A 57,671-nucleotide genomic window follows, 5' to 3' on the forward strand; every position below is an offset into this window, starting at 1 on the left:
GGCCGAAGGCCAGACGGATGAGGGGAACGGCCTCCGGCGGGGGACTTTTCTCCGGCGAAAAGTACCCAAAAGCCGCCATGGGGCAACAGGCGCGGAGGGCCCTTCCAGGGCCAAACGCGCCCGTTTCCCCCTGGTACCCCCTTTCGGAGATGCGGATTGCGGCGGCAAAATTCAATGACCCGCCAAACCTGAGAGCAGTTACTATGCCGGTTCGGCTGGTCCGTATCGTGACTGCATGGCCCGAGCAGAGTTACCCGCCCAGACTTGTAAGTTGCTGCAATTCAAGAGGCGTTCTCAATGCCGCACGGGGCCTCTGCGCCGTGTTTCAGTCTCCAGTCGAGGCAACCCAAGCCTTCCCCCCAGGGGGAAGGTGCCCCAGTGCGCACACTGGGGCGGATGAGGGGAAGGAGTACAGTAAGCACCGCAGTCCCCCTCATCAGTCACGCTTTCGCGTGACAGCTTCTCCTTAAGGGGAAGCCAAAGGAGAACATCACGCCAAACTCTTCTCCCTTGGGCGGAAGGTGCCCGCTTTTCGGCGCCCCGCACGAGCCCGACCGGAAAAAACGGTGCAAATTTCCTTCTTTTGTGATATACTGCTGTATTGGCTACTATCTTTATTTTCCTGAGTGAGGTCTTGCCGCAATGCGAAAAGAGATTGTCCTCCCGTCCTTGGCGGTGGGCGGGGGTATTGTGGGACTGTTTCTCCGCCGCTGGGAGCTGGCCACCGCCTTTGAGGCGGACACCGGCCTGGTCACCCCCAACATGCCCTCCACCTGGGCGCTGATCCTCTGGTCGGCAGTGCTGGCGGTGGTGTTCATTCTGCTGTGCCGGGGCAAGCACCGGCCCTTCGCCGGCGGCTATGACGCCGCCTTTGCCGCCAAGGGCAACACGGTGTACGTCACCGCCATGGTGCTCTCCGCCTTCCTGCTGCTGGCCTCGGCGGTGCTCAACTACATGGGCATCCCCGCCGCCTACCAGGAGGCCGTGGCCGCCGCCCGGGCGGGCAACGCCCAGGGCACGCCCCTGTTCAATGTGCTGCCCCGGGCCATCCTGGGGCTGCTCTCCGCCATCTCCTTCTTCTGCGTCCTCTCCACCGGCAAGAACAACTACCGGAGCGAGGGCAAGGGCAAGTTCAGCTTCCCCCTGCTGGCCCCGGCCTACATGGGCTGCATCTGGCTCATCGCCGCCTACCAGGTCCGGGCCGGGGACCCGGTGCGCCAGGACTATATCTACGAGCTGTTCGCCATCATCGCCTCCCTGCTGGGGCTGTACTTCACGGCGGGCTTCTCCTTTGAGCGGGCCAAGGTGTTCCGCTCCGCCCTGTTCTCCCTGCTGGGGGTGTACTTCTCCCTGGTGACCCTGGCCGACGGCCACGAGCTCTATGTGGTCCTGCTCTACGGCTTCTGCATCCTCAACCTTACCGCCAACGTGACGGCTCTCCTGGCCAACGACGCCCGGCCCGAATCCAAAGCCCGCCGGTCCCGCCCCGAAGAGGAACTCAGCACCGAAGATTCTGAAACGGAGGTATCCCCCGATGAGCAATAAAGGAAAGTTCTATATCACCACCCCCATCTACTACCCCTCGGACAAGCTCCACATCGGCCACGCCTACTGCACCGTGGCCACCGACGTGATGGCCCGCTACAAGCGGCTGACCGGGTACGACGTCATGTTCCTCACCGGCACCGACGAGCACGGCCAGAAGATCGAGGACAAGGCCAAGGAGGCCGGCGTGACCCCCAAGCAGTACGTGGACAACATCGTGGAGGGCCCCCGGGGCGTGCTGGACCTGTGGAAGCTGATGAACATCTCCAACGACCGCTTCATCCGCACCACCGACGACTACCACCAGGCCGCCGTGCAGAAGATCTTCAAGCAGCTCTATGAGCAGGGCGACATCTACAAGGGCACCTACAAGGGCAAGTACTGCAAGCCCTGCGAGAGCTTCTGGACCGAGAGCCAGCTGGTGGACGGCAAGTGCCCCGACTGCGGCCGTGAGGTCCAGGACGCCGAGGAGGAGGCCTACTTCTTCCGCCTGTCCAAGTACGCCGACCGCATCCAGGACCTGCTGGAGAACACCGACTTCCTGGAGCCCCGCAGCCGGGTCAACGAGATGATCAACAACTTCATCAAGCCCGGTCTGGAGGACTTGTGTGTGTCCCGCACCAGCTTCACCTGGGGCGTGCCCGTGGACTTTGACCCGGGCCACGTGGTATACGTGTGGATCGACGCCCTGACCAACTATATCACCGCCCTGGGCTACGACAACGACAGGTACAACGACTACGACAAGTTCTGGCCCGCCGACGTCCACTTTGTGGGCAAGGAGATCGTCCGGTTCCACTCCATCATCTGGCCCGCCATCCTGATGGCCCTCAACCTGCCCCTGCCCAAGAAGGTGTTCGGCCACGGCTGGCTCCTGCTGGACGGCGGCAAGATGAGCAAGAGCAAGGGCAACGTGGTGGACCCCTACCTGCTCTCCGAGCGGTACGGCGTGGACGCCCTGCGGTTCTTCCTGCTGCGGACCTTCCCCTTCGGCTCCGACGGCAACTTCTCCAACGAGGCCCTCATCGGCACCATCAACACCGACCTGGCCAACGACCTGGGCAACCTGCTCAGCCGCACCGTGTCCATGGTGGGCAAGTACTTCCCCGGCGGCACCCTGCCCGCCGAGCAGACCGCCGACGCCCTGGACGACGACCTCATCGCCCTGGCCTCCGGCCTGCGGGACCGCTATGAGGCGGCCATGGAGCGCTTTGCCTTCCAGGACGCCCTGAGCGAGGTGTTCAAGCTGGTCTCCCGGGCCAACAAGTATATCGACGAGACCGCCCCCTGGGTGCTGGCCCGGGACGAGGCCAACAAGCCCCGCCTGGCCCGGGTGATGTACAACCTGCTGGAGAGCCTGCGCATCTCCGCCGTGCTGCTCACCCCCTTCATGCCCGACACCGCCGCTGAGATCCTGCGGCAGATCGGCGCCTGCCCCTGCTGCTCCGACTGGGAGAGCGCCGGCAAGTGGGGCTCCCTGTCCGCCACTGTCACCGTCAGCCGGGGCGACAACCTGTTCCCCCGCATCGATGTGGAGAAGGAGCTGGCCGCCCTGGAGGCGCTGGAGGCCCAGGCCCGCAAGGCCGCCCTACCCGCCGTGGAGGTGGAGCCCTTCGCTCAGGAGCAGGTGGACTTTGACACCTTCTGCAAGAGCGACTTCCGGGCCGTGAAGGTGAAGGCCTGCGAGAACGTGAAGAAGAGCACCAAGCTGCTCAAGTTCACCCTGGACGACGGCTCCGGCACCGACCGGCAGATCCTCTCCGGCATCGCCATGTACTACAAGCCGGAAGAGCTGGTGGGCAAGACCCTGGTGGCCATCATCAACCTGCCTCCCCGCAAGATGATGGGCCAGGAGAGCTGCGGCATGCTGATCTCCGCCGTCCACACCGAGCACGGCGAGGAGAAGCTCCACCTGCTCATGGTGGACGACGCCATCCCCGCCGGCGCCAAGCTCTGCTAAAGCGCCCGAGCCGTCGCGAGCAGGCGAGGCGTGATTCGCTAAAGCGCCCGAGCCGCTGCGAGCAATCCAAACAAAACTCCGTCTCTCACCGGGCGGCCCGTCCGGGCCGTCCGGTTTGTTTTCCACATCATCCGCTCAAAATGTGAAAAAGAAAGGAAGAGGTCCATGTACCGCTATGAATATGTCCCGCTGTACACCGGCGGCGGCTTTTGGCTCAACAACAGCGACTGCCAGCACCGTGAGATCATCGGCCAGTACGCCGCCCAGGGCTGGCGGTATGTGGGCTATATCCCCACCCAGTTCACCAGCAACGGCGGCACCAAGGCCATCGAGCTGATTTTCGAGAAGGAAGCAGATTGAACGCAATAAAATACGCCCCCGGCGGAGTTTTCCGCCGGGGGCTGCTATTTTGTGGAAAACAGGCTCACTTGGCCTTGGTCAAAAGCCGCTTGTAGCTCACGTCAATGGCCAGGGCGCCCAGGGGCGCGGTGACCAGGATGGCGATGACCGCCACGGTGAGGACGATCTGGCCGCAGCCCAGGCCCATGGCCAGGGGCACGCCGCCGATGGCGGCCTGGACGGTGGCCTTGGGCAGGTAGCTGAGGACGCAGAACAGCTTCTCCCTGCGGCTGAAGCCGGACCCGGCCACGCACAGCAGCACGCCCACCGCCCGGAAGCACAGGGCCCCCAGCACGGCCAGCACCGCGGCCACACCGGCGGCGGCGGCGTACTTCAGGTCCACCGCGGCGCCCACCAGCACGAACAGGGCCACCTCGGCGGCCACCCACAGCTTGGAGAACTTGGCGGACAGGCGGAGGGCCACCTCACCCCGGAACCGCTGGAGGCCCACCCCCATGCCCATGACGGCCAGCAGGCCGGAGAAGGGGAAGCGTCCCTCCAGGGCGTCCTCGGCCGCCACCAGCAGGAAGGCCAGGGACAGGAGGATGACCACCTTTACCGAGTCCCGCATGTGGAATTTTTTGAAGAAGGCGGCCAGCACCGCCCCCAGCCCCAGGCCCACCAGAGCCCCCGACACGATGGACACCGGCACCCCCGCCAGGGTGAGGGGGGACGCCCCCTGGCCCGAGGCCAGGCCGGTGAACATGGTAAACATGACGATGACGAACACGTCGTCCACGCTGGCCCCCGCCAACACCAGCTGGGGGATGCCCTTGTCCGTGCCGTAGCCCTCCTCGGTGACCTTGAGCATCCGGGGGACAATGACGGCGGGGGACACCGCCCCCACCACCGCGCCCATGATGGCCGCGTCCAGCACGCTCACCCCCAGCAGCCGGGGGGCCAGCACCACCATACCGGCGATCTCAAAGCAGGCGGGCAGGAAGCACATGAGCACCGCCGGCCGGCCCACCCGCTTCAGGGTGGCCACGTCCAGGGACAGGCCGGCCCGGGTGAGGATGATGATGAGGGCCAGCTGCCGCAGGTCGGCGGAGATGCCCAGCAGGGTGGGGGAGAGCAGGTTCAGGCAGGAGGGCCCCAGCAGAATGCCGGCGGCGATCATGCCGATGAGGGAAGGCAGCCGCAGCTTCCCCGCCAGAGCCCCCAGGAGCAGTCCCAGGAGCAGGATATAGGCCAGACTTGTCAACATAGTAGTTCCATCCCTTCCGCAGGGGCAAAGCAGCAAAAAAGCTGACAACCCCTGCATCACACAAAATGCAGAAGTCATCAGCGTCACACGCGGTTCGGGGCCACGCCCCGGGGAGCACTTCATTCCCCTGATTCATTTGCGGGAGGAATGATACCATATTCTCCGGCCCCTGTCAACCCCGGCCAGCCTTGCAAATCCCCGGAAAAAGGGATATCATATGCTCAAGAAACCCCGCTGACAAGGAGACGCGACTATGTATTTCGACACCCACGCCCACTACTATGACGACGCCTTTGACGCCGACCGGGACCAAGTCCTGGCCGCCCTGCCCGCCGCCGGGGTGGAGCTGGCCCTGTGCCCGGGCTGCGACCTGGAGAGCTCCCGGCAGTCGGTGGCCCTGGCGGAGCGGTACCCCCACCTGTATGCCGCCGTGGGCCTCCACCCGGAGAATCTGGAGGGGGCCAGCCTCTCCGACCTGGCGGAAGTGGAGTCCATGGCCGCCCACCCCAAGGTGAAGGCCATCGGGGAGATCGGCCTGGACTACTACTGGGAGAAGGACCCGGACAGGCGGAAGCTTCAGCGGGACTTTTTCTCCGCCCAGCTCTCCCTGGCGGAGAAGCTGGACCTGCCCGCCATCGTCCACGACCGGGAGGCTCACAAGGACAGCATGGACATGGTACGGGCTCACCCCAACGCCCGGGGCGTGTTCCACTGCTACTCCGGCGGCGTGGAGGACGCCAAGACCCTGGTCATCATGGGCTGGATGGTGTCCTTCACCGGGGTCATCACCTTCAAGAACGCCCGACGGGCCCTGGAGGTCATCGACTATCTGCCCATGGACCGGATCATGATCGAGACCGACGCGCCCTACATGGCCCCCGAGCCCTACCGGGGCAAGCGGAACGACTCCCGGTACGTGTTCCGCATGGCGGAGGCCATCGCCCAGATTAAGGGCCTGACCGCCGAAGAGGTGGGGCGCATCACCACGGAAAACGGCAAGCGATTTTTCAACATTCCATGACAGGAGGCGGAGTATATGGAGACCATCACCTATGAGTACAAGGGCGGGCTATACGTCAACCTGACCAACCGCTGCGACTGCAACTGCGTGTTCTGCCTGCGGCACAACGGCCACAAGGGCAGCATCTACGCCGACGACCTGTGGCTGGACCACGAGCCCACCCGGGAGGAGGCCCTGGCCGACTTCCTCCGCCGGGACCTGACCAGCTACCGGGAGATCGTGTTCTGCGGCTTCGGGGAGCCCATGTACCGCTGGGACGACATCGCCTGGCTCATCGACGCCCTGAAGGCCAGATGCCCCCGGCTGCCCCCAGTGCGCATCAACACCAACGGCCATGCGGCATTGTTCCTGGGCCGGGACGTGACCCACGAGCTGTCCGGCCGGGTGGACACGGTGTCCATCTCCCTCAACGGCTCCACGGCGGAGGAGTACTGCGCCGTCACCCAGCCCAAGGACGGCCCCGCCGCCTGGAAGGCCATGCTGGACTTTGCCGCCCGCTGCCGTAACACCGTGCCCCACGTGATCATGACCATCGTGAACAAGGACAAGACCCCGGAGGAGATCGAGCGGTGCCGCCGCCTGACCATGGACTTGGGGATCACCCTGCGGGTCAGGACCTACATCCCCAATTGAGCGCAAAAGCGCAAAAGAGAGCGCCGTCCCTGCCGGGACGGCGCTCTTCAGCATGTGAAAAAATCTCCGTTCAAACGGGATGGGCTGGATTAGGGCAGGGGAGCTCGAGGGGGCAGCCGCCCGCCTCGAATTGGATCGAATGCCCCGCAAGCCTTGTGACGCAAGGCCTGCGGAGAGCGGAGCGAGGACTTTTGTACCGCACAGCGGTACAAAAGTAACGGCATTTTTCAAGGCGGTCGGAAAAGTCCTTGGACTTTTTCGACCGCCTGAGAGCGCCGTCCCTGCCGGGACGGCGCTTTTTTCTGCTCAGGGCGCGGGGGAGGGGGTGATGGTGCCTCTGGCGGCGTCCACCTCCGCCATGGTGGGGATGGAGGGGGCGGCTCCGGGCCGGGACACCGCCAGGGCCGAGGCCAGGGAGGCGTTCTCCAGGCAGCGGGGGATGTCCTCCCCCCGGGCCAGGGAGGCCAGGAAGAAGCCGGTGAAGGTGTCCCCGGCGGCGGTGGTGTCCACCGCCTTCACCCTGTAGGCCCCGTAGGAGTAGGTGTGCTCCCTGTCCCGGTACACCACGCCCCGCTGCCCCAGGGTGAGCACCACCCGGGCGTGGGGCCAGCGGGTAAGCAGGGCGTCCAGGATGGCCCCGGGCTCGCTCTCTCCGGTGAGGGCCTGGCCCTCCACCTCGTTGATGAGGAAAATGGACACCTTCTCAAAGGGGAACTCCTTCAGCAGCCCCTCGGTGATGGGAGAGGGATTGAACACCAGGGGGATGCCCAGCTCCCCGCACCTGCGGGCCAGGTAGGAGATATTGCTGATCTCGTTCTGGGTGAGCACCATGTCCTCCGGGCCGAAGTGGGAGAGCACGCTGTCGATATACGCCGGGGTGACGGCCTGGTTGGAGCCGCCGTAGATGATGATGTTGTTCTGGCCGGAGGCGTCCACCTGGATGACGGCGTGGCCGGTCATCTCGGCGGACACGCCCATATAGTCCATCTGCACGCCGCTGCGCACCAGCATCTGCTCCAGCTCCTCGCTGCCCTTGCCCAGCATGCCGGCATGGTAGGTCTCCGCCCCGGCCCGGGCCAGGGCCACCGACTGGTTGAGCCCCTTTCCGCCGCAGAAGTAGTCCAGCTTCAGGGCGGAGATGGTCTCCCCCGGCCGGACAAAGTGCTCCACCTGGTACACGTGGTCCACGTTCATGGAACCGAAATTCAGCAGTCTCATTTTGTTCCTCCCTCTCTATTTCCCAGCTGTCTCCTGGGCGCCCGCCCATCTCATCGTGCTGCCGCGAATCCTCAGCGAGGGTTTGAAGGATATGATGCGCTCGCCGCCCGTCTCTCCGTGCAGCATCTCCGCCACCTGGCGGACCGCCTCCCGGCCAATGTCGTCCAGCGGCTGATATACCGTGGTCAGCGGCGGCTCCAGAAATTCCGCCAGAAAAATGTCGTCAAAGCCCACCACGGACAGGTCTTCCGGCACCCGCAGGTGGAACCTGCGGCACTCTCTCAGCACGCCGATGGCCATCATATCATTTGCCGCGAAAATGGCCGTCACCCCCTGCCCCAGCAGAATGGGCAGGGCCTGAATGCCGCTCTCCACATGGTAGTTGCCCGCCACCACCAGAGCCTGGTCAAAGGGCACTCCGGCCTCCTCCAGCGCTCTGCGGTAACCTCTCAGGCGCTCCGCCGAGCCGGACACGTTGGGCTGGGCCGTAATGCACCCGATCCTGCGGTGGCCCAGGGAGAGCAGGTGCTTTGTGGCCAGGTAGCCGCCCTGCTCCTGGTCCACGCAGACACAGGGCACCTCCATCTGCTGCATCCGCCGGTCCACGGTCACCACCGGAATCCCGCTGGACTCCACCAGACTGCGGAAGCGGACCCGCTCCTCCTCGCCCAGCTGGTAGGACGGCGTGAGGATCACCGCATCCACCGCCCGCCCCAGGAGAAATAATTCCAGATATTTGAAATCATTCTCCACGGAATCGTTGGTGTTGCCATAGAGCACGTTGTATCCCAGTGCGCTGCACTCGGACTCGATCACCTTGGCCAGGGAGGAGAAATACAGGTTGCTGATATCTGGGAGCAGAAGCCCGATGGTCCCGGTACGCCTGGTCACCATGCTGACCGCGATCTGGTTGGGGTGGTAATTCAGCTCCGCCGCCGCGCGGAGCACCGCCTGCCGCGTCTCGGGGGAAATACGGCTGGGCTTGTTGTTCAGCACCAGGGAGACCGTTGTGGTGGAAACGCCCAGCTTGCGGGCAATGTCTTTGATGGTGACACCCAAAAGATCTCACTCCTTGCTTTTGGTCAAATGGGTGGATAAACGTTTTATTTCGTATGATTTCATTATAGAGAGAAGCGCACAAGATTGCAAGGGGATATTTTAATTTTTTCAACATTTATCACAAAAAACCACTTGACAGGCAGCGCTTTACAGGGTATTATGAAGAAAACAAGGCACCCGCAAGCAGACATTTGACTAGATAAAACGTTTTATCATTCGTGCCCATTCCCATTGGATAATGGGAGTATATAAACCGCATTGGTCAATATGGAAAAGGAGTGTCTAGCATGAAAAAGCGTATCCTGTCTCTCGCTCTCGGCGCCACCCTGCTGCTGGGCCTGCTGGCCGGCTGCAACAACAGCAGCACCACCGAAACCCAGTCCGGCAGCTCCGCTGACCCCTCCAAGCCCAAGTTCTGCTTTGTGGTCACCAGCCAGCTGGGCGACAAGTCCTTCAACGACTCCGCCGCCGCCGGTATGAACATGATCACCGAGCAGCTGGGCTGCGAGACCAAGATCCTGGAGATCGGCAGCGACCAGACCAAGTGGGAGCCCACGCTGATGGATCTGTCCGACACCGGCGAGTACGACGCCATCATCGTCAACGGTTCCGGCACCATCGAGATCATCGAGCAGCTGGCGGAGGAGTTCCCCGACCAGAAGTACGTCATGTTCGACACCACCATTGACGAGGGCGCCTACCCCAACGTCTACGCCATCAGCTACAAGCAGAACGAGGGCTCCTATCTGGGCGGCGTTCTGGCCGGCCTGGTGACCATCTCCGACATGCCCAACGCCAACGCCGACAAGAAGATCGGCTTTATCGGCGGCGAGGAGGACCCCATCATCTCCGACTTCCTGGTGGGCTACATTGAGGGCGCCCAGTCCGTGGACCCGGACATCAAGGTCTATGTCTCCTACGTAGGCTCCTGGACCGACACCGCCAAGGGCAAGGAGCTGGCCCTGGCCCAGTACAACCAGGGCGTGGACATCATCTTCCCCGCGGCCATGACCTCCGGCCTGGGCTGCATTGAGGCCGCCGTGGAGCAGGGCAAGTACATCATCGGCGTGGACTCCGACCAGGCCATGCTCTTCCAGGGCACCGACGAGGACAAGGCCAACGTGATCCTCACCTCCGTCATGAAGGAAGTGGGCCAGTCCCTGTACCGCTTCGCCGAGATGGAGCTGGAGGGCACCGTGCCCTGGGGCAGCAGCGAGACGCTGGGCATCCAGGAGGGCGCCTCCGATATCGCCGTGAACGAGTACTATGAAAAGAATGTCCCTCAGGAGATCCGGGACAAAGTGGACGAGGCCCGTCAGGCCGTGCTGGACGGAGAGGTAACGGTCACTTCCGCGCTGGGTCTTCCCACTGACGAACTCAACGCAATCCTGGATTCCTGCAAGCCGTAATCGTCGCTGCGGGGCGCGCCGATTACAGCGCGCCCCGCATTTTTTCTCCCAAGGGCTGCCTGACGCCGCCCCGCGGAGGCCAGCCGTTCCTTTCCCGGCGTGGTCCGGAGCGGCACTGATTGAGAGAGAGGAGGCTCTGCCATGGGCGAAGAGATCCTGCGCATGGAAAACATCACCAAGATCTACCCAAACGGCGTTATGGCCAACAAAGACGTCACGCTTTCCGTCCAGAAGGGTGAGATCCACGCGCTGATGGGAGAAAACGGCGCCGGAAAAAGTACCCTGATGAAAATTCTGTTCGGATTTGAGTCCAAGGACAGCGGAGAAATCTACTTTGAGGGAAAGAAGCTGGAGACCTCCAGCCCTGCCGAGACCATCAAGCAGGGCATCGGCATGGTGCATCAGCACTTTATGCTGGTGGATTCCCTGAAGGTGTATGAGAACATCGTCCTGGGCATGGAGCCCCGAAAGGGCCCCTTTACCGACGGTAAAAAGGCCAGCCAGATGGTGGCGGACATGGCCAAAAAGTACAACCTGAACGTGGACCCGGAGGCAAAGGTGGAGACCCTCTCCGTGGGTCTGAAGCAGAAGGTGGAGATTTTAAAGGTCCTGGCCCGGGGCGCCAAGCTGCTGATTCTGGACGAGCCCACCGCCGTCCTCACCCCCCAGGAGACCGAGGAACTCTTCGAACAGCTGCTCCTGCTGAAGCAGCACGGCCACACCATCATTTTCATCTCCCACAAGATCAAGGAAGTGCGGCAGATCTGTGACAACATCACCGTGCTCCGGGGTGGCCGGACCATCGGCAGCATGCCGGTGGAGGGCTCCACGGAGGAGGAGATCTCCCGCTTCATGGTGGGCCGGGACGTGGTGCTCAACGTGCAGAAGTCCGCCCCCGCTTTCGGCGACAAGCTGCTGGAGATCCAGCACCTGAACTACTGGAACGACGAGCGCCGGCAGAAGCTCAAGGACGTGAGTTTTGACCTGCGCCGGGGACAGATCCTGGGCGTGGCCGGCGTAGAGGGCAACGGCCAGAACGAGCTGGCCGAGTGCATCTTCGGCCTGAAAAAGCCCAGCAGCGGCAAGGTCCTGCTTAACGGCAAAGATCTCTCTCCCCTGGGTATCAAGGATATCCGCGCCTCCGGCGTGTCCTACATCCCCGAGGACCGCATCTCCACCGGCGTGGCGGGGAGCCTGAGTATCTGGGAAAACCTCATGTCGGACCGGATCGACAAGCCGGAGTTTCGCCGGGGCGGCCTGCTGAACCTGCGGCAGATCCGGGAAAAATGCGCCAAGCTCATCGACGCTTTTACCATTCTGTGCCGGAACGGCGACCAAGCCGTGTCAATGCTCTCGGGCGGCAACATGCAGAAGGTGGTTGTGGCCCGGGAGTTCTCCGCCGATCCCGACCTGCTGATCGCTAACCAGCCCACCCGCGGCATCGACGTGGGCGCCAACGAATTCATCTGGAAAAAACTTGTGGCCCTGCGGGACCAGGGGCGGGGTATCCTGCTCATCTCCGCCGACCTGAACGAGGTCCTGGAGCTGAGCGACAGCATCCTGGTCATGTGCGACGGCGAAGTGGCCGCCTACTTCCCGGACAGCAAGGCTGTCACAGAGCGGGAGCTGGGCCTCTATATGCTGGGCGTAAAGAAGCAGACTGCGGAAGAAAGGGGGGCTCTGTGTGAAGCGGCACAGTAAAATGGCCTGGGTCGAGGCGCTCCGCACAGCTGTTGCCATCGGCATTGCACTGCTCATCGTCTTTGTGATCGTGCTGTGCGTCAGCAGCGAGCCTTTGAACGCCATCTTCAACTTCCTTTTCGGTCCCCTCACCACCGTGCGCCGCATGGGCAACGTGGTGGAGGAGATGATCCCCATCATGTTTACAGGCCTGTCCATCGTCATCCTGTACCGCACCGGCCTGTTCAACCTGTCCGCCGAGGGCGGCTTCTTCCTGGGCGCGGTGGTGGCCGCCATCTCCGCCCTGACCCTTCCGCTGCCCCCTGTGCTCAATCTGCTGGTGGCCATGATCCTGGCGGCTGTGGCCGGCGGCGTCACCTCCCTGATCCCCGGCATCCTGAAGGTCAAGTGCGGCGCCAACGAGATCGTCACCTCCCTGATGCTCAACTATGTGTGTCTCAATGTGGGCCTGTACTTTATCCAGACCTTTTTCATCGACCCGGAGATCAACAGCAAGTACACCTACCAGTTCCCCGCCAGCATGGAGCTGCCCACCATCATCCCCGGCACCCGCGTCCACGCCGGCCTGATCATCGCCATTCTCTGCGTGGTGGCCTGCCACTTCATCCTGGAGCGCACCCCTCTGGGCTATAAGGCCACCCTGGTGGGCAGCAACGGCCGGATGGCCAAATACTCGGGCGTCGGCACCGCCGCGGTCATCATCGGCACCCAGTTCCTGGGCGGCGCGCTGGCCGGCCTGGGCGGCTCGGTGGAGCTGTTCGGCATGTACCGCCGGTTCCAGTACCTGGAGCTCACCAACTACGGCTGGGACGGCATCCTGATCGCCATCGTGGCCCGCTATAAGGCCAAATACGTGCCCCTGGCCGCCCTGTTCCTGGCCTATCTGCGCATCGGCGCGGATATCATGTCCCGCACCAGCGACGTGCCCTTTGAAATCGTGAAGATCATCCAGGCGGTGGTCATCGTTCTCATCTCCGCCCAGGCCATTCTGAGCGGCTTCCGGAAGAAAATGATCATCAAGGAGACCCAAGAGCTTGAGAATAAGGCGGTGAGCGCAAATGGCTGATATCATTCAGGTCATCTTTAATACCGACTTCTTCTTCACCACCATCCGCGTTATGACCCCGGTGCTGTACGCCGCCATGGCCTGTATGGTCTTCTACAAGGGCGGCGTGGACGCCATCGGAACCGAAGGCATCATGCTTCTCTGCTCCCTGGCGGGCGTGCTGGGCGGCTACTTCACCGGCAGCGCCTTCCTGGGCGTGGTCATCGCCTTTGCCGCGGGCGCCTTCTTCGCCTGCCTGTATACCTTTGTGGTCCTCCGGCTGGGCAGCGAGGCCATCCTGGCCGGTATCGCCCTCAATACCCTGGCCAGCGGCCTGACCATCTTCGTTCTGTACTATGTCACCGGCGAAAAGGGCTCCACCCAGAGCCTTAACAGCCCGGTGTGCCCCAGCATCGACATCCCCATCCTCAAGGACATCCCCATCCTGGGCGACATCCTGTCCGGACACAATATCCTGACCTATGTGGCCGTGCTGCTGGTCATCGTGCTCTTCTTCCTCATCTACAAGACCCCTACCGGACTGCGCATCCGCACTGTGGGTGAAAATCCCCAGGCGGCCCGCTCCGTGGGCATCCATGTGCGGAAATACCGCTATCTGACCTCCATCATCGCCGGCGGCCTGGCGGGTATGGGCGGCGCGTTTATGTCCATGGCCTACGTGTCCAACTTCTCCCGGGAAATGATCGCCGGCCGAGGCTACATCGGCATGGCCGCCGAGGGCATGGGCCGGGGCACACCCCTCGGCGTGCTCCTGTCTTCCATCATCTTCGGCGCCGCCGACTCCCTGGCCACCCGGCTCCAGATGCTCAACGTGCCTGCCCGTCTGGTGCAGGCCCTGCCCTACGCCATCACCATCATTGCCATTGCCATCTACTCCTACATCAGAACACAGAGGAAAGCAAAGAACTCCTCCGGGGCGGGCGCCGCAGCGGAGGCAGCCGGTAAGAAAGGAACGTGAATGCCAATGAAAGCGCGTGAGCTGACCACAAAGGCCCTGTTCGAAACCACCCCCCGTCTCCAGACCAAGGAGGAGTCCTCCTGGATGGAGGCCAAGGTGGACCAGGGCGCACTGGACATCAACGAGGCCCGTGGCCGCTGGTACACCCGTGTGCCCGGCTCCCTGGCCCCCGACCACACCCTGCTGGGCGCCATCCAGGCCATGGAGAACAAGGGCTACGACGTGACCGAGGCCGAGGCCCTGATCCCCATCATGCAGAAGGCATTTGACGAGCACGATGATGTGAAGATGCTCCAGTACTATGCCAAGCTCTTCGAGGTGCTGGGCCGGGCTCCCAAGATCCCCGACCACCCCTATTGGAGCTACGCCCAGTACGAGTCCTTTGACGACCACGCCGCCGAAGTCACCTTCCCCGCGCCCAGGGCCGTGCCCGACAATATCCCCATCTTTGAACGGCAGCACGCCGGTTGGATCGCCCAGGTGGCGGGCGCCGCCGTGGGCACCATCATCGAGGGCTACTGCACCGACAAGCTGCGGGAGACCTTTGGCGAGATCTACGGCTATCTCCGGGAGCCCACCACCTACAATGACGACGTGCTCTTTGAGCTGGCCTTCCTCAACGCCGTCCGGGATCACGGCTCCAAGGTGACCTCCGAGGACATCGGCATGGAGTGGATCGGCCGCATCGAGTACACCTGGACCGCGGAAGAAGCCGCCTTCCGCAACATGAAGCGGGGCATTTTCCCGCCCATGAGCGCCAAGGTCAACAACCCCTGGAACGAGTGGATCGGCGCCCAGATGCGGGGCTCCGTCTGCGGCATGGTGGCCCCCGGCGACCCGGAGCTGGCCGCCCGGCTGGCCTGGATCGACGGCGCCGTCTCCCATGTCAACAACGGCATCCTGGGCGAGGTGTTCAACGCCGTCATGACCGCCCTTGCCTATGTGGAGACCGACATCCGCAAGGTGTTGGAGGACTCCATCGCCCTCATTCCCCCCAAGAGCGAGTATTACTCGGTGGTCAAGTTCGCCTGGGACGCCTGCCGGCGCCACGACGCCTGGGAGCCCGCCTGGCGGGAGTGTGAGGAGAAGTACAAGCGCTACAACTGGATCCACACCTATCCCAATGCGGCGGCCGAGGTGGTGGCCCTCTACTTCGCCGGCAACGACTTTGACGAGTGCATGCACATCATCGCCATGTGCGGCCAGGACGTGGACTGCAACGGAGGCCAGATCGCCACCCTGTACGGCGCCATGATGGGCTACGCCGCGATCGACCACAAGTGGAGCGACCCCTTCCAGGACAAGTTTGACAGCCTGTTCCGGGGCTACGAGCACACCACCCTCTCCTTCATCGCCCAGCTGACCATGGACGCCGCCCAGGCGTTGAAGGGCTGACACGACATCCTCCCCTCTCTCATAAAGCCGCGCCCCCGGATCCCCTGCGACAGGGTATCCGGGGGCGCGGCCTTGTCTGTCAGGCGGCCTCCTCGGCCAGCTCGGCCAGGGCCTCCCGCTCGCTGTCGGCGGAGAAGCGGAAGCGCCCGTAGGCGTCGTACACCTCCACATGACCACGGACCCAGCGCATGGAATACTCGTTCATAACCGGACGCTCCTTTCTGTCTGCCCCGCCTTGGCGGGCTGTCTCTCCTGTCCTTACGTGCACAGTATAGCAAATAACAAGTCCTATAAACCGGACTTTTATTCTCCTGGGCGAAAAAACTCCCCGGACGGAAATCCCGTCCGGGGAGCGAAAAAAAATCGGGGAAAGAGGCTGGTTACTGGCCCAGCACGGCGGCAGCCGCGTTGGCGCCGGCCAGACGGCCGGAGGTCAGAGCGAAGCCCAGGCCCACGCCCTCCACGTTGACGTAGGCGGCCACGCTGACGCCGCTGCAGTTGTTGCCGGTGGCGTACAGGCCGGGGATGGGGTTCATGTCGTCATCCACCACCTGGAGCTCCTTGGTCACGTTTACGCCGCCCAGGGCGCCCAGCACGGCGTTGTAGCCCTTGGTGACGTAGAAGGGGCCCTCCTCCACGGAGTAGACCAGGCTCTCAGCGCTCTTGAAGAACTCCTCGTCGTCGCCGCTGGCCACGTAGGTGTTGTAGCGGGACACGGTGTCCTTCAGGGTGTCGGCGTCACAGCCGATGAACTCGGCCACCTCGTCCAGGGTCTGGCACACCTTGCCGTCGCCGCTCTCGGTCAGCTTCTCAAAGTCGCTGGCAAAGACCTCCGGGTCCACGATGGCGTGGTAGATGGTCCGCTCGCCGTCCTCGCCGATGATGCCGAAGCGGTCCCAGTAGTGGACCCAGGTGCCGGTGTTCTCATAGGAGCTGTCGCACCAGCGGTCCACGGTGGCCTGGTCCACAATGGTGTAGGCGTAGCCGCCCTGGGCCAGCACGGCGCTGGAGAACTCCACGGTGTCCTTCAGCAGGTCCTCGTTCATGAACCGCTCGCCCAGGTGGTTGACCCACAGGATGGGGGTGTTCAGGGTCAGCTGCTCGGCCACCTCGATGTCGGCGGTCTTGGTGCCCACGCCGTGGTTCATGGTGAGCAGCTCGCCCTGGGCGGCGCCCACGTCGTACATCATCTGCAGGCCGGAGCCGTCGTTGCCGCCGATGACGTTGACGGTGTCATACACCTTGTCGCCCAGGGCCTGGCGCATCATCTCCTCGTTGCCGGCGAAGCTGCCGGTGGAGACGATCACCGCGCCGGCGTTGACGGTCAGGGTGCCGCCGTCCTCCTTGGTGCACACGGCGCCGGTCACCGCGCCGCTGTCATCGGTGAGCAGGCTGGTGGCGGTGGTGTTGTAGCGGATGTCCACGCCGTTGTCGTCCAGGGCCTGGCCCAGGTAGGTGAAGGGGGCGGCGTTGTTCCAGCGGTGGTAGATGATGGTCTCGTCAAAGTGGGCGATCTGCTGGGCGGTCTTGGACAGGTAGACCTTCACGCCCTTGTCCAGCAGGTACTCCACCGTGTTCTTGGCCTCGCTGACAAAAGTGCGGATGAGCTGGGCGTTGGCCAGCTGGTTGCTCTGGTCCATCAGCTTCTCGTACCAGTACTCCTCGTCGGAGCCCAGATCGTCGCCGTACCGCTCGTACTGGAGGGAGGTGCCGATGGCGAACATGCCCTGGGCTGCGTTGCCCATGCCGCCCAGCACGCCGGTGCTCTCCACGCCCACCACAGTGGCGCCCGCCTCAGCGGCGCTGAGGGCGGCCATGGTGCCGGAGGCGCCCATGCCGATGACCAGCACGTCGGCGGTGACCTCCTCGTCCTCACCGGCGGGGGCCGCTTCCTCCTCCACGGACATGCCGGCCTGGGCCATGGCGTCCTTGGCGGCGGCCATGACGGCCTCGCTGGTGACGGTGGCGCCGGACACGCCGTCAATGTCGGCGCTCTGGGCGTCCAGGATCTGCTGGGCCAGGTCGGGCAGGGTGGCCCGGCCCACGTCCTCGGTCTCGCTGTCGCCTGCGGCGTCCACGGCGGTGATGGCGCCGCCGGACACGGTGATGGTCACGCTCACCTCGCCGCCGAAGCCCTCGGCGGTGCCGGTGTAGGTGCCGTCGGTCACGCCGCCGGCGGGAGACTGGGAGACCTCCTCACTGGCGCTGGGGGAGACAGAGGGGGTGGTCTCCGTCTCCTGGTTGGTGCAGCCCCCCAGCACGGCCGCCAGCATGGCGCCGCACAGCACAAGGGACAGCAGTTTTTTGATGGTTCCTCTCATGTTCCATATCCTCCTTGCAGCATGGGCCCTGCCGGAATACCTCTCCGGCCTGCCCGCCCGGGCAAACGGCAGGTGCGTTCCCCTGCCGCCCGGTGTTCGTTAAAAGATTATCACATCCACATTCCCCCAACAATTGACGTATCTTGTGCCAAAAGTGTCTTATTTTTGGATTTCTTCCCGGTCGCTCTTGTGGCCCGGGGGCAAAAAACAGTATAATAACAGGCGGAGAAACCTGGAACAGGGGAGGGAATTGGTCCATGGCGCAGCGTGGAGCGTGGAATCTGGTTTTGGCGGGGCTGGCGGCGGGACCGGTCCAGGCCGGGGGCGTGACCCTGGAGGCCGAGGGGCCGGGGGAGCACCCCGGGGGCCACTTTCTGCTGCTGTTCACCCCGGAGAGCGTGCGGCTGCGCCTGAGGAGCAAGCGGACCATCCCCCTGACGCCGGGCAGCTTTCTGCTGCTGCGCAGCCGGAGGGGCTACCAGGTGGAGGAGGGCCGGGTGCTGGCCCTGCGCTATCCCGCGGCCTTTTTCGACGGGCTGTTCTTCAGCCAGCTGGCCGACTGCCGCATCCTGTTCGACCTGATGCGCCTGGAGGACCCGGAGGAGGAGTTCCTCTGCTTTGATTACCGGTCCGGGGACCCGGTGTGGGGCTGTGCCCTGGCCCTGTGCCGGGAGCTGCTCACCGGGGACAGCTTCACCCCCAAGCTGCTCCACTGCGGCACGGTCCAGCTCTTCACCCTGCTCCAGCGGGGATTTCAGAGCCATCTCTCGGTGAGCCGCTCCACCATGCTGCGGGACAACCCCTTCGGCCAGCTGCTCAAGTATATGGGCGACCACTACGACACCGTCACCCTGACCGATCTGGCCCGCCGGTTCAACTACAACCCCAGCTACCTCTCCGCCTATTTCCGCCGGGTCACCGGCGAGACCTTCAGCCAGAAGCTCTATCACATCCGCATGGAACAGGCCCTCTGGGCCCTGGAGCACACCGACCGGGCGGTGCAGGACATCAGCCAGTCCCTGGGCTTCCGGGAGAAGAGCTATTTCCTCCGCCGGTTCAAGGCGGAGTACGGCTGTACCCCCTCCCAGTACCGCCGCCGCCTGGGCAAGTCCAAGTCGGGGCCGCCCGAACTGGCGGACAAAAACAGCGGGACATCCGGATAACTCCGGATGTCCCGTTCAGGCTGCGGAAAAAGTTCTTGGACTTTTTCCGCAGCCTTCAAAAATGCCGGTACTTTTGTCCCGCACAGCGGCCCAAAAGTCCTCGCTCCGCTCTCCGCAAGCCTTGCGCCGCAAGGCATTGCGGGGCATTCAATCCCATTCGAGGCGGGCGGCCGCCCCCTCGAGCTCCCCCGCCGCAATTCACTCCAGCGCGTTTGAACAGAAATTTTTCAATATGCTAAGCGGGACATCCGGATAACTCCGGATGTCCCGCTGTTTTGCGATATGTGTAGTTCTTACTTCTTGTCCTCGGGCTTGCCCTCGTCGGGGGCGGGCACGTCGATGTCCCCGGGAGACACCCGCCTGCCCTCAGGGGTCAGCTCGCTCCGCTGGCGGCGGATGGAGGGCACGTCCTCCACACGGCTCTTGATGCTGCCGTCCTCCTCCCGGAGGGCGTCCGGGTCGGTGAAGACCAGCTCGAAGTCAGCGGCGTCCATGGTCTCGTTCTCCAGCAGGTACTGGGCGGTCAGCTCCAGCTGCTCCCGCTGCCGGGTGAGGATATCCCTGCACCGGGCGTAGGCCTTGTCGATGATGGCCTTGACCTCCTGGTCGATCAGGTCAGCGGTCTCCTCGGAGTAGCTCTTGGCCTGGGCCATGGAGCGGCCGATGAAGATCTCGTCGTGGCCCGAGTCAAAGACCACGCTGCCCAGCTTATCGCTCATGCCGTACCGCATGACCATGTTGCGGGCGATGGCGGAGGCCCGCTGCAGGTCGTTGCCCGCGCCGGTGGAGATGTCCCCCAGCACCAGCTGCTCGGCCACCCGGCCGCCCAGCAGGGAGGCGATGCGCTCCTCCAGCTCGGTGCGGGAGAGGAAGCTCTTGTCCTCCTGGGGCAGGGAGATGGTCATGCCGCCGGCACGGCCCCGGGGCACAATGGTGATCTGGTGGACCGGGTCGGCGGTCTCCAGGGCGTGGCTGACCACGGCGTGGCCCGCCTCGTGGTAGGCGGTGAGCTTCCGCTCCCGCTCGATGACCACCCGGCTCTTCTTCTCCGGCCCGGCGATGACCTTGATGACCGCCTCGTGGAGGTCGGGCTTGGTGATGAACCGCTCCCCCCGGCGGGCGGCCAGCAGGGCGGCCTCGTTCATCAGGTTCTCCAGGTCCGCGCCGGTGAAGCCGCCGGTGGCCCTGGCCACGTCCTTCAGGTCCACGTCCTCGGCCAGAGGCTTGTTGCGGGCGTGGATCTTCAGGATCTCCTCCCGGCCCTTGATGTCGGGGGCGCCCACGTAGATCTGCCGGTCAAACCGGCCGGGGCGCAGGAGAGCGGGGTCCAGAATGTCCTGCCGGTTGGTGGCGGCCATGACGATGACCCCCTCGTTGGCGGCAAAGCCGTCCATCTCCACCAGCAGCTGGTTGAGCGTCTGCTCCCGCTCGTCGTGGCCGCCGCCCAGGCCGGTGCCTCTCTGGCGGCCCACAGCGTCGATCTCGTCGATGAACACGATGGCGGGGGCGTTCTTCTTGGCCTGGTCAAACAGGTCCCGGACACGGCTGGCGCCCACGCCCACGTACAGCTCCACAAAGTCGGAGCCGGAGATGGACAGGAAGTGGACCCCGGCCTCACCGGCCACGGCCTTGGCCAGCAGGGTCTTGCCGGTGCCCGGAGGGCCCACCAGCAGGATGCCCTTGGGGATGCGGGCGCCCAGGGCCAGGAAGCGCTTGGGGTCCCGCAGGAACTCCACCACCTCCCGCAGCTCCTCCTTCTCCTCGTCGGCGCCGGCCACATCGGCAAAGGTGACCTTCTTGCCCTCGTCGGAGACGGTGCGGGTGCGGGCCCGGGAGTACCGGCTGGTCTTGTCGGCGCCGCCGCCGCCCCCGGCCTGCCGCTGGAACATGATGTACCACATGGCGAAGAACACCACCACGATCACCAGCGTGGGCAGCAGGGCGCTGGCCCAGGCGGGCAGACGGAAGCCCGCCGGGTAGTCAAAGGCCTGGATGATGCCGTTGGCGTGCTGCTTGACAATGGTGTCGTTGAAGTCCTGGTAGAACAGGTCAAAGCTGGGCAGCTTGTAGCTGACCGTATAGCTGCCCTGGTAGGGCTCCCACAGCTCCATGGTCACCACGTCGTCCTTGACCTGCAGGGTCTTGACCTGCTGGTTGTCCAGCAGGTCGTGGATCTCAGAGTAGTAGACCGCTTTTCCCGCGTTCAGCCCCATCAGCGCGTAGACGGTGGAGAGCAAAATGAGGAAAATGAACAGGTAGAACACCAGGTCGCGGCCGGAAATTTTCTTCTTCAATACGGACCTCTCCCTCCACGGGGCGCCCGTTGAGGGCGGGCCCGTTTCATTTCACAGCTTATGATACGCCGCCGGAAGGCCGGGATGGACGGGGGCGCTCAGCCCTCGCCGCCGTACACCCGGGGCTTGAGGATGCCGATGTAGGGCAGGTTGCGGTACTTCTCGGCATAGTCCAGGCCGTAGCCCACCACGAACTCGTCGGGGATGGCGAAGCCGCTGTAGTCCACGTGGACCTCCTTCACCCGGCGGTCAGGCTTATCCAGCAGGGTGCACAGCTTCATGGACGCCGGCTTCCGGGCCCGGAGCAGCTCCATCAGGTAGGACAGGGTGTTGCCCGAGTCCAGAATGTCCTCCACCACGATGATGTCCTTGCCCTCGATGTCGTCGGACAGGTCTTTGGTGATCTGCACCTGACCGGTGGAGGTGGTGCCCTTGCCGTAGGAGGACACGGACATGAAGTCGATGGTGCAGGGCACCTCGATCTTCCGGGTCAGGTCGGCCATAAACACAAAGGAACCCCGCAGCACCGAGATGAGCATAGGCTCCTTCCCGGCGTAGTCCCGGTTGATTTCGGCGGCGATCTCGCTCACCCGCTTATCCAGCTCTTCCTCAGAAAAAAGTACCCGTTCAATGTCCTGTTCCAGCATAGTCGCTCATCCTTCCATTCTTTCTGTTTCTGTGGTGGTGTCTGTTCTCTCCCGCCGGATGAACCGGAGGGCCGCGCCGAAACGTGGGTGCCGGGCGTTGCCGCCCAGCCCGGCCACGGCGATGACGCCGTCCCCGTCCGCGGCCACTGGGACCCGTTCCCGGTCCCGCCGGGGGATTTTTTCGTCGATCATCAGCTTTTTCACCGTCCGGCTCTTCCGGCCGGGCCGGGTCAGCTCGTCGCCCTGCCGCCGGGGGCGGATCACCAGCCCCGGCCACGGGTCCTCCTCCAGCACCAGCTTCCAGTCCGTGCCCGGAATCGGGTTCTCCCCCCTCACCGGGGTCACCGGCTCAAAGGGAGGACGGGGGTCGTCCCGGGTAGTGAGGAGCAGCTCACCGTACACCCGCTGGGCCAGCCTGCCGCCCGGCAGGAAGGCCACCGCCGACGGGTCGTCCCCCCGGCACAGGTCCACAATGGCCTCCAGGTGGGCGGCGGAGCAGTCCGTGTCCCCGTCCCCCATCATCTCCAGCAGCCGCCGGGCGGCCCGTGGGGCGATGGCGGCGGGGGCGTCGGCCAGGTAGCGGGCCTCGATGACCAGGTCGTCCTCCGCCCACCGGGCGTGGGCGCACACCTGGGCGGCCTGGGCGTTGAGAAAGTCGTTATCCGAGCGCAGATAGCGGGTGGTGTCCGCCATGCGGCGGACAAAGCCCGGGTTGAGCTCCTCCAGCAGGGGCACCACCTGGCGGCGGATGCGGTTGCGGGTGAAGCGCTCATCGGAATTGGAGCTGTCCTCCACGTGGGGGATGCCGTACAGGGTCAGGTACTCCTCCACCTCCCGGCGGGTGGTGGTGAGCATGGGCCGCACCAGATCCCCCCGCCGTGGGGCGATGCCCGCCAGGCCCTGGAGCCCGGTGCCCCGGATCAGGTGGAGCAGCAGGGTCTCGGCGTTGTCGTCGGCGGTGTGGGCGGTGGCGATGCGGTCACAGCCCAGACGCCGGGCCGTATCCCGCAGGAAGGCGTACCGCATGTCCCGGGCGGTCTCCTCCAGCCCCCGGCCCTGCCGGGCGGCCTCGCCGGCCACATCGCCCCGGCCCACCACCAGCTCCACGGCGGGCAGGGTGTGCGCCCCATGGGGGCCGTCAAAGCGCTGGGGACCGCACCACTTGGCCACAAAGTCCCGGACAAAGGCCTCGTCCCGTTCCGACTCCGCGCCCCGGAGGCAGTGGTTGTAGTGGGCGGCGACCAGGGTAAAGCCCAGGATGTCCCGCAGCAGCCAAAGCCGGTGGAGCAGGTACACCGAGTCGGCGCCCCCGGACACGGCGCACAACACCGTGCCCCCCCGTGGGAGCATGTCGTATTCCGTTGCAAGGGTGTTGAGGGCGTCTGTCATAAAGTCTCCTTATGGGGTCCAGGCAAAAAGCTCTGTTTTTGGGGGAATTCATTTCCCCAAAAACACCTCTCGCCGCCGCTCCGCTCCATCCGGGCTGCGCATGACGGCTCGGACGCTCAGTACTCCTGGTGCCGCCGGTCGATGGAGGAGAAGGTGGTGTACTCGGGCAGCCACTGGAGCTCCACCGTGCCGGTCTCGCCGTGGCGGTTCTTGGCGATGATGCACTCGGCCAGGTTGTGGTTCTCGTCGTTGTCGTTGTAGTAGTCGTCCCGGTAGAGGAACATGACGATATCGGCGTCCTGCTCGATGGCGCCCGACTCACGCAGGTCGGAGAGCATGGGGCGCTTGTCGCTGCGGCTCTCGGGGCCGCGGGAGAGCTGGGACAGGCAGACCACCGGCACGTTGAGCTCCTTGGCCATGATCTTCAGGGCCCGGGAGATGTCGGAGACGATCTGCTGCCGGTTCTCGTTGCTGCTGCGCTGGGGTCCGCCGGCGGAGGTCATCAGCTGGAGGTAGTCGATGACCACCAGGCCCAGGTTGTCCACCCGGCGGCACTTGGCGTTCATGTCGGCCACGGACAGGGCCGGGTTGTCGTCGATGAGGATCTGGGTCCGGTTGAGGGCGGCCGAGGCGGCGGCGATCTTGGTCCAGTCCTCCTCGGTGAGCCGGCCGGTGACCAGCTTCTTGTTGTCCACAAAGCTCTCGCCGGAGATCAGGCGCATGGCCAGCTGTTCCCGGCTCATCTCCAGGGAGAAGAAGACCACCGTCTTGCCCGAGAACTTGCCCGCGTGGAGCAGCACGTTGAGGGCGAAGGAGGTCTTGCCCATGCCGGGACGGGCGGCCAGCAGGATCAGGTCGGACTTGTTCAGTCCGGCGATGGCCCGGTCCACGTCGGGCATGCCGGTGGACAGGCCGGGCACCTCGCTGTCCTGGGCGGCCAGCTCGTTGAGCCGCTCGTACACGCTGAGGATGACCGTGGAGATGTGCTCCAGGCCCTGGGCGCCGCGGCCCTGGCGGATGGCGTAGATCCGCTGCTCCGCCGCCTCCAGCACCTCCTGGGCCGTGCCGGTGCCCTCCTGGATGAGGGCGGTCAGATCTCCCGCCGTCTCGGCGATGCGCCGCAGCAGGGACTTGTCCTTCACGATGGCCACGTACTCCTTCACGTTGGCCGCCGTGGGGGTGATCTCCATGAGCTGGAGCAGGTAGCTGCGGGAGGTGTTCTCATCGTACACGCCGTTCTGGCGCATATGGTCCAGCACGGTCACCGGGTCGATGGTCAGAGAGAAGTTGAACATGGAGTAGATGGTCTCGTAGATCTCCCGGTTCTGCCGCAGGTAGAAGTCCTCGCCCCGCAGCTCCTCCACCACCTCGGGCACGCATCGGGAGTCGATGAGCATGGACCCCAGCACTGCCTGCTCCGCCTCCACCGAGTGGGGCATCTGCCGGGTCAGCAGCGCCTCATCCATATTCTCACCTCCTGGGTAAAAATCAAACGCTTTTCTGTCGCGGGACAAAAGCCTTCCCGGGGGAAGGGGGCACCCCAAAGCCTTCCCCCTCTGGGGGAAGGTGGCATTTGCGCAGCAAATGACGGATGAGGGGAAATTCCTCAGCGACCGTCACAGTTTCCCTCATCAGTCTCGCTGACGCTCGACAGCTTCCCCCAGTGGGGGAAGCCTATGGGAAGCGCCCTAAGCCTTCCCCCTCTGGGAGAAGGTGCCCCCAAATGGGGCGGATGAGGGAAGGGGTGTCCCTTTGGGCTGTCCTGGGGCAGTCTTTACGCCTCCACCACCATGACGCTGAGGGTACCGGTGATCTCATAGCCCAGCTTGACCTTCAGCTTGTAGCCGCCGAAGGCCTTGATGGGCTCCTCCTGGACGATCTTGGTCTTGGCGATGTCCAGGCCGAACTGCTCCTTGAGGCAGTCGGAGATCTCCTTGGAGGTGACGGCGCCGAAGAGCCGGCCGCCGTTGCCGCCCTTGGCGGGCACCTTCACGGTGATGCCGGAGAGCTTCTCGGCGGTGGCCTGGGCCTCGGCCTTCTCGGCGGCCTCCTGGGCCTTCTTGGCCTTCTCCTGCATCTTCATGGTGTTGATATTCTCCGCCGTGGCCACCACGGCCAGCTTCCGGGGCAGAAGGAAGTTGCGGGCGTAGCCGTCGCTGGCCTCGATCATCTGTCCCTTCTTGCCCTGACCCTTCACGTCCTGCTGTAAAATAACCTTCATATCGTATCGTTCCTTTCTGATATATGCTCTTAATATGGCAAATGGAACTCCGCCACACGCCAACCGTCGGCGGTACGCTCCATACGGATGGGATATTCTCTGGTGATGATCCCCTGCACGGCTATCTCTCCGCCATCTTCGCCCAGAACGGCGTAGTGGCCGATCAGACTGAACTCCACCGCGTCGTCGCTCATGCTCACCAGCTCGTAGGTGTCCGGCATGTCAGCCCAGTCGTACTCCGTGTCGCTTCCCCGGTCGGCCTGGATAAAGCACATCCCGCCGTCCGGGGTCTCGGTAAAGACGGGGATGCGCTCCCCGTCGCCGTCCTCCTGGTACAGCAGCTCCTCTTGGTATTCCGGCGTAAAGACGCTGTCCATCATGGCCTCGAAGTCAGCCCAGCGGGCGTACCGCCCCTGGGCCACCAGGTAGGTCCAGCCGTTGTCCAGGGTCAGCTTCTCATACTCGCCCCGCTGGGGCATGGTGCCGTCGGCCAGGGGATATTCCTCCACATTGCCGGTGGAGCAGCCCATGAGGAAATTGGCGGCGCTGTACGCCCGCAGGAACAGGTCCCGCTGTTCCTCGTCCAAAAAGCCGGGCACCGGCTGGTCGGCCATCCAGTCCAGAATGGGGGGCTCCTCCGCCGCCACCAGGCCGGACCCGGTCGAAGCGGACGGGGTGGACTGGGTGGGCTCAGGCCCGGGGGACTGGGTGCTGCTTTCGGCCGTCTGGCCGCTGCAGGCGGTGAGAAGGAGCGCCAGCAGCAGCAGGGGAATCAGCTTTTTCATCATTCCGTCACTCATCCTCAAAATACTGGTCAATGGACCGGATCAGGTTCCGTGTGACCTGGTCCAGGGTGCCGGGCACCTGGGCGCCGGCGGTGGCCGCGTTGCCGCCGCCCCCCAGCTTTTCCAGCACCACCTGGACGTTGGTGTCCCCCATGCTGCGGGCCGAGATGATGACCCGCTCTCCGTCGGGGAAGAGGACAAAGGACGCGTCGATGCCCGCGATGTTCAGCAGCTCGTCGGCGGCCTGGGCGGCGGTGACCCGGCCCACGGTGTGGTCCACCCGGGCCACGGCGATGTTGTTGCGGTACATCTTGGCGTTCTGGATGATGTCGTACTTGGCGATGGTGCCCTCCAGGTCGTTCTGGAAGAGCTTCTTCACGTCGCCGGTGTCCGCCCCGGCCCGGCGCAGGTAGGCCGCCGCCTCAAAGGTGCGGCCGCCGGTGCGCATGGTGAACTGCTTGGTGTCCAGCACGATGCCGGCCAGCAGGGCCTCCGCCTCGGCCCGCAGCAGGTCGGCGGGCTCCATGGCGTACTGGATGAGCTCGGTGACCAGCTCGCTGGCGGAGGAGGCGTAGGGCTCGTGGAAGTTGAGGGCGGCGTTGGCGATGTAGGTGGCCGCCCGGCGGTGGTGGTCGATGACCGCCACCTTGTTGCAGGAGAGCAGCACCTCCTGGGCGGACACCTGCTCGGGCCGGTTGGTGTCCACCACCACCAGCAGGGCGTTGGCGTCGGCCATGATGAGGGCGTCCTGGGCGGAGAGGAAGGCGTCCCGGTACTCGGGCAGGGCGGAGAGCCGCTCGGCCATGCCGCTGGCCGGGTTCTGGCCGCTCTCCTTGATGATATGGGCGGGCACGCCCCGCTTCCGGCACAGGGCCATGACGCCGGACGCCGCGCCCATACAGTCCAGATCGGGGTACTTGTGGCCCATGATGAACACCATGGACGCGGAGCTGATGAGCTCAGCCAGGGCGTTGGCCATGACCCGGCTCTTCACCTTGGTGCGCTTCTCGGTCTCCTTGGACCGGCCGCCGTAGAACTCAAAGGTGAACTTGTTCTTCACCACCGCCTGGTCGCCGCCCCGGGAGAGGGCCATGTCGATGGATAGGTTGGCGAACTGGAACAGCTCCTCCAGGCTGTCGGCGTCCTTGCCGATGCCGATGGACAGCGTGGCGGGGATGCCGTTGGGGCTGGTAATGGCGTGGACCGCGTCCAGCACGGAGTATTTCCCGTCCTGGTAGGCCTGGAGGTGCCGCTCCTCAAAGAGGAACAGGTAGTGGTCCCGGTTGTAGCGGCAGAAGATGCCCCCGGCGGGGGCCACCCACTCGTCCAGCCGGGCGTTGATCTCGCTGAGCAGGGCGGAGCTGGCGTTGTCCGACAGGCCCTTCAAAATCTCCTCGTAGTTGTCCAGCAGCAGGATGGCCACCACGGGCCGGGAGTCGTAAAACTCCTCCTTCACATTGGAGAACTCGGTCACATCCACCCAGTAGGTGGTGGCCAGGAAGCTCTGGTGGCCCCGATCGTCGGTGCGCACCAGGTGGCCATACACCAGAAAGCGCTTGTCCCCAATGCGCACCTCGTTGGGGCACTGGCTCTTGCCCTCCATGAGCCAGCGGGAGGTGAAGTCGGGCACTGCGGCGGACAGCTTGGTGTCGAACAGGTGCTCCCGCTCGCCGGTGAGCTGGAGAAAGCGCTCGTTGGACCAGATGACCTCGTCGGTCTCCGGCTTGAAGATGACCATGGGCAGGGGGGCGTTGACCATGGTGTCCTTGGTGGCCACGTCGATGTTGCAGGTGACGTTGTCGATATACTTGAGGATCTCCCGGCGGCGCAGGGTGTTGGCCCGGCGGAAGTAGGCGTAGAGCATGAGCACCACCACCGCCTCGGCGATCCCCAGGTACAAGTTGAAGAAGGCGGAGGCCACGGTGAAGCACACCAGGGCGATGAAATAGAGCCGCAGGCTGGGCTCCAGCAGATGGCTGAGCTTGTTTTTCTTTTTCATGGCGTCCTCACCTCGGCACACAGCACATAATGAGAGAGATTATTATATCAAAAAAAACTTTTCAATACAAGTGCGGCAGCCACATCGTCGGCCGGATTCAGGCCGGGCGGGGCAAAAAAACGCCCCCGCATTCCCTTTTCCCGTGGAAATTGTATCTCACGTTACATTCTTCCCCCATCCGCCGTGCCATAATAAGGCAAACAGCCCGGGTGTCCGTCCCCACTTGCGGCCATCCCGTCCGACTGCTATACTAATGGGTATCCCATATCTCTCAATCACGTAAGGAGGCCGTCTCCATGCATGAATTTCCCATCACCCGGGCCGCTCAGCTCAAGCCCAAGCCCGACCCCAAGACTCTGTCCTTCGGCAAGGTCTTTACCGACTACATGTTCCTGATGAACTACAACCCCGACCAGGGCTGGCATGACGGGCGCATCGTCCCCTACGCCCCCATCTCCCTGGAGCCCTCCGCCATGGTGTTCCACTACGCCCAGGAGGTCTTTGAGGGCATGAAGGCCTACCGCAACCCCGAGGGCGGCGTGCAGCTGTTCCGGCCCATGGACAATGTCCGCCGGATGAACGACTCCTGCGAGCGCCTGTGCATCCCCAAGCTGCCCGAAGCCCTGGCCCTGGACGGCATCAAGGCCCTGGTCAAGACCGAGTCCGACTGGGTGCCCAGCGAGCCGGGCACCTCTCTGTATATCCGCCCCTTCATCATCGCCACTGACGCTAGCCTGGGCGTCCACGCCTCCCACACCTATCTGTTCTGCGTCATCTGCTGCCCCGTGGGCGCCTACTACGCCGAGGGCATCAACCCGGTGCGCATCTACGTGGAGAGCGAGGATGTCCGCGCCGTCCGCGGCGGCACCGGCTACACCAAGTGCGGCGGCAACTACGCCGCCTCCATCCGGGCCGGCGAGCGGGCCGAGGGCCAGGGCTACGCCCAGGTTCTGTGGCTGGACGGCGTCCACCGGAAGTACATCGAGGAAGTGGGCTCCATGAACGTCATGTTCAAGGTGGACGGCGAGGTCATCACCCCCGAGCTCACCGGCTCCGTGCTGCCCGGCATCACCCGCCGCTCCTGCCTGCAGCTGCTGCGGGACTGGGGCTATCCCGTCCAGGAGCGGCTCATCACCGCCCAGGAGCTCTTTGACGCCGCCGCCGAGGGCAAGCTGGACGAGGCCTGGGGCACCGGCACCGCCGCTGTGGTGTCCCCCATCGGCGAGATGGGCTGGGAGGACAAGCACACCGTGGTCAACGGCGGCAAGATCGGCCCCGTCACCCAGAAGCTGTACGACACCCTTACCGGCATCCAGTGGGGCACCATTCCCGACCCCCACGGCTGGGTGGTCAAGCTCTGAGCCTGATAAACGAATAAACGACAGAAAACCTCCGCGGACCATGGAGTCCGCGGAGGTTTTCCACATGTTTCGCGCAAATTGTGGACATGCCCCAAAGCCTTCCCCCTGGGGGGAAGGTGGCTGGCCGCAGGCCAGACGGATGAGGGGGACGGCAGATCTCAATTTGCGAGGACGATGGGTGCCTTACTCCGCCTCCAGGTACAGCAGGCACAGGGCCATGGTGTTCTCCAGGCCCTCCCAGTGGGTGCGAATCCCCAGCGGGCCCACGCCCGCCGGGGGCCCCTCTTTTTTATCTGCTCGGGCGGACTGAATCCGCCCGGCATCAGGATTTTGCCTCCGGCAAAATGCCTGGACGCGCCGGGGCGCGCCGTCGCGCACCCAGCAGCCTTTTACTCCGCCTCCAGGTACAGCAGGCACAGGGCCATGGTGTTCTTCAGGCCCTCCCAGTGGGTGCGCTCCATGCCGTGAGAGGCGTGGACGCCGGGGCCGATGAGGGCGGCCCGCACGTCGGCGCCGGCCCGCCAGGCCACAGTGGCGTCCGAGCTGTAGTGGGGGTAGATGTCCACGGCGTAGTCCACACTGCCCTGCTGGGCCAGGTTGACCAGCCGGGTCACCATGCCGTAGTCATAGGGCCCGCCGCTGTCCTTGGCGCAGATGGACACCTGGTACTCGGTGCAGGTCAGGTCCAGGCCCACACAGCCCATATCCACGATGAGCAGTTCGTCCAGGTCGCGGGGCACGGTGGCGCCGCCGTGCCCCACCTCCTCGTGGACGGAGAAGATGAGGCGGGTGTCGTATCTGGGCTTCAGGTTCTGCTCATGGAGCACCTGCATCAGGGTGAGCAGGCAGGCGGCGGAGCCCTTGTCGTCGATGAAGCGGGACTTGAGGAAGCCGCTGGGCGTCACCACGGTCTTGGGGTCAAAGCAGACGTAGTCCCCGGGGCGGATGCCCAGGGCCTCCACGTCCTCCCTGGACTTGACCACCTCGTCAATGCGCACGGCCATGTTGTCCTCGTCCCGGGCCCGGGTCGAGGCGTCGTCGTAGACGTGGACGGCGGGGGACAGGGACAGGACGGTGCCGGTGTAGCGGCGGCCGTCCCGGGTGTAGATGGCGCAGTACTCCCCGTCCAGGGTGGGCAGAATGGGGCCGCCCACCCGGGTGATCTTCAGCTGGCCGTCGGCGGTAATGGACCGGACCATCAGCCCCAGGGTGTCCACGTGGGAACAGAGGGCCACCTTTTTTCCACTCTCCCGGCCCGGAATGTGGACGATCACATTGCCCTTGTTGGTCTGGGTGGTCTCATAGCCCAGTCGGGCGGCAAAGCCGGCGAGAAAGGCGGCCGCGGCCTGGGTGAAGCCGCTGGGGCTGTCGATGCCCAGCAGCTCCTGGGCATTCTCCATCACTTTATCCTGATACGCGGAAATATCCATTGAAATCAGCTCCTCTGCTGTGATATTCTTACCTGTACAGCATAGCGCCTAGGCGCGGAAATTTCAAGTGAGGCGACATTCCATGGCTGAAGAAAAGACCAATGTGATGCGGGTCCTGGAGCAGAAGAAGATCCGCTATACCCCCCATACCTACCCCTGCCCCAACGGCGCGGTGGACGGCGTCACCGTGGCGCAGCTCATCGGCGCGGACGTGGAGCGGGTATACAAGACCCTGGTGACCCGGGGCGCCAGCAAGCAGAACTATGTGTTTGTGGTGCCCGCCCTGGGCTCCCTGAACCTGAAGGCGGCGGCCAAGGCGGTGGGGGAGAAGTCCATTGAGATGATCCACCAGGCCGAGCTGCTCCCCCTCACCGGGTACGTCCACGGCGGCTGCTCCCCGGTGGGCATGAAGAAGCAGTTCAAGACCGTCATCGACGAGAGCGCCCAGGGTCTGGAGACCATGATCGTCAGCGCGGGGAAGATCGGCTTCCAGGTGGAGCTTGCCCCGGCGGATCTGGCGGGCCTGGTACGGGCCCGGTTCGCGCCCATCAGCGGCTGAGCGCATTTTATCCCATCAAACAGGGCCTGCGGCTGTGCCGCAGGCCCTGTTTTGTTATTTCTCCTCTCGCTCGCTCCTGCGGACGGCCAGCCGGGCCTTGATCTGCTCCAGGGCCTCGCCGTGGCGAACCGACTTCATATCGGGGAAGGCCTTGAGCAGGCGCTTCTGACCGAAGCGGTAGGTGGATAGCAGCTCCTCGTTGGCGGCGCGCAGCTCGGCCAGGGCGGCCTCCCGGCGGCGGAGGGCCTCCTCCCGGACGGCCCGCAGCTTGGCCTGCTCCTCCGCCCGCTGGGCCCGCCGCTCCCCGGCGGACTCCTTCAGGGCCTCTCCCTTCTCGGAGACGGCCAGGGTGGTGTCGGCCAGCCGCTCGCCCAGGCTGTCCGACACCTCGTGGATCTTGGCGGCCAGCTCCTCCAGCTGGCGCAGGCGCTTGTTCAGGCCCACCACCGTGGCCACGGTGGCCGCCAGATCGGACAGGATCAGGGCGGTGAACACCGCCAGCAGCACCACCCCCAGAGTGTGGGGGATGGCGGCGGCAAAGGAGGCCACCATGGGGTGGATCACGTCCATGATGAGCAGGCAGGCCAGGCCCCACACCAGGGAGAACAGCAGGCACACGTACCCGTTCAGATTAAAGGGCATTTTGGAGTAGTCCCACCACTTCTGGTGGAAGACCTTCTCCAGCACAAAGCCGGTGAGCCACTCCAGGGCGGTGGTGAGGAGCACCGAGCACAGGAACAGGAGGAACACATTGTCCTTCACCGGGGTGAGCAGGCCCACCACCAGCACCACGCCGAAGCCGTAGATGGGGCAGAGGGGGCCGTTGAGGAAGCCCCGGTTGACGAACTTTCCCGACTTGGCCGCCGCAAAGCACACCTCGCAGCACCAGCCCAGGAAGGCATAGAGGAAAAAGTACCACATGTATTCGTAGCAGATATCCCAGTTCATTTCTTTCCCGCTTTCCCCGGGTCGCGGCCCGGCCGAAAAATTTTCCCACCTGATTTCCCCTCTTTGGGGAACCTTTGGTTTTTTCCTTCGTCTATATGGCTGTGAAAGGGGACGGCGCGTCCCTGAAAACCGTATAAAGGAGCATTACGATGAAGAAAGCTGCCGCTCTGGGCCTGTCCCTGGCCCTCACTGCATCCATGACCCTGCCCGCCCTGGCCGCGGAGGCCATGCCCATCTCCGCCAAAGCCGGCTACGACACCGCCATCACCCTCAACGGCCAGGTGCTGGACACCAGCGCCATCCCCGCCGTGGACGGCGAGAACCTGATCCCCATGCGCCTGGTGGCCGAGAACGACCACGGCTCCGCCAGCTGGTTCCCCGAGGAGAACACCGGCTGGTTCTACCTGGACGGCGGCAACATCACCGTCAACTTCGCCGACAACACCGTCACCGTGGGCGACGAGCTGGTGAAGGGCAAGGCCCAGGTGGTCAGCGGCGTGACCTTCCTGTCCGCCAGCGTGCTGGAGCTCTTTGAGGGCTACGACGTGGCCGTGGCCGAGGACGGCTCCATCGCCATCACCACCCCCAACGGCACGCCCCTTGTCCAGGGCGCCTACACCATCCAGGAGGCCGCCGGCATCGCCGTGGGCATGAAGACCGGCCTGGACGTGCTGGTGGAGAACTACGGCGTGCCCCAGGGCGCGCTGGAGGAGGGCGTGGCCTTCCTGCCCATGATCACCTCTCCCGACACCGTCATCCTGGGCAAGCTGGCCGAGGGCGCCGATGTGGACGCCGTGAAGGAGGCCTTTGAGGCCTACCGCCAGAGCCAGGAGGACACCTTCTCCTGGTACCTGAGCCAGAACCTGCCCAAGGTGCAGAACGCCCGCACCGTGGTGGACGGGGACTACATCCTCTTTGTCATCGGCGAGAACCCCGACGCCGCCGAGGAGGCCTTCCACACCTTCGTGGCCGCTCAGAACGCCTGAGCCTTTTATACCCGAATGACCCCCGCCGGCCTGTGGCCGGCGGGGGTTTCGTTTTTTCTGTGTTTCTTTCTCAGCTGTTGAGCATGGCCATGAATTCCTCGCCGGTGATGGTCTCCTTCTCCAGCAGGTAGGCGGCCAGCTTGTGGAGCTGGTCCTCGTGCTCTTTGAGTAGACGGCGGGCCTTGTCGTGGGCGTTCTTCACCGTCTCCACCACCAGGGCGTCCACCCGGGAGGCGGTGTCCGCCGCGCAGGTCAGGGAGGCGTCGCCCCCCAGGTACTTGTTCTGCACCGTCTCCAGGGCCACCATGTCGAACTCGTCGGTCATGCCGTACCGGGTCACCATGGCCCGGGAGAGCTTGGTGGCCTGCTCGATGTCGTTGGAGGCGCCGGTGGTCATGTTGTCCGGCCCGAAGATCAGCTCCTCGGCGGCCCGGCCGCCGGTGAGGGTGGCGATCTTGTTGGTCAGCTCGGTGCGGCTCATGAGGGACTTCTCCCCCTGCTCCACCTGCATGGTGTACCCCAGGGCGCCGGAGGTGCGGGGAATGATGGTGATCTTGGTCACCGGGGCGGAGTGGGTCTGGAGGGCGGCCACCAGGGCGTGGCCGATCTCGTGGTAGGCCACAATCTTCTTCTCCTCCGGGGAGATGACCGCGTTCTTCCGCTGAGCGCCGGCGATGACGGTCTCCACGCTCTCCTCCAGGTCGGCCTGGGTCACGGTCTTGCGGCCCATGCGCACCGCCCGGAGGGCGCCCTCATTGATGATGTTGGCCAGCTCGGCGCCCGAGGCGCCGGCGGTGGCCCGGGCAATGGCGTCCCAGTCCACGTCGGCGTCCAGATGGACGTCCTTGCCGTGGACCTTCAGAATGGCGATACGGCCCTGGAGGTCGGGCAGCTCCACGGGCACCCGCCGGTCAAACCGGCCGGGCCGCAGCAGGGCGGGGTCCAGGGACTCGGGCCGGTTGGTGGCCGCCAGCAGCACCACGCCCTTCCGGCCGTCAAAGCCGTCCATCTCAGCCAGCAGCTGGTTCAGGGTCTGCTCCCGCTCGTCGTTGCCGCCCACGCCGGCGCCGTCCCGCTTCTTGCCGATGGCGTCGATCTCGTCGATGAACACGATGCAGGGGGCCTTCTCATTGGCCTGCTTGAACAGATCGCGAACCTTGGCGGCCCCCATACCCACGAACATCTCCACAAACTCCGAGCCGGAGATGGAGAAGAAGGGCACCTTTGCCTCCCCGGCCACGGCCTTGGCCAGCAGGGTTTTGCCGGTGCCCGGCGGGCCCACCAGCAGCACGCCCTTGGGCAGCTTGGCGCCGATGGCGGCGTACTTCTCCGGCTCGTGGAGGAAGTCCACCACCTCCATCAGGGACTCCTTGGCCTCGTCCTGTCCGGCCACGTCGGCAAAGGTGACGCCGGTGGCCTTCTCCTCCACGTAGATCTTGGCCCCCGACTTGCCGAAGGTCATGGCGTTGCCCATGCCGCCGGGCATACCGCCGCCCATCCGCTTGACCATCCACCGGGACAGCAGCTCGCCGATGACCAGGAAGAACACGATGGGCAGCACCCAGCTCACCACAAAGCTCAGCAGCGGGGAGGCCTGGGTGGGGATGGAGGCGGCGAAGTGGATGTCCGGGTCGCTGCGCAGCTGCTGGAGCAGCCGCTGGCCGTCGTCGGGCCACGGGCCGGTCTTATAGTACCCCTCGTTGCCCTGGTCGTCGGTGGCAATGAAGACGATCTGCTGTTCCTCCGTCTCCCAGGCCACGTCGCTGACCTGGCCGTTGTCCACCATGGTGAGGAACTGGTCGTAGCTGACCTCCACCACCTGCTTGTCCAGTACCGAGGGGAACAGCAGCGCGTTGAGCAGCATGACCACCACCATGGCGATGATATAGTAAAAAATCAGCGGTTTCTTGGGGGGTGTGGGCTTGGTGTCTTTCACTTCCTGCATCTCAATGCCTCCTTCTGTCGGCTCGCTTCTATTGGCGCGTTTTATTTTTACACGAAATAAAATATTCTTTCCTGACCGGAAATTCAATAAAAAAAGTGTGAACATTCCCCGCTTTTTGCGTTACAATCTCTTCGTTTTGGGCAAATAGGGCTCCGCAGCTGGGACAGGCTTCCAGCCATATGTCCCTCTTCCGTCTCTTCGGCCCAAAATTCCCCGAATCTTCCCTCTCTGCCCGCCTTTTTCCCCCTATATGTTGTGCAAAATGCGGCTGTCATTTTCCCTTTTCCGGGGGTATAATGGAATCCACAAAATCGGGCTTGGAAAGGGCTGGCTGACTTGAATACGCAGAGCAAACAAGAGAACGAGCAACATTTTCTCACCTGTGAACGGGACTGGGTCTACTTCACCCTGATCGCCGTGGCGGGCTTCTGGGGCGCATACACCTTCCTGCTGCGGGGCGGCGTATTCTGCAACGCCCAGACCAGCAACGTGGTCCTCATGGGCCTGGCCCTGGGTTCCGGGGAGTGGAGCAAGGGCCTGTACTATCTGGTGCCCATCTCGGCCTATGTGCTGGGCTCTGTGGTGTCCGAGCTGGCCCCCAACCCCATCAAGCACCGCTTTGCCATCCGGTGGGACACCATCCTGATGCTCATCGAGATGGTGGCCATGCTGTGCCTGGGCTTTGTGCCCGAGTCCGCCCCCGCCCAGATCTGCCAGGTGGTCATCAACTTCCTGGCCTCCATGCAGTACAACACCTTCCGCCAGGCCGAGGGCATCCCCGTGGCCACCACCTTCACCACCAACCATATCCGCCAGATCGGCGTGGGCCTGGCCAAGGAGTTCCACCACCGCCATTCCCCCGACAAGTCCCACCGGAAAAAGCTGGCCACCCACGCGGGTATGCTGCTCTTCTTCGCCACGGGCGTGATCGTGGGCACCATCTTCTGCCACCTGCTGGTGGGCAAGGCCATCTGGGTGACCATTATCCCCCTGGGTGTTGTCTTTATCAAGCTGCTCCACGCCGACCTGACCACCGAGAAGAGTATGGTGGAGCAAAAGCCCTCCGGCCATTGATTGCCCCCATAATCAGGAATTGTATTTTGTGGTGTAACCAAGTCCGGCAAAATAAGCATCAATCAGCGCTTTGATCTGCCTGACTGTATCCTTTGCGATTTTATTGTTTTTGGGATAATTCCAAATGTCAACGGCAGCGCCCGCAATTTCAACTTCCCGCCGTTCATCATTTTGTTTCACCGGAATCGTAATCCCGTGGTCGCCCCATTTCACATAGAGGTCCCCGTCTTCCAGTATGACCTCTCTGTGCCCCATTTTTTGAAAGCGTTTTCTCTCCCGCTCCACCTGTATTATCCGCTCTTTTTTGGTGGTCCGCCAGAATGCCCACAGGCTCTGGTCGAGATCGTCCAGGATGGGCTCCAGCCTGTCCGGCGAGCCGGCAAAGGGGAACCTGTTGTCAAACAGGCATTTCCGGATGATTCTGATGCCGCGGTTCTTTGCGGGGTGCTGTACGCCCAAATAGGGAATCCGCATGCTGTCAAAGGTGCAGATTCCTTTTTCCAGGTCCACCACGCACGGCAGCACCGCTGTATCAAGTCCGTCTCCTCCGTCCTTACAGACCATGTCAAACAGATGGGCTCTGAGCCCTTCGTCCACCCGTTTGGCATAGATCACGATCACCGTGGCCCGGTTCAGCGGAGCCTGTCTCTGCACTCTATCCAGAAAGCGGTGCTTCTTTTTGCCCTTGAGCAAATTGGAATTTGCCGCGGCAGAACAGGAAATCAGACGGTACTGGTTTTTGTCCAGAACATCCACATGATATGTCGCTATCACCTTCTCGATCCCGCTTGCGTACACCGTCGCGGGCGCTTTGCTCTGATATCGAAGCATTGCAGGCCGCGGGGACAGTTCTGAAGGCTCATATCCCGCGCCAAAGCGGGATATTTTCTTCTCAGCCTTCTGTACCGAAAAGGACGGGGGCAGCACATGCTGCTGCTGGGCGGCATCGGCACGGGCAAGTCCAACGCCTTCAACTTTCTCATCCGCAGCGTGCGCAGCAGCCTGACCGACCGGGACGTGGTCATCATCTTCGACACCAAGGGCGACTTCTACCGGGAGTTCTACCAGCCCGGGGACGTGGTCATCAGCAACGACAGCCGGGCCACCGGCGGCAGCGGCCCGGACTACTGGAACCTGTTCGGGGAGGTGAGCATCGACGACCGGGTGGAGGAGAACATTCTGGAGATCGCCAAGAGCTTCTTCTCCGAGAAGCTCTCCCACACCACCCAGCCCTTTTTCCCCAACGCGGCCAAAGACCTGTTCTCCGCCCTGCTGCTCCACATGGTCCGGTCCGACCAGTTCGCGGCTTCCCGCAACAACCAGTCCCTGCGCACCCTGTTCGACACCTTCTCCGTGCCCGCCATGAAGCGCATCCTCCAGTCCCACCAGGACCTGAAGGCCATGACCTCCTACATCGAGGACGAGAAGTCGGGCCAGACTCTGGGCGTAGTGGCCGAGCTGCAGCAGATGGTGCGGGAGATCTTTGTGGGCAACTTCCGCAAAAAGGGCAATCTGTCCATGCGGCAGCTGGTGCGGCGGAAGGGGGGCCGGGTCATCTTCGTGGAGTACGACCTGGGCATCGGCGCCATGCTGACGCCGGTATACCGGCTGCTCATCGATCTGGCGGTAAAGGAGGCCCTGTGCCGCACCTCCAACGAGGGCAGCGTCTACTTCTTCATCGACGAGTTTCGCCTCCTGCCCCACCTGGAGCACATCGACGACGGCGTCAACTTCGGTCGCAGCCTGGGGGCCAAGTTCTTCGTGGGCATCCAGAACATCGACCAGATCGCCGCCGCCTACGGCCAGAACCTCTCCCGCAGCATCCTCTCCGGCTTCGGCACCACCCTGGCCTTCCGGGTCAACGACGCCGGCTCCCGGGAGTACATCAAGGACCTGTTCGGCCGGAACATCAAGCTCCAGACCTATCTCTCCGCCGTGCAGAACCGGGGCGTGTCCGAGCAGATCCGGGAGGGCTTTGTGGTGGAGGACGAGGACATCACCAACCTGCCCGTGGGCCAGGCCATCATCGGCGCGCCGGGCTGCCAGCCCTTCCGCTTCCAGTTCAAGCGGTACGGCTGAGCCGGCCGCCATTCCCGCCTATGAAACAACCCCGCCCCGGCTCTTACGAGCCGGGGCGGGGTTTCTGCTGATCGGGTTTTCAGGCCCGGCGGGATCAGCCCTCGGTATGGGCCAGCCAGACAAAGCCGTAGGGGTAGAGCTCCACGTGGCTCAGGTCGTCGAAGTGGCCGCCGTAGACCAGCTCGTCAAAGGCGCCGCCCTCGCCGCTGGAGACGGTGACGAACTCGGGGCTGAAGTTGAACATGGCGATGAGCTTGCGGCCCTTGTACCAGCGGCCCACGCCCAGCACGTGGGCGCTGCCGGTGTCAAAGGTCCACACGTCGGCCCGGGCGTCAAAGGCGGGCTCGGCGCAGCGCAGCTCCTCCAGCCGCCGCAGGCCCATGAACTGCTTGCCCTGGCGGGTGGTTCCGTCGCGGCGCAGGGCGGCCAGGTCCCACTGGAAGGCACCACGGTGGAGGTAGCGGCTGTCGTCCCACTTCTCCGGGTCCTGGTGGTAGGAGTAGTCGTTGAGCTGGCCCACCTCGTCACCGCTGTACAGCACCGGGATGCCGCTCTGGGTCAGCATCCAGGCGTGGAGCATCAGGTCGCAGGCAATGGCCCGCTCCAGCTTGAAGGGGTTCTGCTCGTAGTCGGCGGCCTCCACGCCGCACAGGGAGGCGGTGGTGCCGCACAGCCGGGCGTCCCCCAGGCGGGGGTCGTCGTTGTAGAGCTCGCCCCGGCTGTCGCTGCCCGGCCACTTGCCGGTAAACCAGTCGTTGAGGTACTTCTTGTGGGCCACCTCGTCGGTGCCGAAATGGGCCTTGAGCCAGGGGTAGTCCAGGCCCCAGCCGATGTCGTCGTGGCAGCGCAGGTAGTTGAGGAACAGGAAGTCCCGGGGCAGGGCACACACCGCGTCCATCTGGTGGCGCAGCAGGGACACGTCCCCGGTGGCCAGGGTGTGCCAGGTGGTGGCCATGGTGGTCACGTTGTAGAGCATGTGGCACTCGGGCTTGTCGGGGGTGCCGAAGTAGGGCGCCACCTTGGCCGGCTCCATGACCACCTCCCCCAGCAGCAGCACGCTGGGGCAGACGATCTCGCACACCATGCGCATCATGCGCACCAGGGTGTGGACCTGGGGCAGGTTGCGGCAGTTGGTGCCCAGCTCCTTCCAGATGTAGGGCACCGCGTCCAGCCGGATGACGTCGATGCCCCGGTTGGCCAGGTAGAGCAGGTTCTCGGTCATGTCGTTGAAGACCATGGGGTTGGCGTAGTTCAGGTCCCACTGGTAGGGGTAGAAATTGGTCATGACCACCTTCTGGCAGTCGGGCAGCCAGGTGAAGCTGCCGGGGGCGGTGGTGGGGAACACCTGGGGCACCGTCTTCTCAAACTCCCGGGGGATGTCCCAGTTGTCGTAGAAGAAATAGCGCTCCCGGTAGCCCGGCTCGCCCGCTCGGGCCTTGCGGGCCCACTCGTGGTCCTCGCTGGTGTGGTTCATGACAAAGTCCAGGCACAGGCTGATGTCCTTTTCCCGGCAGTCGTCGGCCAGACGCTCCAGGTCGGCCATGGTGCCCAGCTCGGGCTGCACCTTCCGGAAGTCGGACACCGCATACCCGCCGTCGCTGCGGCCCTTGGGGCTCTCCAGCAGGGGCATCAGGTGGAGGTAGTTGACGCCGCACTCCTGGATGTAGGGCAGCTTCTCCCGCACCCCCTCCAGGGTGCCGGCAAAGGCGTTGGTGTAGAGCATCATGCCCAGCAGGTCCCGGCGGCGGTACCAGTCCGGGTCGGCCTCCCGCCGCCCGTCCTGGGCCCGCAGCTCCGCCTTCCGGTCCGCCCAGCTCCGGCGCAGCATGGACACAAAGTAGTCGTAGGCGGCCAGATCCCCGTGGTAGAGCTCGCAGTAGAGCCACTTGAGCTCGTCCTGCCGCCGGGCCAGGCGGCGCTCGAACACGGCGTCGTCCTCCCGGGCGGTGGGGGCGCCGGCCTCCTTGACGGGGGTACGCTCCTCAGCCGCGGGGGCGGCGGTCTCCTGGGCCGCGGGAGCATTTTCCTCAACTGCGGGGCGGGCCTCCTCCGCGGCGGCAGGGGCCGCCTCTGCCGCAGGGTTCACCACCGCTTCCTCCGCAACAGGGCGGGCCGCTTCCTTTTCGTCAGAGACAGCGGCCTCCGGCGCGGCGGCGGGGGTCTTCTTTTTATTCTGTCTGGCGGAGGGCTCTCCGCTCCGCTGGTTCCGTTTTGCTTTCATTCTGCTTTCTCTCCGTTCTCCAGCTCCGCCAGAGTGGGCATGGCGGGAATGGCTCCGCTGCGGGAGCAGGTCTTGGCCGCCGCCCGGTTGGCAAAGGACAGGATCTCCTCCAGCTCAGGGGCGGCAAGGCCCTCCAGGGGGCCGCCGCTCCGGCGGGTCAGGCGGCTGAGCACCGCGCCGAAGAAGGTGTCTCCGGCGCCGTTGGTGTCGGCCACGGTGGTGTGCACGCCGGGTACCAGGCCAGTCTTGCCCTGCCAGCGGTAAAAGGCCCCGCCGGCCCCCATGGTGATGAGCACCAGCTCGACGCCCTCAGCCTCCATGCGGCGGCTGCCCTCCTCCGGGTCGTCGGTGCCGGTGATGAGGGGCAGCTCCTCGTCGGACAGCTTGAGCACGTCCACCAGGGGCAGGGGGGTGCGCATCCACTCCACGGCCTCCTCCCGGCTGGTCCACAGGGCGTCCCGGTAGTTGGGGTCGTAGCTCACCAGCACGCCGTGGGCCCGGGCCTGGCGGGCGGCAAACAGGGTGGCCGAACGGGCGGGGGCCGCGGTCAGGCTCACAGAGCCGAAGTGGAGGACCTTGGTGTTCTCCACCAGGCGGGCGTCCACCTCGTCGGGGGACAGGGCGCTGTCCGCCCCCCGGACAAAGCGGAAGGACCGCTCCCCGGTGTCGGACACCGTGACCACCGCCATAGTGGTGGGGGCGGCGTCGGTCCGCAGGCCGGACACGTCCACGCCGTTCTCCTTCAGCACGCCGGTGAGGTAGGCGCCGAAGCCGTCCCGGCCCACCTTGCCGATAAAGGCGGTCTTGGCCCCCAGGCGGGCGGCGGCCACCGCCACATTGGCGGGGGCTCCGCCGGGGTTGGAGGCAAACAGAGGCACGTTCTGCGGGGAGACGCCGGTCTGGGTCAGGTCAATGAGCACCTCTCCGATGGTGGTAATATCCATCATGGCAAAGCCGCTTCCTTTCTCTTTTCAAAAATCATGTCAGACGGTGCGGGCCTCTTCCACGGGGCCTTCCAGCTGAGTCCCCAGGCCGTACACCACATGGCTGAGCACATATTCTCCCTGGTTGACGAAAATCTCCACCAGGTTGGGGTCCACAAAGATGTCCAGGCGGCAGCCGTCCCCCTCCAGGGCGGGGGTGCTGGCGGTGAGGCGGCAGCCCTGGAGGCCGCCGAACAGGGCGCTTCGGTCGGCCTCGATCCTGCCGTCCGCCATGCGGATGCGGTATCCGCCCATGTTCAGGGCGTCCCCCTCCCGGAGGGTGGCCCTGAGCCGGACGGGCTTGTACTCCGCCAGGGGAGCCAGGCCGTCGGCGGGCTTGTCAAAGCAGGCGTCTACGTCGGGGTGGACCGGGAAGCACACCCGGCCGTCCCGCACCTGCACCAGCCGGGGCAGGCTCATCATGCCGTTCCAGGGCCCCCGGCCGTCCGGCCAGTTTTCCACGGGCCTGGGCATCCGCATCCAGCCCACCAGCACCCGGCGGCCATTTTTGTCCAGGGTGCTCTGGGGGGCGTACAGGTCCAGGCCCCAATCCAGGTAGGAGAGGGGTTCCCGGAGGGACAGGGCGCAGGCGTCCGGGTCAAAGTCCGCCCGGGCGTACATGGCCTGGTCGGCGTAGGACAGGCCGTCCGCCGTGACCCCCATGGGGGAGCCCACGAAGATGTACCCGTCCTCCGTCTTCATCAGGTCGGGGCACTCCAGCACCCGGCCCAGCTCGGGGGAGGCGTACTGGTTGGCGTAGGTCCAGTGTTCTCCGTCCTCGCTGCGGAAGAAGAGCACACGCCCGGCCCCGTCCCGGGTGCTGCCCAGGATCATGCGGTAGCCGTTCTTCTCCCGCCACACCTTGGGGTCCCGGGTGTCCTTCCGGTCGCCCACGGCCGGGTCGGTGAGCACGGGGATGATCTGCCTCTTGTCCGCCCAGTTGTCAAACTGCCGTCCGTCGGGGGAGATGACCATGGCCTGGCTGGTCTCGAACCGGTCCCCCTCCGCCACATGGATGTCCTCCGGGTTGGGCCGGTCGTACTTTACCGCCGAGTAGTACAGGCGGAGCTTTCCGTCAATCTCCAGGGCGCTGCCCGAGAACACGCCGCTGCGGTCATAGTCCTTGGTGGGGAAGAGGGCCACCCCCAGGTGCTCCCAGTGGATCAGGTCCCGGCTCACCGCGTGGCCCCAGTGCATGGTGCCCCACCGGGGGGCGTAGGGGAAATACTGGTAGAAGAGGTGGTACTCGCCCCTGTAGTAGATAAACCCGTTGGGGTCGTTGATCCAGTTTCCGGGGGATCTCAGGTGTACGATGTCCGTTGTCAACGCGCTTCCCTCCGCATCTTCCGTAGCGTTCCGGGCCCGGCGGGCCCTGTAAAAATCGGGAGCCCCTTCAACGAGAGGCTCCCGACAGAGATCCCCACCGGTCGCCAGACACCGGCGGGTTTGGATGGTCTCCACACAAGCATGAATTGTATCACATCGGGATGGGTTTGGGTAGCTTTTATTTCACCGCGCCGGACACCACGCCGCCGATGATCTGCTTCTGGAGGATGACGTACAGGATCAGGATGGGGATGACGCACAGCAGCAGTCCGGCCATGATGGTGCCGTAATCCGCCGAATAGGTGCCGTAGAAGCTGTAGGTGGACAGGGGCAGGGTGAGCAGCTCCTTGTCGGTGAGGACCAGGGAGGGCAGCAGGTAGTCGTTCCAGAAGGCCAGGGAGTTGAGGATGACCATGGTGGAGATGATGGGCTTGAGGAGGGGGAAGACGATCTTGAAGAAGATCTGGGCGTGGTTGCAGCCGTCGATGTAGGCCGCCTCCTCCAGGGCGATGGGGATGTTGCCCCGGATGAAGCCGTGGAACATGAAGACCGACATGGCCATGGAGAAGCCCACGTGCATGAAGATCAGGGTGATGCGGTGGTTGAGCACGTTGAGGGTGCCGCCGTAGATGCTCACCAGGGGGATCATGATGGCCTGGAAGGGGATGATCATGGAGGCCACCATGAGGGCGAAGATGATCTTGGACACCTTGTTGTTGTGGCGGACGATGTAGTAGGCCAGCATGGCGGCCAGCAGGGTCACCAGCACGGTGGCGGACACGGTGACGATGAGGGAGTTCTTGAAGGCGTTGAGGAAGTCCATCTGGGTGAAGGCCTTGACGAAGTTGTCAAAGGACAGGCCCTTGACGGTGAACAGCCAGGAGAAGGGGTCCTTGATGATGTCCCGCTTCTCCTTCAGGGCGTTGATGACCACCATGATGAAGGGGAACATGTAGGCGATGAAGATGATGATAAGGCCGGTCATGGCCAGGGCGTTGGCCAGTTTGCGCTTGTTGCCGCCGATGGTGGAGTTGTTCATTATGCCTCAACCTCCTGTCTCTTGGTCAGGTAAACCTGGACGCCGCTGATGATGGCCACGATGACAAACAGGATCAGGGCCTCTGCCTGGCCCACGCCGAACTGCCGGGAGGTGAAGGCCTTCTCATACACGTGCATGGCGGCCATCTCGGTGGTGCCGTAGGGGGCGCCGGCGGTCAGGGACAGGTTGATGTCGTACACCATGAAGGCTCTGGACAGGGTGAGGAACAGGCAGATGGTGATGGAGGACATCATGAGGGGGAGGATGATGTGGCGCAGCTTGGTCCAGCCGGTGGCGCCGTCAATGCTGGCGGCCTCCATCACGTCCTGGTTCAATCCCATGAAGCCGGCCACGTAGATGAGGATCATGTAGCCGGACAGCTGCCACACGGACACCAGCACCAGGGCGGCGAAGGCCAGGCTGGGGTCGGACAGCCAGGAGCTCTCGAAGAGGCTCCAGCCGGTGGCGTCGCCGATGCCAACGAACACCCGGGAGAACACGAACTGCCAGATGTAGCCCAGCACCAGGCCGCCGATCAGGTTGGGGGTGAAGAAGCCGGCCCGGAAGAAGTTCTGGGCCTTGATGCCCCGGGTGAGCAGGTAGGCGATGGCGAAGGCCAGCACGTTGACGATGATAACCACAAAGATGACGTACTTGAAGGTCAGCAGCAGGGAGGTCCAGAACTGGCCGTCCTTTACCACGCTGATAAAGTTGGTGAAGCCCACAAAGTTCTTTACGTCGGACACGCCGTTCCAGTCGGTGAGGGTCAGGTAGACGCCGTAGATGAAGGGGACGATGACCACTGCCACGAAACAGAACAGGCCCGGCAGCGCAAAACCGCAGAAATCTTTTCCACTCTTTCTTTTCATTTCAGTTCCTCCTTACTTCTGCTGGGCCCAGTAGTCCTCAATGGACGCGATGAGCTCGGCCCGGTCGCTGCGGCCGGCCAGATACTTCTGCATGGCGGCGCCCAGAACAGACCAGTGGTCGTTGGGCACGATGGCGGAGGCGTTGAAGGCGGTGCCCTCATGGACGTGGTTGTAGATGTCCCGGCTCAGGGGGTCGGAGGGCTCATAGGGGTTGTTCTGGAAGGGCGGGATGATGCTGCAGGTCTTGACCAGCATCTGCTGGCCGATCTCGCTGTACACAATCCAGTTCAGGAACTCCTTGGCGGCGGCCTGCTCCTGCTCGGTGGCCACGATGCCGTCCAGCATCACCTGCTTGGAGGGGGAGGCCTGGATCTCATAGTTGACAAAGTCGTCCGGGTCGTTGTTCATGAAGTAGGGCAGGAAGCCGTACGCGTCGTCCTCCTCCGCGTCGGCCTCGGCCATGTTGGGCCAGGCCCAGTTGCCGTTGAACCAGAAGGCGGTCTTGCCGTCCACCAGGTCAATGGCCATCTCGTCGTAGTCGGCGCCCAGGGGGTCGGCGGCGGCCACGTTGTACTTCTTCAGCACGTCGAACATGTCCAGGAACTGGGACATGCGGTCGTAGGTGGTCAGGTCCAGCTCTCCGCTCTTGATCTGGTTAATGACCTCGGCCGCGCCGTCGGAGGTGCCGTCGTAGGTCTCATAGATGTACTGCAGGTGATGGGCGCCCAGGGACCAGTCCTCCATGGCCAGGGACACCGGGTGCTCCAGCCCGGCGGCCACCAGCCGGTCCAGCAGGGCCACAAAGTCGTCCAGGGTGTGGAGGGAAGAGGGGTCAAAGGGCTCGCCCAGGGTGTCCTCAATGACCTTCTGGTTGTAGATGATGCCGCGGCCCTCGATGCACAGGGGGAAGCTGTACACCTTGCCGTTGACCTCGGTCAGGTAGCCCTCGGCCTCGGCCAGCCAGGGCTCGTCGGACAGGTCGGCCGCCTTGGCCTCGGCCAGGGCGATGACGTCGGTGGTGTCCAGGATGGACATGGTGGGCGGATTGCCCGAGTTGTACAGGCTGACCACCTTGGTGTAGGGCGAGTCGCCGTCGGTCACCGGCATGACCTCCACGTGGACGCCCGACTTCTTCTCAAACTCCTCGCCCATCTCCACCAGGGCGTTCTGGATCTCCGCCTTGGAGTTGAGCAGGGTGATGGTGGTGCCCGCCAGGGACTGGTCGTACTCAAAGGTGTCCACAGAGGTGTCGATGGGCTCGGCCTCGTCCACCTCGTTGGGATCGTCCGGGTTGCTGGCGAATCCGAACCGGACCCCGCTGGCGGCGGCTGAGACCAAAGCGGCCAACAGCGCCACTATCACTATGATGGATATGATTGCTTTTTTCATAAATGCGCCTCCCACTCCTTAAATATTTCACAAAACATGAAATGGAACCGGTTACTTCGCCCTTATATTAGCACCTTTTGAAAGGATTCGTCAATCGTTTTACCGTCAAATAAACCAACTTTGTAAATATCGTCCGAACTGTTTTAGTCATTATTATACATATTACACAATACCTCCCCGGAGTCCTATCCGTTGTACATTTCCAGCGCGTCTGCTATAATATTACAATAGTCCGGCGGCGGAGTACGCCGGCATGACAAGGGGCGCTGTTATGGAACCGAAAAAGAAGATTACCTTTGACGACATTGCCAGATATACCAATTTTTCCAAGACCACCATCTCCCGCTACTTCAACAACCCGGACTCCCTGGCCCCGGAGAGCCAGCGGATCATCTCCGACGCTCTGGAGAAGCTCCACTACAAAGAGAACAAGGTGGCCCGCATCCTGGCCAACGGCCAGACCGAGTTCATCGGCATCATCCTGCCCGAGTTCTACCACCGGTTCTTCTCCGAGGTGCTCAACCAGATCCTGTCCACCTATGAGACCTACGGCTACAAATTCCTGGTGTTCGTGGGCAACCGGAATGAGGAGAGCGAGCGGCGGTACATCCGGGAGCTGATGGCCTACCAGATCGAGGGCATGATCGTCCTCAGCCACACCATCTCGTCGGAGGAGCTGGCGGCGCTGCACCTGCCCATCGTGACCATGGAGCGGGAGGACAGGCACGTGTGCAGCGTCAACACCGACAACTACGCCGGCGGCCGCCAGGCGGCGCAGCTGCTGGACGAGTGCGGCTGCGACGTGCTCCTCCACATCAACTCGCCCACCAGCCCCCTCATCCCGGCCTACGGCCGCATCACCGGCTTTCTGGACTACTGTCAGGACCACGGCCTGCGCCACGAGCTGATACTGCGGGACGTGGACCGCTCCCACGAGAGCGACCTGGCCATCCTGCGGGAGCTGATCGACGACATGGAGGAGCGGTACAGGGGCCAGAAAAAGGGGATCTTCCTCTCCAACGACACCCTGGCCAGCACCATGATCAACCTGCTGTTCCTCAAGTACGGGCGTCTTCCCGACGACTACCGCATTGTGGGCTTCGACAACTCCCCCGCATCCCGAGAGGCCATCATCCCCGTCAGCACGGTGGGACAGCAGGTGGAGCTGCTGGCCCAGGAGGCGGTGGCCCTGGTGGTGGAGCAGATCAACGCCCGCAAGGACGGCAAGCCCCTCCACAGCCGGAAGCCGGTCCACAAGGTCATCGACCCGGTGCTCATCCGCCGGGCCTCCACCGGAGACACCTGAGGGCCTGTCTCATTTTATTCCGCTCCCGGCAGCGGTATCACTGCCTGTCCCCAAAAACGCAAAAGCAGCCCGGGAATTCCCGGGCTGCTTTCCTTTATATAATGTGGTTCAGTCCTCCAGGACCCAAACGGCGGCCTGCCAGGGCGCCAGGGTCATAGCGCCGGGGGCGGCGGGGGCCGCTTGCCAGTTGGCGATGAGCAGGCGGCTCTTCCGTCCGGTCAGCTCCTCCGGCAGGTCAAATTTTGCCTCTTTCCCGGACAGATTGCACACGGCGAGCAGGGTTTTGCCCTCCAGCGTGCGGGTGTAGGCGAAGAGCTGGGGATGGTCGGGGAGGATCAGGTGGTACTTGCCGTAGACGATCAGGTCCTTGTCGGGGGAATTCCGCCGCAGGCCGATGAGCTTCTGATAGTAGTGGAACACGGAGTCCGCCCGGCCCAGCTGCTCTTTGGCGTTGATCTGGACATAGTTGGGGTTGACCATGATCCAGGGCCGGCCGGTGGTGAATCCAGCGTTGGGGGAGCCGTCCCACTGGAAGGGGGTGCGGGCGTTGTCCCGGCTCTTGTAGGCGATGGCGGCCATCAGCTCCGCCTGGGGCATGACCCCCCGGGCGCTCAGGTCCCGGTAGGCGTTGATGGACTCCAGGTCCCGGTAGTTCTCAATGGGCCCGAAGGGCACGTTGGTCATGCCCAGCTCCTCCCCCTGGTACACGTAGGGGGTACCCTGCATCATGTGCAGACAGGTGGCGATGCACTTGGCCGAAATCTCCCGATTTTCGGGGGAGTCGTCCCCCAGCCGGGAGACGATGCGGGGCTGGTCGTGGTTGCAGAAGTACAGGCTGTTCCAGGCCACCCCGTCCAGCTCGTTCTGCCACCGGGAGAGCAGCTTTTTCAGGGCCACCAGGTCTATCTTTCGGGTGCTCCACTTGCCGGTGACCGCGTCGCCGCCGTCCAGGTCCACATGCTCGAACTGGAACACCATGTTCAGCTCGGTGCCCTGGGCGTTGGCGTACTGCTTGGCCTGATCGATGGTCACCCCGGCGCACTCGCCCACAGTGAGCAGGTCGTAGTGGGAGAGCACCTTCCGGCGCATCTCCTGGAGGTACTCGTGGACATGGGGGCCGTTGCAGCAGCCCAGGTTGCAGGAGGCGTAGGGGGCGCCGTTGGTGGGCATGTCGGGCAGGCCCTCCCGCTTGGAGATCATGGAGATCACGTCCATGCGGAAGCCGTCGATGCCCTTGTCGCACCACCAGGTCATCATGTCGAACACCGCCTGCCGCACCGCCGGGTTGTCCCAGTTCAGGTCGGGCTGCTTGGGGGAGAAGCAGTGGAGGTAGTACATGCCGGTGGCGTCGTCGTAAGTCCAGGCGGGACCGGAGAAGGAGGAGCCCCAGTTGTTGGGCTCCTTTCCGTCCTTGCCCTCCCGCCAGATGTAGAAGTCCCGCTTGGGGTTGTCTTTGGACTTGCGGCTCTCCACAAACCAGGGGTGCTCGTCGGAGGTGTGGTTGACCACCAGGTCCATGACGATCTTCAGCCCCCGGGCGTGGGCCTCAGAGAGCAGCTTGTCAAAGTCGGCCATGGTTCCGAACTCGTCCATAATGGCCTGATAGTCGCTGATGTCGTAGCCGTTGTCGTCGTTGGGGGAGCGGTACACCGGCGAGAGCCAGATGACGTTGACGCCCAGCTCCTTGATATAGTCCAGCCTGCTGGTGATGCCGGGCAGGTCGCCGATGCCGTCGCCGTTGGAGTCGCAGAAGCTGCGGGGGTAAATCTGATAGATGACGCTCTCTTTCCACCATGCCTTGTCCATCTCAGGCATCCTCCTTCTTATACCGCCTCGATCTGATACTGAACGGCCTGGTACTGGTCCAGGAAGGGCAGGGCCAGCCCGGCGTACATGAGCTCGTCGCCGCCGTAGACCACGCCGTTCACCCGATAATTCCGGTCCGGGTCCAGGCCCTTGAGCCGCAGCAGGGGCCGCACCGGGTTGGCGTGGCGCACGGTCTGCACCAGACCCACCACCGCCCGGCTCTTGTCGGCGGTGACGTGCATCCAGGCGCAGTAGCTGTCCTCCTGGCGGAAGGGGCTGGTCAGGCGGTAGTAGTCCCCCCGCATCACCACGTCCCAGTAGGTGCGGAAGGCGGCGATCTGCTCCGCCACCTCCTTCAGCTCCTCGGCGGTCAGCTCGTTCAGGTCCAGCTCGTAGCCGAAGGTGCCCGCCGCCGCCACAACACCCCGGGTGTGGAGGGGAGTGGCGCGGTGGGTCAGGCCGTTGGGCACGGCGGACACATGGGCGCCCATGGCGCAGCAGGGGTAGCAGAAGGAGGTGCCGTACTGGATACGCAGCCGGTCGGCGGCGTCGGTGTTGTCGGAGCACCAGATCTGGGGGGTGTAGTACAGCATGCCGCAGTCAAACCGGCCGCCGCCGCCGCTGCACCCCTCGATGAGCAGGTCGGGGAACTCCTGGTGCAGGGTCTCCAGGATCTCGTACACCGCCAGCACAAACCGGTGGTACACCTCGCCCTGGCGCTCCGCGGGCAGTCCGGCGCTCCACACGTCGGTGAGGCTGCGGTTCATATCCCACTTCACGTAGGAGATGTCGGCGCTCTTGAGCATGGCCCGCAGGTTGTCCAGCACGTACCCCTTCACCTCGGGGCGGGTCAGGTCCAGCACCAGCTGGTAGCGCCCCCGGGTGACGGGCCGTCCCGGCACCTGGAAGGCCCAGTCGGGGTGGGCGCGGTACAGGTCGGAGTTCTCGTTGACCATCTCCGGCTCCACCCAGATGCCGAACTTCATGCCCAGGTCGTGGATGCGCTTGGCCAGGGGGGCCAGGCCGCCGGGCAGCTTCTCCTGGTTCACGTTCCAGTCGCCCAGACCGCCGAAGTCGTCGTTGCGCTGGCCGAACCAGCCGTCGTCCATGACCATCATCTCCACGCCCACCTTGCTGGCCGCCTGGGCGATGGAGCAGATCTTGTCCGCGTCAAAGTTGAAGAGGGTGGCCTCCCAGTTGTTGATGAGGATGGGCCGGCGCTGGTCCTTCCAGGGACCCCGGCACAGGTTGAGCCGGATGGCCCGGTGGAACATCTGGCTCATATAGCCCAGGCCACGGGCGGAGAACACCATGGCCGCCTCGGGGGCGGTGAAGGTCTCACCGGGCTGGAGCAGCCAGGAGAAGTGGAAGGGGTGGATGCCCATGGTCATCCGGGTCTCGTGGAACTGGGTGTACTCCACCGAGGCCAGGAAATTGCCCGAGTACACCAGGGCCATGCCCCAGCAGCGGCCCGCGTCCTCGGTGGCGTCCCTGTCGCACAGCACCAGGAAGGGGTTCTGCTGGTGGCTGGAGGAGCCACGGACGCTGCCGGCGGTGTGGATGCCCTGGGTGAGGGCGGCCCGCACCGGCTCCCGCTCCCGGGCGTAGGCGCCGCCCAGGGTGATGAAGTCGTGGTCCCCCACCGGGAAGTCCAGGCACGCGGAGGCCACACGGGTGAGCCGCACCGGGGCGGAGCCGTCGTTGCGTACCCGCACCGCCCGGGTGATCATGTCGTACTCCTCCAGCACGCCGTAGAGTAGCTCCACCACCAGGCTGCTGCACCGGTCCCGCAGCTCCACGGTGAGGGTCTGGGCGGTGACTCCCTCGCCGTAAAAGGCGGGCAGGCCCTCCAGGGCGTACTTGCCCTCCTCAATGGTGTGGCGGACGTAGCGGAAATCCGCCGTGTGGCTGCCGTCGGCCAGGTCTACCTCCAGGGAGGGGGTGCGGAAGTCCCCCACGCCGCTGGAGGAGTACTCCTGGGGCTGGGTGTCCAGGGACCAGGTCCGGTCCAGGCCCACCTCGTCCGGGTTGGGGGAGAAGCCCCGGTCCTCCGGGCAGATCAGCCGGGAGAGATCGCCGCCTCGGAGCTTCTGGCCGTAGTAGGTGTGGAGCAGCACCCCGGTGGGGTCGATCTTCATCTGATAGGTGGTGCTGCGGGTGCTCAGGTTGATGGTGCGCTGGGAAGCGTCAAATCCGATCATGGCAGATCATCCTTCTGACATAGAGTAGTGGCCGCCGCCCGGGGCGGATGTCAGCTTTATTGTACCACATTGTTTGTATTTTTCCAGTCTATTTCTTGTCAAGAAATCCGTGTATCCGGATTTGTCTGCGCCCGCAATCCTTAGAGCTCCAACGGCTTTGTCTATAACGTCCAAAAACATGAAACCGGTTTTATGATTTCTGCAAAAAAGTTCTCTATTCCGCTCCGAACGCCGCCGACGCCCAGGTCCTTGGCCGGGCGTCCAAAGGGCGGCCCTCGCACAGAGCCACTTCTGCAATAAAAAACCTCCCCAAGCGAGATCTCGCTTGCGGAGGAATGGCACGCCCGAGGGGATTCGAACCTCCGACCTACCGCTTACGGGGATCAGGAAAGAGCTTTGCAACAAGATTTCCGGTTTGCAAAGTTATCTGTACAAATTTTCCCCTTTAGAGGCAGGTTGAAATGGAGAGCAGCGTCGTTTATAATAAAAATATATACATACAAGTACAGGGAGAGGGAGGAACAAAATGCTCAGAGTCGCCATTGTGGAGGACGAACAAAAGGTAGCTGATGAGATGGCCTCTTTTTTCGCGCGATACGGTGCAGAGACGGATACTGAGTTTCAGGTCACGAAGTTTCCCAATGCTGTGAACTTCCTTTCAGGCTATCAGGCGGGGTTTGATATCATCTGCATGGACATCGAAATGCCGCATATGAACGGAATGGAAGCGGCAAAAAAGCTGAGGGAGATAGACAGCCAGGTGGTGCTGATTTTTGTCACCAACCTGGCGCAATACGCCATAGACGGCTATGAAGTAGACGCCATGAGCTATATGCTCAAGCCGACAAAGTACGCTACATTCCGCTTTGTGATCAAGAAGGCCATGGAGCGGTGCAAAAAAGCGGAAAAGAGCAAGATCGAGATCATGGAGAACGGCACCCTGCTCTGCCTGCCTGTATCCGCCGTCTATTATGTGGAGATCAACGACCACTCCATTCTGTATCACACGAACCAGGGCAATTATAAAGGCTACGGCACGATGAAAAAGGTGGAGGATGCTGTGCCGCCCGGGCAGTTTTTCCGGTGCAACAGCTGCTACCTTGTGAATCTGGAACATGTGAAAAAGGTCGATGGCAATAACGTCTGGGTGGGCAGCGAAGTTATCCAGGTAAGCAGGCCGCGGAAAAAGAGCTTCCTGGAAGCCCTGCACGAGTACTATTGCCAAACACAGTAGGGGCGCAAGATGGAACAATTCATTGCGATATGGAAGGAAAACATATTCTGGCTGACAGTTCTCTGCGGCTGTCTCCCATTTTGCTGGCGGCTGCCCCGCCGCCGGTATTTTCCTGCTAAATTTCTCCTGGGTCTGGCTGTTCAGGCCGCCTTTGCTATGAGCTGGGCGGAGTATGTTGAAAAGGCTTTCTCTCGGAATGCGCTTTTGGAATCCACTCCCTATGTTATCCACATTTTTCTCTTTACGCTCATGATACGCTGGTGCTATGAGTGCGACATGGTTGGAGCTGCATTCTGCGCTATGTGCGGCTACTGCCTGCAGCATATTGCGAGCCGGATTCATCTGGTATTTTGGATGGCGGTTGGCTCCAGATGGGAGTGGCTGCGCGATCCCTCGGTGTATCTGTTTTTTGCGGGCACGTATGTGGTGGGGTATCAGGCATTCAAAAAGAGGTCAGGCGGTGTGATGAACATCATCCGGGTGGACGCCGTCGGACAGCTGATCATCTCCGCCATCGCATTGTTTGCCATGAATATTGTGGAGATGATACAGTTTTTGTACCAGCCGGCCGCAAAAGATCCGCTGGTAAACATGAGCGGCCCGATTATGGCGGTGCTGTTTACCTGCATCACACTGATGCTGGAGTTCAACCTGCTGTCCTACAAGACGGCAGAGACGGAGCGCAACACGCTCAAAGAGATCGTACAGGAAAAGCGGAACCAGACCGAGTTTGAAAAAAAGATGATGGAAGCGGTCAACATGAATGCCCATGACCTGAAATACAAGGTCAAGGACGGCGCGCTGCTGCAGGACGCCCAGCGGGATATTGAGAGGGCCGTGGACGCATATGATACCGCGCTCCACACCGGCAACGAGGCGCTGGATATCATCCTCTCCAAAAAGAAGCTGGACTGCTTCCGGAGGGGCATCCAGCTCATCTGCATTGCGGACGGGAAACGCCTGGATTTTATGAGCGAGTCGGATATTTTTACCCTGTTCGGAAATATTCTGGACAACGCGATTGAAGGTGTGGAGCGTCTGGACGACCCGGACGACCGCATTATCCAGCTGAATGTCGTGGGAAGAAACAGTTTTGTTCAGATCCGGGAGGAAAATTACTTTCGGGATGGCCTGCTGCTCTCCGGGCAGACGCTGATGACCACCAAAGAGGACAAGGAGCACCACGGCTACGGCATGAAGAGCATTGCCCTGCTGGTGGAGAAATACGGAGGACATCACAAGATCGAGACACAGGAGAACCTTTTTGCGCTGGATATCCTGCTGCCCATGCGGGACAGGCAGAATGGGGAGCGCTGACAAAAGCGCCATTCGGATACCCGGGCCTGTCCGTTGGGGCAGAGAAAACAAACTGTTTACAAAGCGGACCGCCGGCATGTTGCCGGCGGTCCGCTTTTCTATATAACGCACAAAAATTCTGCTTCCAAGAGGGGGAATTCTGGAGAAGAAAATCGTTCTGCGTGTCAGGTTTCGTTGCGAGATGTACAGATTACGGGGGAGCCCATTGAGGTAATTTGTCATATCCTCTAAGATTGGCGTCAAGGAGGCGGATACAGCCTCAAATCCAGAAAAGGAAAGAGGAGGAACCCGAATGAAACTTACCAAAAGGCATGGTAAAAGAGTGGCCGCATTGCTCCTGAGCGCAGCGATGACCGTGGGACTGGCTGCCTGCGACGGGACCGCTGCTCCCAGCGCATCTGCTCCCGGCACCACGCCCAGCGCGACCCCTGCGGGCGGGGAACAGACGGCGACGGACCTGATCCAGGAGACGCTGGTGGAGGCCACCGGCACCCAGACCGGCAATCTTGCGGCTCAGGGCAAGTATTACACCGACTTCAGCACCATTGACGAGGCCAGAGAGCTGGGCGAGCAGCTGAACATCGAAGTGGGTAGTGAAGGCTTTGTTCTGCTGAAGAACCAGGACAACACCCTTCCCCTGTCCGACACGGAGCGGAATATCACCCTGTTCGGCTATCGGAGCAGCCGGCTCCAGACCGTGGGCGGCGGCTCCGGCGCAGGCGACGGCTTCGGGCACGAGTGGACCCTCCAGGAGAGCATGGAGGAGGCTGGCCTGAATGTCAACGAGAAGCTCCTGAACTATTACAGCGGCGTTGACAACCCTGACGCGCTGGAGCTGGATCCGGACACCTACGCCGCCTCCATCGAGGGGACCTTTGACTTCTACGGGGATGCGGTGCTGTGGACGATCTCCAGAACCGGATCGGAAGGCCGCGACCTTCTGACGGCGGAGGTGCCCGGTCACAGCGATCCTACCGAGCACTATCTGGAGCTGGACGACAACGAGAAGAAGGTCTATGAGTACCTGAAGGAGCTCAAGCAGGAGGGCCGGATCCAGAAGTTCATCGTGATCGTGAACAGCGCCAACGCCTTTGAGCTGGGCGACATGCAGGACGACAGCGATGTGGACGCCATCATCTGGGTGGGCCACCCCGGCAACGCGGGCATCGCGGCGCTGGGCAAGATCCTGACCGGCGAGGTCAACCCCTCCGGCCATCTGGTGGACATCTTCGCCAGAGATTTCACCCAGGACCCCACCTGGAGCAACTTCGGCAGCAACGTGCAGAACGGATTGGACAACTACGTCTACTATGACGACAACGGCACCCTTACGGACAGCGGCTACCGCTCCGTGGAGTACCGGGAGGGCATTTACATTGGCTACCGCTGGTATGAGACCGTGGCGGCGGATATGGAGGCCCAGTCCGAGGGCAGCGGCGAGAGCTGGTACCAGGAGAACGTGGTCTATCCCTTCGGCTACGGCCTGAGCTACACCACCTTTGACTGGGAGCTGACCGGCGTGGCTGAGACTGCCGTGATTGATGCCCCCAACCGCACCGTCACCATGCAGGTGAAGGTCACCAACACCGGCGATGTGGCCGGCAAGGACGTGGTCCAGGTCTACGCCTCCCAGCCTTACACCGACGGCGGCATTGAGAAGGCCGCCCGGGTCCTGATGGGATTTGCCAAGACCGACCTGCTCCAGCCCGGCGAGAGCCAGGTCGTACAGGTCCAGTTTGTGGCCCAGGACATGGCGTCCTATGACTACAACGACAAAAACGGAAACGGCTTCAAGGGCTACGAGTTGGAGGCCGGCGACTACATCATCTCCATCAACCGCAACTCCCACGAGGTGGTGGACAGCGTCGTGCGGACCGTGGAGGGCGATGGCATCCTCTGCGAGACCGACCTGACCTCCGGCAACGCCATCGGCAATGTTTACAGCGGCGGCGAGACTGTCAACGGCAAGAACGTGGAGCGCTACAAGTCCACCAACGACGCCCTGGAGGCCAATGAGATCAGCCGTGAGGGCGGCCTGGAGCTTCCCACTCCCTCCACTCAGGAGGACCGCACCATCACCGCCGAAAAGAAGGCGTTCTATGACGCCGAGGAGACCTATCTGGCCTATCAGGACCAGGAGACCGACCCCTGGTATGTGGCTGCCACCCCGGAGACCTGGACCCAGTCCAACGCCGAGACAGAGACGGTTACTCTCACCATTGAGGGGAACGCCACCAACCCCACCCCCCGCACTACCACCCAGATTCAGCGAGCGGACGGCAGCCGGGCGGAGATCCTGCTCAGCGACATGAGCGGCATCTCCTACACCGAGCCCCAGGTTGATGAAAACGGCAACGTCATCCTGGGCACCGACGAGGGGAGCCAGAAGTGGGACGAGTTCATGAACCAGCTCACCTGGTCGGAGATGGCCTCCATCGTGACCCAGGGCTACTATCTCTCCCCCGCCCTGCCCGCCATCGACAAGGTGGAAGGCGTAGACGGTGACGGCCCCTCCCAGGTGAAGGCCGGCTTCTATAACCGCACCACCCCCGGCGGCACACTCTGGGCCTGCGGCTGCGTGGTGGCCGCCACCTTCAACACTGAGCTGGCCGCCGCCATCGGCAACATGTGCGGCAACGAGGCCCTGTTCCTGAACCTGGGCGGCTGGTACGGCCCCGGTCTGGAGATCCACCGCTCTCCCTTCGGCGGACGTAACTTTGAGTACTACTCCGAGGACGGCGTCCTGGCCGGCAAGATCTCTGCCGCGCTCATTGGCGGCGTCCAGGCCAAGGGCGTGCGTACCTATATGAAGCACATGTTCCTGAACAACCAGGAGACCAACCGGAGCACTCTGGGCGGCGTCTTTACCTGGTGCAACGAGCAGGCCATCCGCGAGATCTATGTAAAGCCCTATGAGTACGCCGTGAAGTACGGACACTCCACCGGCAGCATGTCCGGCATGAACCGGGTGGGCGACGCCATGTGCTATACCAACTATGCCACCATGACCGCGCTGATGCGGGACGAGTGGGGCTATCAGGGTGCCAACGTGACCGACACCCTGTTCAACAGCGAGTACCACACCTTTGACGCAATGGTCCGTGCCGGCCAGGACATCCCCCTGGGCGTCCGTCCCGGCGGCTATGCCGAGCCCCTCTCCGGCACCTGGGATCCCACTGCCAATGACGGCCGGGGCGGCGTGCTGATC

45 protein-coding genes and 1 riboswitch (1 of these 46 running past the window's edge) are annotated in these 57,671 nt (G+C 63.5%); of the genes, 20 read left to right on the forward strand and 25 right to left on the reverse strand.

What is annotated here, in order from left to right; genetic code table 11:
- The first annotated feature begins 690 nt into the window (after window positions 1-690).
- From Q0K23_RS04580 to Q0K23_RS04590, 3 genes are all read left to right on the forward strand, one after another.
- Window positions 691-1,545, forward strand: a complete 855-nt coding sequence (locus tag Q0K23_RS04580; RefSeq protein WP_294518358.1) for a hypothetical protein — start codon at window positions 691-693, stop codon at window positions 1,543-1,545.
- Window positions 1,535-3,505, forward strand: a complete 1,971-nt coding sequence (gene metG / locus Q0K23_RS04585; RefSeq protein ID WP_294518360.1) for a methionine--tRNA ligase — start codon at window positions 1,535-1,537, stop codon at window positions 3,503-3,505. Before Q0K23_RS04580 ends, metG begins: the two co-directional genes overlap by 11 nt.
- 165 nt (window positions 3,506-3,670) lie before the next feature.
- Window positions 3,671-3,865 (forward strand): DUF4177 domain-containing protein, encoded by a 195-nt coding sequence (locus tag Q0K23_RS04590; RefSeq protein ID WP_294518362.1) that lies wholly within the window; start codon window positions 3,671-3,673, stop codon window positions 3,863-3,865.
- Between the two features lie 64 nt (window positions 3,866-3,929).
- Here Q0K23_RS04590 and Q0K23_RS04595 read toward each other — a convergent pair whose 3' ends face one another.
- A complete protein-coding gene (locus tag Q0K23_RS04595) occupies window positions 3,930-5,111 on the reverse strand; it encodes a cation:proton antiporter (RefSeq protein WP_294518365.1) in 1,182 nt (393 codons plus the stop codon).
- 61 nt (window positions 5,112-5,172) lie between these two features.
- A riboswitch (Fluoride riboswitch) is annotated at window positions 5,173-5,247 on the reverse strand.
- Between the two features lie 117 nt (window positions 5,248-5,364).
- Here Q0K23_RS04595 and Q0K23_RS04600 point away from each other — a divergent pair.
- Together Q0K23_RS04600 and Q0K23_RS04605 are read left to right on the forward strand one after the other, a co-directional pair.
- Window positions 5,365-6,132 carry a TatD family hydrolase gene (locus Q0K23_RS04600; RefSeq protein WP_294518368.1) on the forward strand — a complete coding sequence of 256 codons (768 nt, stop codon included), beginning with the start codon at window positions 5,365-5,367 and terminating at the stop codon, window positions 6,130-6,132.
- Between the two features lie 15 nt (window positions 6,133-6,147).
- Window positions 6,148-6,765, forward strand: coding sequence for a TatD family nuclease-associated radical SAM protein (locus tag Q0K23_RS04605; RefSeq protein ID WP_294518370.1), 618 nt, complete (start codon window positions 6,148-6,150; stop codon window positions 6,763-6,765).
- A 306-nt stretch (window positions 6,766-7,071) separates the two neighbouring features.
- On the opposite strand, the gene Q0K23_RS04610 is transcribed toward Q0K23_RS04605, so the two are convergent.
- Window positions 7,072-7,983, reverse strand: a complete 912-nt coding sequence (locus Q0K23_RS04610; RefSeq protein ID WP_294518372.1) for a ribokinase — start codon at window positions 7,981-7,983, stop codon at window positions 7,072-7,074.
- 15 nt (window positions 7,984-7,998) lie between these two features.
- Entirely contained in the window at window positions 7,999-9,042 is a 1,044-nt protein-coding gene (locus Q0K23_RS04615) for a LacI family DNA-binding transcriptional regulator (protein ID WP_294518375.1), read from the reverse strand.
- A gap of 287 nt (window positions 9,043-9,329) precedes the next feature.
- Between Q0K23_RS04615 and Q0K23_RS04620 the strand changes: the two genes are divergently transcribed.
- From Q0K23_RS04620 to Q0K23_RS04640, 5 genes are all read left to right on the forward strand, one after another.
- Window positions 9,330-10,451 carry a BMP family ABC transporter substrate-binding protein gene (locus Q0K23_RS04620; protein WP_294518378.1) on the forward strand — a complete coding sequence of 374 codons (1,122 nt, stop codon included), beginning with the start codon at window positions 9,330-9,332 and terminating at the stop codon, window positions 10,449-10,451.
- Between the two features lie 141 nt (window positions 10,452-10,592).
- Entirely contained in the window at window positions 10,593-12,152 is a 1,560-nt protein-coding gene (locus Q0K23_RS04625; protein ID WP_294518381.1) for an ABC transporter ATP-binding protein, read from the forward strand.
- Window positions 12,136-13,218 (forward strand): ABC transporter permease, encoded by a 1,083-nt coding sequence (locus tag Q0K23_RS04630; protein WP_294518384.1) that lies wholly within the window; start codon window positions 12,136-12,138, stop codon window positions 13,216-13,218. Before Q0K23_RS04625 ends, Q0K23_RS04630 begins: the two co-directional genes overlap by 17 nt.
- Window positions 13,211-14,176 carry an ABC transporter permease gene (locus Q0K23_RS04635; RefSeq protein WP_294518387.1) on the forward strand — a complete coding sequence of 322 codons (966 nt, stop codon included), beginning with the start codon at window positions 13,211-13,213 and terminating at the stop codon, window positions 14,174-14,176. Before Q0K23_RS04630 ends, Q0K23_RS04635 begins: the two co-directional genes overlap by 8 nt.
- 6 nt (window positions 14,177-14,182) lie before the next feature.
- The gene (locus Q0K23_RS04640; RefSeq protein WP_294518390.1) at window positions 14,183-15,571 is read left to right on the forward strand and encodes an ADP-ribosylglycohydrolase family protein; all 1,389 of its coding nucleotides are present in this window, start codon (window positions 14,183-14,185) and stop codon (window positions 15,569-15,571) included.
- A 79-nt stretch (window positions 15,572-15,650) separates the two neighbouring features.
- Here the strand turns inward: Q0K23_RS04640 and Q0K23_RS04645 are convergent, their stop codons facing one another.
- Window positions 15,651-15,776 (reverse strand): hypothetical protein, encoded by a 126-nt coding sequence (locus Q0K23_RS04645; RefSeq protein WP_294518393.1) that lies wholly within the window; start codon window positions 15,774-15,776, stop codon window positions 15,651-15,653.
- A 175-nt stretch (window positions 15,777-15,951) separates the two neighbouring features.
- Window positions 15,952-17,892, reverse strand: coding sequence for an FAD-dependent oxidoreductase (locus Q0K23_RS04650; RefSeq protein WP_294518397.1), 1,941 nt, complete (start codon window positions 17,890-17,892; stop codon window positions 15,952-15,954).
- Window positions 17,893-18,149: 257 nt separating this feature from the next.
- Here Q0K23_RS04650 and Q0K23_RS04655 point away from each other — a divergent pair, with 257 nt between their 5' ends.
- Window positions 18,150-19,055, forward strand: coding sequence for an AraC family transcriptional regulator (locus tag Q0K23_RS04655; protein ID WP_294518400.1), 906 nt, complete (start codon window positions 18,150-18,152; stop codon window positions 19,053-19,055).
- Between the two features lie 293 nt (window positions 19,056-19,348).
- Here Q0K23_RS04655 and ftsH (Q0K23_RS04660) read toward each other — a convergent pair whose 3' ends face one another.
- The 7 genes from ftsH (Q0K23_RS04660) to Q0K23_RS04690 form a co-directional block, all read right to left on the reverse strand.
- Window positions 19,349-21,349, reverse strand: a complete 2,001-nt coding sequence (gene ftsH, locus Q0K23_RS04660; protein ID WP_294518403.1) for an ATP-dependent zinc metalloprotease FtsH — start codon at window positions 21,347-21,349, stop codon at window positions 19,349-19,351.
- 98 nt (window positions 21,350-21,447) lie between these two features.
- Window positions 21,448-21,996 carry a hypoxanthine phosphoribosyltransferase gene (gene hpt / locus Q0K23_RS04665; protein ID WP_294518406.1) on the reverse strand — a complete coding sequence of 183 codons (549 nt, stop codon included), beginning with the start codon at window positions 21,994-21,996 and terminating at the stop codon, window positions 21,448-21,450.
- 6 nt (window positions 21,997-22,002) lie between these two features.
- Window positions 22,003-23,385, reverse strand: coding sequence for a tRNA lysidine(34) synthetase TilS (tilS, locus tag Q0K23_RS04670; protein WP_294518409.1), 1,383 nt, complete (start codon window positions 23,383-23,385; stop codon window positions 22,003-22,005).
- A 116-nt stretch (window positions 23,386-23,501) separates the two neighbouring features.
- The gene (gene dnaB / locus Q0K23_RS04675; RefSeq protein WP_294518412.1) at window positions 23,502-24,851 is read right to left on the reverse strand and encodes a replicative DNA helicase; all 1,350 of its coding nucleotides are present in this window, start codon (window positions 24,849-24,851) and stop codon (window positions 23,502-23,504) included.
- A gap of 308 nt (window positions 24,852-25,159) precedes the next feature.
- On the reverse strand, window positions 25,160-25,606 hold the full coding sequence (rplI, locus tag Q0K23_RS04680) for a 50S ribosomal protein L9 (protein WP_294518415.1): 447 nt from the start codon (window positions 25,604-25,606) through the stop codon (window positions 25,160-25,162).
- Between the two features lie 29 nt (window positions 25,607-25,635).
- Entirely contained in the window at window positions 25,636-26,394 is a 759-nt protein-coding gene (locus Q0K23_RS04685; protein WP_294518418.1) for a hypothetical protein, read from the reverse strand.
- 4 nt (window positions 26,395-26,398) lie between these two features.
- Window positions 26,399-28,390, reverse strand: coding sequence for a DHH family phosphoesterase (locus Q0K23_RS04690; RefSeq protein ID WP_294518421.1), 1,992 nt, complete (start codon window positions 28,388-28,390; stop codon window positions 26,399-26,401).
- Window positions 28,391-28,686: 296 nt separating this feature from the next.
- Here Q0K23_RS04690 and Q0K23_RS04695 point away from each other — a divergent pair, with 296 nt between their 5' ends.
- On the forward strand, window positions 28,687-29,751 hold the full coding sequence (locus tag Q0K23_RS04695; RefSeq protein WP_294518424.1) for a branched-chain amino acid aminotransferase: 1,065 nt from the start codon (window positions 28,687-28,689) through the stop codon (window positions 29,749-29,751).
- A gap of 183 nt (window positions 29,752-29,934) precedes the next feature.
- Here Q0K23_RS04695 and Q0K23_RS04700 read toward each other — a convergent pair whose 3' ends face one another.
- Together Q0K23_RS04700 and Q0K23_RS04705 are read right to left on the reverse strand one after the other, a co-directional pair.
- Complete coding sequence (locus Q0K23_RS04700; RefSeq protein ID WP_294518429.1) at window positions 29,935-30,129, reverse strand: hypothetical protein; 195 nt, start codon at window positions 30,127-30,129, stop codon at window positions 29,935-29,937.
- 11 nt (window positions 30,130-30,140) lie between these two features.
- Window positions 30,141-31,181, reverse strand: a complete 1,041-nt coding sequence (locus Q0K23_RS04705) for a M42 family metallopeptidase (protein WP_294518432.1) — start codon at window positions 31,179-31,181, stop codon at window positions 30,141-30,143.
- 82 nt (window positions 31,182-31,263) lie between these two features.
- Between Q0K23_RS04705 and ybaK the strand changes: the two genes are divergently transcribed.
- Window positions 31,264-31,740 carry a Cys-tRNA(Pro) deacylase gene (ybaK, locus tag Q0K23_RS04710; RefSeq protein WP_294518435.1) on the forward strand — a complete coding sequence of 159 codons (477 nt, stop codon included), beginning with the start codon at window positions 31,264-31,266 and terminating at the stop codon, window positions 31,738-31,740.
- A gap of 54 nt (window positions 31,741-31,794) precedes the next feature.
- Here the strand turns inward: ybaK and Q0K23_RS04715 are convergent, their stop codons facing one another.
- Window positions 31,795-32,688: a putative ABC transporter permease gene (locus tag Q0K23_RS04715; protein WP_294518437.1), complete on the reverse strand. Its 894-nt coding sequence runs from the start codon at window positions 32,686-32,688 to the stop codon at window positions 31,795-31,797.
- A gap of 149 nt (window positions 32,689-32,837) precedes the next feature.
- Here Q0K23_RS04715 and Q0K23_RS04720 point away from each other — a divergent pair, with 149 nt between their 5' ends.
- Window positions 32,838-33,674, forward strand: a complete 837-nt coding sequence (locus tag Q0K23_RS04720; RefSeq protein ID WP_294518441.1) for a DUF4358 domain-containing protein — start codon at window positions 32,838-32,840, stop codon at window positions 33,672-33,674.
- A gap of 70 nt (window positions 33,675-33,744) precedes the next feature.
- Here the strand turns inward: Q0K23_RS04720 and ftsH (Q0K23_RS04725) are convergent, their stop codons facing one another.
- Window positions 33,745-35,619 (reverse strand): ATP-dependent zinc metalloprotease FtsH, encoded by a 1,875-nt coding sequence (ftsH, locus tag Q0K23_RS04725; protein WP_294518445.1) that lies wholly within the window; start codon window positions 35,617-35,619, stop codon window positions 33,745-33,747.
- Window positions 35,620-35,955: 336 nt separating this feature from the next.
- Between ftsH (Q0K23_RS04725) and Q0K23_RS04730 the strand changes: the two genes are divergently transcribed.
- Window positions 35,956-36,693, forward strand: a complete 738-nt coding sequence (locus Q0K23_RS04730; RefSeq protein ID WP_294518448.1) for a YoaK family protein — start codon at window positions 35,956-35,958, stop codon at window positions 36,691-36,693.
- Between the two features lie 12 nt (window positions 36,694-36,705).
- Here Q0K23_RS04730 and Q0K23_RS04735 read toward each other — a convergent pair whose 3' ends face one another.
- Window positions 36,706-37,449, reverse strand: a complete 744-nt coding sequence (locus tag Q0K23_RS04735) for a hypothetical protein (protein ID WP_294518451.1) — start codon at window positions 37,447-37,449, stop codon at window positions 36,706-36,708.
- Window positions 37,450-37,593: 144 nt separating this feature from the next.
- Here Q0K23_RS04735 and Q0K23_RS04740 point away from each other — a divergent pair, with 144 nt between their 5' ends.
- Window positions 37,594-38,772, forward strand: a complete 1,179-nt coding sequence (locus Q0K23_RS04740) for a type IV secretory system conjugative DNA transfer family protein (RefSeq protein WP_294518501.1) — start codon at window positions 37,594-37,596, stop codon at window positions 38,770-38,772.
- Window positions 38,773-38,866: 94 nt separating this feature from the next.
- Here the strand turns inward: Q0K23_RS04740 and Q0K23_RS04745 are convergent, their stop codons facing one another.
- The 6 genes from Q0K23_RS04745 to Q0K23_RS04770 all read right to left on the reverse strand — a co-directional run bounded on the left by Q0K23_RS04745 (window position 38,867) and on the right by Q0K23_RS04770 (window position 46,599).
- Window positions 38,867-40,993, reverse strand: a complete 2,127-nt coding sequence (locus Q0K23_RS04745) for an alpha-amylase family protein (protein ID WP_294518454.1) — start codon at window positions 40,991-40,993, stop codon at window positions 38,867-38,869.
- Window positions 40,990-41,940, reverse strand: coding sequence for a carbohydrate kinase (locus Q0K23_RS04750; protein ID WP_294518457.1), 951 nt, complete (start codon window positions 41,938-41,940; stop codon window positions 40,990-40,992). Before Q0K23_RS04750 ends, Q0K23_RS04745 begins: the two co-directional genes overlap by 4 nt.
- A gap of 36 nt (window positions 41,941-41,976) precedes the next feature.
- Window positions 41,977-43,302 carry a glycoside hydrolase family 32 protein gene (locus tag Q0K23_RS04755; RefSeq protein ID WP_294518461.1) on the reverse strand — a complete coding sequence of 442 codons (1,326 nt, stop codon included), beginning with the start codon at window positions 43,300-43,302 and terminating at the stop codon, window positions 41,977-41,979.
- A 178-nt stretch (window positions 43,303-43,480) separates the two neighbouring features.
- Window positions 43,481-44,341, reverse strand: coding sequence for a carbohydrate ABC transporter permease (locus Q0K23_RS04760; RefSeq protein WP_294518464.1), 861 nt, complete (start codon window positions 44,339-44,341; stop codon window positions 43,481-43,483).
- On the reverse strand, window positions 44,341-45,210 hold the full coding sequence (locus Q0K23_RS04765) for a carbohydrate ABC transporter permease (RefSeq protein WP_294518467.1): 870 nt from the start codon (window positions 45,208-45,210) through the stop codon (window positions 44,341-44,343). Before Q0K23_RS04765 ends, Q0K23_RS04760 begins: the two co-directional genes overlap by 1 nt.
- Window positions 45,211-45,222: 12 nt before the next feature.
- The gene (locus tag Q0K23_RS04770; RefSeq protein WP_294518470.1) at window positions 45,223-46,599 is read right to left on the reverse strand and encodes an ABC transporter substrate-binding protein; all 1,377 of its coding nucleotides are present in this window, start codon (window positions 46,597-46,599) and stop codon (window positions 45,223-45,225) included.
- 271 nt (window positions 46,600-46,870) lie between these two features.
- Here Q0K23_RS04770 and Q0K23_RS04775 point away from each other — a divergent pair, with 271 nt between their 5' ends.
- On the forward strand, window positions 46,871-47,905 hold the full coding sequence (locus tag Q0K23_RS04775; RefSeq protein ID WP_294518473.1) for a LacI family DNA-binding transcriptional regulator: 1,035 nt from the start codon (window positions 46,871-46,873) through the stop codon (window positions 47,903-47,905).
- Between the two features lie 108 nt (window positions 47,906-48,013).
- Here the strand turns inward: Q0K23_RS04775 and Q0K23_RS04780 are convergent, their stop codons facing one another.
- Both Q0K23_RS04780 and Q0K23_RS04785 read right to left on the reverse strand, forming a co-directional pair.
- Window positions 48,014-49,711: an alpha-glucosidase gene (locus Q0K23_RS04780; protein WP_294518476.1), complete on the reverse strand. Its 1,698-nt coding sequence runs from the start codon at window positions 49,709-49,711 to the stop codon at window positions 48,014-48,016.
- A 17-nt stretch (window positions 49,712-49,728) separates the two neighbouring features.
- Window positions 49,729-51,912 (reverse strand): alpha-galactosidase, encoded by a 2,184-nt coding sequence (locus Q0K23_RS04785; protein WP_294518480.1) that lies wholly within the window; start codon window positions 51,910-51,912, stop codon window positions 49,729-49,731.
- Window positions 51,913-52,438: 526 nt separating this feature from the next.
- On the opposite strand from Q0K23_RS04785, the gene Q0K23_RS04790 reads away from it, so the two are divergent.
- The 3 genes from Q0K23_RS04790 to Q0K23_RS04800 form a co-directional block, all read left to right on the forward strand.
- The gene (locus Q0K23_RS04790) at window positions 52,439-53,146 is read left to right on the forward strand and encodes a LytTR family DNA-binding domain-containing protein (protein ID WP_294518483.1); all 708 of its coding nucleotides are present in this window, start codon (window positions 52,439-52,441) and stop codon (window positions 53,144-53,146) included.
- Window positions 53,147-53,155: 9 nt separating this feature from the next.
- Entirely contained in the window at window positions 53,156-54,463 is a 1,308-nt protein-coding gene (locus tag Q0K23_RS04795; RefSeq protein WP_294518485.1) for an ATP-binding protein, read from the forward strand.
- Between the two features lie 292 nt (window positions 54,464-54,755).
- A protein-coding gene (locus Q0K23_RS04800; protein ID WP_294518488.1) for a glycoside hydrolase family 3 C-terminal domain-containing protein crosses the window boundary here: on the forward strand, window positions 54,756-57,671 show its 5' portion. It continues 387 nt past the right edge of the window; the window shows 2,916 of its 3,303 coding nt (coding positions 1-2,916); it begins with the start codon at window positions 54,756-54,758; its stop codon lies off the right edge, out of view.

Source organism: uncultured Pseudoflavonifractor sp. (assembly GCF_944387275.1).
Classification (GTDB): Bacteria; Bacillota; Clostridia; order Oscillospirales; family Oscillospiraceae; genus Pseudoflavonifractor; species Pseudoflavonifractor intestinihominis.

Coding starts and splice junctions, on each gene's coding strand:
- metG (WP_294518360.1), top strand. CDS start 1,535: ATGAGCAATAAAGGAAAGTTCTATATCACCACCCCCATCTACTACCCC.
- Q0K23_RS04590 (WP_294518362.1), top strand. CDS start 3,671: ATGTACCGCTATGAATATGTCCCGCTGTACACCGGCGGCGGCTTTTGG.
- Q0K23_RS04595 (WP_294518365.1), bottom strand. CDS start 5,111: ATGTTGACAAGTCTGGCCTATATCCTGCTCCTGGGACTGCTCCTGGGG.
- Q0K23_RS04600 (WP_294518368.1), top strand. CDS start 5,365: ATGTATTTCGACACCCACGCCCACTACTATGACGACGCCTTTGACGCC.
- Q0K23_RS04605 (WP_294518370.1), top strand. CDS start 6,148: ATGGAGACCATCACCTATGAGTACAAGGGCGGGCTATACGTCAACCTG.
- Q0K23_RS04610 (WP_294518372.1), bottom strand. CDS start 7,983: ATGAGACTGCTGAATTTCGGTTCCATGAACGTGGACCACGTGTACCAG.
- Q0K23_RS04620 (WP_294518378.1), top strand. CDS start 9,330: ATGAAAAAGCGTATCCTGTCTCTCGCTCTCGGCGCCACCCTGCTGCTG.
- Q0K23_RS04625 (WP_294518381.1), top strand. CDS start 10,593: ATGGGCGAAGAGATCCTGCGCATGGAAAACATCACCAAGATCTACCCA.
- Q0K23_RS04635 (WP_294518387.1), top strand. CDS start 13,211: ATGGCTGATATCATTCAGGTCATCTTTAATACCGACTTCTTCTTCACC.
- Q0K23_RS04640 (WP_294518390.1), top strand. CDS start 14,183: ATGAAAGCGCGTGAGCTGACCACAAAGGCCCTGTTCGAAACCACCCCC.
- Q0K23_RS04645 (WP_294518393.1), bottom strand. CDS start 15,776: ATGAACGAGTATTCCATGCGCTGGGTCCGTGGTCATGTGGAGGTGTAC.
- Q0K23_RS04650 (WP_294518397.1), bottom strand. CDS start 17,892: ATGAGAGGAACCATCAAAAAACTGCTGTCCCTTGTGCTGTGCGGCGCC.
- Q0K23_RS04655 (WP_294518400.1), top strand. CDS start 18,150: ATGGCGCAGCGTGGAGCGTGGAATCTGGTTTTGGCGGGGCTGGCGGCG.
- hpt (WP_294518406.1), bottom strand. CDS start 21,996: ATGCTGGAACAGGACATTGAACGGGTACTTTTTTCTGAGGAAGAGCTG.
- tilS (WP_294518409.1), bottom strand. CDS start 23,385: ATGACAGACGCCCTCAACACCCTTGCAACGGAATACGACATGCTCCCA.
- dnaB (WP_294518412.1), bottom strand. CDS start 24,851: ATGGATGAGGCGCTGCTGACCCGGCAGATGCCCCACTCGGTGGAGGCG.
- rplI (WP_294518415.1), bottom strand. CDS start 25,606: ATGAAGGTTATTTTACAGCAGGACGTGAAGGGTCAGGGCAAGAAGGGA.
- Q0K23_RS04685 (WP_294518418.1), bottom strand. CDS start 26,394: ATGATGAAAAAGCTGATTCCCCTGCTGCTGCTGGCGCTCCTTCTCACC.
- Q0K23_RS04690 (WP_294518421.1), bottom strand. CDS start 28,390: ATGAAAAAGAAAAACAAGCTCAGCCATCTGCTGGAGCCCAGCCTGCGG.
- Q0K23_RS04695 (WP_294518424.1), top strand. CDS start 28,687: ATGCATGAATTTCCCATCACCCGGGCCGCTCAGCTCAAGCCCAAGCCC.
- Q0K23_RS04705 (WP_294518432.1), bottom strand. CDS start 31,181: ATGGATATTTCCGCGTATCAGGATAAAGTGATGGAGAATGCCCAGGAG.
- ybaK (WP_294518435.1), top strand. CDS start 31,264: ATGGCTGAAGAAAAGACCAATGTGATGCGGGTCCTGGAGCAGAAGAAG.
- Q0K23_RS04715 (WP_294518437.1), bottom strand. CDS start 32,688: ATGAACTGGGATATCTGCTACGAATACATGTGGTACTTTTTCCTCTAT.
- Q0K23_RS04720 (WP_294518441.1), top strand. CDS start 32,838: ATGAAGAAAGCTGCCGCTCTGGGCCTGTCCCTGGCCCTCACTGCATCC.
- ftsH (WP_294518445.1), bottom strand. CDS start 35,619: ATGCAGGAAGTGAAAGACACCAAGCCCACACCCCCCAAGAAACCGCTG.
- Q0K23_RS04745 (WP_294518454.1), bottom strand. CDS start 40,993: ATGAAAGCAAAACGGAACCAGCGGAGCGGAGAGCCCTCCGCCAGACAG.
- Q0K23_RS04750 (WP_294518457.1), bottom strand. CDS start 41,940: ATGATGGATATTACCACCATCGGAGAGGTGCTCATTGACCTGACCCAG.
- Q0K23_RS04760 (WP_294518464.1), bottom strand. CDS start 44,341: ATGAACAACTCCACCATCGGCGGCAACAAGCGCAAACTGGCCAACGCC.
- Q0K23_RS04765 (WP_294518467.1), bottom strand. CDS start 45,210: ATGAAAAGAAAGAGTGGAAAAGATTTCTGCGGTTTTGCGCTGCCGGGC.
- Q0K23_RS04770 (WP_294518470.1), bottom strand. CDS start 46,599: ATGAAAAAAGCAATCATATCCATCATAGTGATAGTGGCGCTGTTGGCC.
- Q0K23_RS04775 (WP_294518473.1), top strand. CDS start 46,871: ATGGAACCGAAAAAGAAGATTACCTTTGACGACATTGCCAGATATACC.
- Q0K23_RS04780 (WP_294518476.1), bottom strand. CDS start 49,711: ATGGACAAGGCATGGTGGAAAGAGAGCGTCATCTATCAGATTTACCCC.
- Q0K23_RS04785 (WP_294518480.1), bottom strand. CDS start 51,912: ATGATCGGATTTGACGCTTCCCAGCGCACCATCAACCTGAGCACCCGC.
- Q0K23_RS04790 (WP_294518483.1), top strand. CDS start 52,439: ATGCTCAGAGTCGCCATTGTGGAGGACGAACAAAAGGTAGCTGATGAG.
- Q0K23_RS04795 (WP_294518485.1), top strand. CDS start 53,156: ATGGAACAATTCATTGCGATATGGAAGGAAAACATATTCTGGCTGACA.